Raw genomic sequence first — 41858 nt, forward strand, 5'->3', positions numbered from 1 at the left:
CGCCCCTCCCCGGTCGTGCTTGTCGGGGCCGGGGGGGGCGCCCCCCCCCCGGCCGCGCGCCGGCGGCCCCCCCCCCCCGTCCCCAAACCGGAGCGACCCGACCGTCCCGTCGCCAAGGACTCCAGTAAGGGCAACCGCAGGCAGCGGCCCCGACTGCGCACCGTGCACGAGACCTCAGCGGGTGGATTGGTCATCGACGGAATCGACGGCCCCCGGGAAGAGCAGACGGCGGCGCTGATCGGCCGGATCGATCGCCGGGGCCGGATGCTCTGGTCACTCCCCAAGGGGCACATCGAGCAGGGTGAGACCGCCGAGCAGACCGCGATCCGCGAGGTGGCCGAGGAGACCGGCATTCAGGGCACCGTGCTGGCCGCGCTGGGCAGCATCGACTACTGGTTCGTCACCGAGGGCCGGCGTGTGCACAAGACCGTGCATCACTATCTGCTCCGGTTCTCCGGCGGCGAACTGTCCGACGAGGACGTCGAAGTCGCCGAGGTGGCGTGGGTCCCGTTGCAGGAACTGCCGTCCCGGCTCGCCTACGCCGACGAGCGCCGCCTGGCCGAGGTCGCGGGCGAGCTGATCAACAAGCTGCAGACCGACGGCCCGTCGGCGTTGCCTCCGCTGCCGCCGAGCGCGCCGCGCCGCCGCCCCCAAACCCACTCGCGCACCCGCGACCACCGCCCGGACGGTTCTGCGGCCGGCCGAGCGGGCGGTCGCGGACCACAGCAATGACGACGTCCCGGCACCGATCCCACGTGGTGCCACGCTGCGCGACCCTGCTCCTGGTGGTTCTGCTGGCACTCCTGCCGGCCCTTGTGCCCACCGCCGCCGCGGGTGAGCCCGGCGAGACACCGTTCGTCACCGTGCGCATCGACAGCGTCACGCCCGACGTGGTGACCACGGCCAGCCAGCCGACCGTGACCGTCACGGGCACCGTGACCAACGTCGGCGATCGCCCGGTCCGCGACGTCGTCGCCCGCCTCGAGCACGCCCCCGGTGTGGCCGGCTCGTCCGCGTTGCGGACCGAACTGACCGGGTCCACCGACCAGTACCAGGCGGTCGGCGAATTCGTCGCGGTCTCAGGACAACTCAACCGCGGCCAGGAGGCGACCTTCCGCTTCATCTATCCCCTGCGCTCCGCCGACCAGCCCACCCTGGGCATCGGCGCCCCCGGCGTGTACCCCCTGTTGGTCAACGTCAACGGCACCCCGGACTACGGCGCCCCCGCCCGCCTCGACGACGCCCGGTTCCTGCTTCCAGTCCTCGGGCTGCCCCGCGAGGCCGGTGCCGAACCTGCCGTGGCGAACGGCGTCGAGGGGGTCCTGCCGCCGGACATCACCCGGCCCGTGCAGCTGACCATGATCTGGCCGCTGGCCGACCAGCCCCGGCTGGCCCCCGGCGTGCCCGGCGGCACCACTCCCGTGCGCCTCATGGACGACGACCTGGCCACGTCGCTGGCGGAGGGCGGCCGACTCGACACCCTGCTCGGGGCCGCCGAGTTCGCAACGAACCCCGCCGTCGATCCGGAGAACGAGGTCGGGCGTGCGCTGTGCCTCGCGGTCGACCCCGACCTGCTCGTCACCGTAAACGCGATGACCGCCGGTTACACGGTCTCCGACAGTGACGACGGGCTGAGCACCGCGAGCCATCCCGGGACCGGCAGCGAGGCCGCCACCGCGTGGCTGGACCGACTGCGCGCACTCGCGTCGCGGATGTGCGTGATCGCGACGCCCTACGCCCAGGCGGACCTCGACGCGCTGCAGCGCGTCAACGACGCCGGCCTGAGCGGGTTCGCGACGACGGGCGCTGCCGACCTCGTCGACCAGCTGCTCGGGGTGCGCTCGGTGCGCGGGGCGACGCTGCTGGGCGACGAACCGCTGACGGAGAGGGCGACCGAGCTGCTCGACGCTCAGGGGCCCACCGTGGCCCTGGCCCCGGCGCACGACTCCACGCAGGACGGCACCGGCGCCGATCTCGCGGTCCGGCGCGCCTCCCACAACGTCGTGCTCGCGCCGTTCGACCCCGCGGTCGGCGCCGCGCTCGCCGCAGCGGGCTCCGAGCCCGTCGAACCGAACTACCTCGACGCGGCGCTCGAGGTTCCGGTACGTGAGGCATCCAGCACGGCGCGGCGCCAGGACGCGCTGGCCGCGATGCTCTGGCGCAGCCTGCAGCCCGATGCGGACCCGCGGACCCAGTTCCTGATGCCGCCGCTGAAGTGGAATCTCGAGCCCCCCGACGCGCAGGGGATCCTGACGACGCTGGGGACCATGATCCGGTCGGGGTTGGCCGTACCCCGGCCGCTGCCCGATGTCGTGTCGGAGGCCGCGGCATCGACCGCACCGCCCGACCCCGCGGCGGTGTCCAGCACACCGCCTGGCACACAGTTCGACGACGAGGTGACCAGCCGCATCAGCTGGCAGGTCGGTCGACTGTGGGGGCTGACGGCCGCGTTGACCACCAACCCGCAGACCGGGCTGACCGGCGTCCAGTACACCGCTCCGCTGCGCGAGGACATGCTGCGCGCGCTGAGCCAGGCCGAGCGGCCCGCGGTGCGCAACGATCTGGCGGCCGCCCGGGTCGGGGTCGTGAGCGCCACGATCAGCGACCTGTTCGGCGCCGTGACGATCGTCAACCCCGGCGGCTCCTACACGCTGGCCACCGAGCGCAGTCCCCTGCCGCTGGCCCTGCGCAACGACCTCGCGGTGCCGATCCGGGTGCGCCTGTCGGTCGACGCGCCGCCCGGCATGGCGGTGACCGACATCGGTGAACAGGAGCTGCCGCCGGGATATCTGCCGATCCGAGTCCCGATCGAGGTGCACTTCACGCAGCGTGTCGCCGTCGACGTGTCCCTGCAGACACCGGCCGGGCTGCCCCTCGGCGAACCGGTGCGGCTGTCGGTGCACTCCAACGCCTACGGCAAGGTGCTGTTCTTCATCACCCTGGCCGCCGCGGCCGTCCTGGTGACACTCACCGCACGGCGGCTGTGGCATCGTTTCCGCGGTCAACCCGACCGCGCCGACCTCGACCGGCCTGACGACCGGACCGCACCAACCCCATCATGAACGCTCCCCACGACGCCCGCCGCCGACCCGCACCGCGCCCCCGGCAGGGCCCGACCGCGCCGCCGCCGACCGCTCGTCGTCCGGCGGCGCGACCCGAACTGTCCGACTCAGCCGTGGTGTCGCGGTCGTGGGGCATGGCGTTCGCGACCCTGATCAGCCGCATCACCGGCTTCATCCGAATCGTGCTGCTGGCCGCGATTCTGGGCGCAGCGCTGTCGAGTTCGTTCACTGTGGCCAACCAACTGCCCAACCTGGTCGCGGCCCTGGTGCTGGAGGCCACCTTCACGGCGATCTTCGTCCCGGTGCTGGCCCGCGCCGAACTCGACGACCCCGATGGCGGGGCGGCGTTCGTCCGCCGCCTGGTGACGCTGGCGACCACCCTGCTGCTGGTCACGACCGTGCTGTCGGTGCTGGGGGCACCGGTACTGGTGCGCCTGATGCTCGGTGGCGATCCGCAGGTGAACGAGCCGCTGACCACAGCGTTCGCGTATCTGCTTCTGCCGCAGGTGATCTTCTACGGGCTGTCCTCGGTGTTCATGGCGATCTTGAACAATCGCAACGAATTTCGGGCCCCGGCCTGGGCCCCGGTGGTCAACAACGTGGTCGCCATCGCGACCCTGGGCCTCTACGTGGCCGTGCCGGGCGAACTCTCGGTGGACCCCGTCGAGATGGGCAACGCCAAGCTGCTGGTGCTCGGTATCGGCACCACGCTGGGTGTGGTCGCACAGACCGCGGTGCTCTACATCGCGATCCGCCGGGAGCGCATCAGCCTCAGACCCCTGTGGGGGGTGGACGACCGCCTCAAACGTTTCGGGGCGATGGCCGCGGCCATGGTGCTGTACGTCCTGATCAGCCAGATCGGCCTCGTGGTCGGGAACCAGATCGCCAGTACGGCAGCGGCTTCAGGGCCGGCGATCTACAACTACACCTGGCTCGTGCTCATGCTGCCGTTCGGCATGATCGGCGTGACCGTGCTGACCGTCGTGATGCCGCGGCTGAGCCGCAACGCGGCCGCCGACGACACCCCCGCGGTGCTGGCCGACCTGTCGCTGGCCACGCGGCTGACCATGATCACCCTGATTCCGATCGTGGCGTTCATGACCGTCGCCGGACCCGCGATCGGCAGCGCGCTGTTCGCCTACGGCAAGTTCGGTGATGTCGACGCCCACTACCTCGGTGTCTCGATCGCGCTGTCGTCGTTCACGCTGATCCCCTACGCGCTCGTGCTCCTGCAGCTGCGCGTCTTCTACGCCCGAGAACAGCCATGGATCCCCATCGCGATCATCGTCGTGATCACGATCGTCAAGATCGCGGCGTCGCTGTTGGCCCCGCACATGACCGACAACCCCGAACTGGTGGCCGGATTCCTCGGGCTGGCCAACGGGCTGGGCTTCCTGGCCGGCGCGATCGCCGGACACATCCTGCTGCGGCGCGCCCTGCGGCCTCCGCGTGGCCAGCTGCTCGGACTTCCCGTGGTGCGCACCATTCTGGTGACCCTGGCGGCGTCACTGGCCTCGGGCCTGCTCGGACACCTCGCCGACCGGCTGCTTGGCCTCGCGTCGCTGACCGAGGCTGCGGGAGGCGCCGGCTCCCTGCTGCGGCTGGCGGTGCTCGGGGTGCTCATGCTGCCGATTGTGATCGGCGTGATGCTGGCCGCTCGCGTCCCCGAGGCCATCGCGGCCCGCGACGCCGTCCTGCGCCGGCTACGACCAGGTCACGAGGTAGCCGCAACTCATTCCGGCGCGGCCGACCCGCATCCGGCGCCGGGTGCGGTCAAGTACCCTGAGCAGAGGAATTCGGCGGGAACCGGCCAAGAACGGACCGCCGAGCCATCCCCACTGGGGACCCCAGCAACGGTTGCCGGGGTTGGAATCGCAGGAGGAGCGGTGGCAGGCGACACACCTTCGGTCGACCCGACGCCCGACGCCACCACGAAGCTGCCCCGGACCTCCCCCGAGGACTTCCAGCCCGACGCAACGCCGTCGCCGGCCGGCCAGCAGCCCACCGATGTCGTGCCCCCGGCGCGGCCCCGCGGGGACTTCGCGGGTGACCCCAGCCGGGAACCGCTGGCCTTCGACGCCCCCCGCGAGCGGTCCATGGACCCCGCAGCCGACGAGGACGTCTACCTGATCGCCGGGGCCAGCATCGCCGACGGCCGCTATCGCCTGCTGGTGTTCCACGGCGGACCGCCGCACCTGCAGTTCTGGCAGGCCCTCGACACCGCCCTGGACCGCCAGGTCGCGCTGACGTTCGTCGACCCAGAGGGTGCGCTGCCCGACAGTGTGGTGCAGCAGATCCTCTCGCGCACAATGAAACTGAGCCGGATCGAGTCCAACGGTGTGGCGCGGATCCTGGATGTCGCCGACACCGGAGCCGGCGGGTTGATCGTCTCCGAGTGGATTCGCGGCGGATCGCTCGAAGAGGTCGCCGAGACGTCACCCTCACCCATCGGCGGGGCGCGCGCCGTGCAGTCGCTGGCTTCGGCTGCCGAAGCCGCCCATCAGGCCGGCGTCGCACTGTCGCTCGACCACCCCAGTCGCATCCGCGTCAGCGTGGAAGGCGATGTGGTGCTGGCATTTCCGGGGACTCTGCCGGACGCCACGCCCGAGGATGACATCCGCGGGGCTGGCGCGGCGTTGTATGCGCTGCTGGTCGACCGGTGGCCGCTGCCCGTGCGGGGCACCTCCAGCAGCCTCGAACCGGCAGACCTCGACGCCGCGGGTCAGCCCGTCGAACCGCGTTCGATCGACCGCACGATCCCGTTCCAGATTTCGGCGGCCGCCGCGCGGTCGGTGCAGGAGGGCGGCGGGATCCGCACGGCGCCAACACTGTTGAACCTGCTTCAGCAGGCGACCGCGGTCGCTGATCGCACCGAGTTGATCGAGCCCGTCGAGCAGGCCGATGCCCGGCCGGCCGTGGCCGACTCCGACGAGGCGGCGCAGGCGAAGCGGCGGAAGGCCCTGCTGATCGGGGGTGGCGTCGCCGGCGCGATCGTGCTGGTGGCGTTGATCGCGCTGGCATCCCTGTTGGGCCGGATCTTCGGTGACGTCGGCGGCGGCCTCGACGGCGACCAGCTGGGACTCAACCCGCAGACCTCGACGACCGAGGGCACCACCGCCGAAAGTGGCGCGTCCGTGAAACCTCTTCGGGCCACGGTGTTCTCACCCGAGGGTGAGGCCGACGAGCCCGGCAAGGCCGAGCTGGCCATCGACGGTGACCCATCGACGGCGTGGCCGACCGACACCTACTCGGACCCCGCGCCGTTCCCCGGTTTCAAGAATGGCGTCGGCCTGCTGCTGACCCTGCCCGAGCCGATCACGCTCGGCTCGGTGACCGTCGACGTGACCAGCACCGGCACCGCGGTCCAGATTCGGTCATCGTCCACCTCGAGTCCGAGTAGCCTCGAGGACACCACGGCACTGACCGAACCGACCACACTGCAGCGCGGCAAGAACACCATCGAGGTGAACGCCTCGGAGCCCACCTCCAATGTGCTGGTTTGGATTTCGACGCTGGGCACCGTCGACGGCAAGAGCCGCACCGACATCTCCGAGATCACCCTCAACGCCGCTGAGTGACGGCTGTGCACAGGCCACGCCCGCGGTGAAGTGCCGTCGCCACCACAGCGGCCTACCGTCCGGCGCGTGATCACCATCTCAGCCCCCGCACCCCGCAGTGACGCCGAACTCCTCGCCGCCCATGTCGCGGGCGACCGCTTGGCCTTTGCCGAGCTGTACCTGCGTCATGTGGACCGGTTGAGCCGGTTCGCCACGCTGCGCTGCGCCAGTGCCGAAGACGCCGCCGACGCGCTTCAGGAGGCCATGCTCGCCGCCCACCGAGGGGCACCGGTGTTCCGCCATCAGGCCGCCGTCACCAGTTGGCTGTATCGGATCGTCAGCAACGCGTGCATCGACCGTCACCGCAGCAACGCCAGCCAGCCCCGCCCATCGGGCACCGACGAGTGGCGGCACGCCGCCGTGGACAGCCGCGAGCAGGTGGACACCGCCATCGTCGTCAGGGCCGCACTGCTGCGCCTGCCCGCAGCCCAGCGGGCCGCCGTCCTGGCCGTCGACCTCCATGGCCACTCGATTTCGGAGGCCTCGCGCCTGCTCGGCGTCCCAGAGGGCACTGTGAAGAGCCGCCGGTCCCGGGCCAGGGCGGCACTGTCCAGAATGCTCGGGCCCTCGCTGGAGTCCGCGTGCGCCACTGCTGGACACTGATCGGGTGCTGCCTGCGCCACACGAGCCCGAACCGCCCGCCCACCGGGTGACCGGCACTGACCGCGCGCCCGCCCACGCCGGGAGGCCACAGACCCGCGCCAACACCCTGCGGTTGGCCGCGGCCCTCACCGGCGCAACCGCCGCGGTGGCCGCGGTCGGCTTCGGCACCGTGGCGCTTCTGCGGTATCCGCAGGACACGCCGTCGGCACCCACGTCAATGCACCACATCACCGTCACACCCGTCGTCCCGCTCAACGACAGCGAGGTGCTGGCCCTGCTGCGCCAGCCTCCCGACTACGGTGCGCTCGCCGACCCCGGCAGGCGGGCGTCGTGTCTGACCGGCCTCGGCTACCCCGCCGGCACCGTCGCCCTGGGCGCACGACCCGTCGACGTCGACGGCCATCGCGGGGTCGTCCTGGTGCTGCCGGGCGACACCGAGGACACCGTGGCGGCCATCGCGGTGGCCCCGAACTGCAGTGCCGCCGACACCGGCCTGCTCGCGGACCGGACCGTCGCGCGCACCCCACCGACGGGCGCCGCGGGCTGACGGGACGCCACGCCACGCACTCGCGTGCGACGATCGTCGAGGCCCCGCTCACAGTGGGAACACCCCGCCCTACGCTGGTGTTAGAACACGTGCAGCTGCCGGCGTTGTCGGCAGCTTGGTAGAAAGGCCCGCATGACCGACAACCCGACCATCCATGAGGTCATCATCATCGGTTCCGGACCGGCTGGTTACACCGCTGCGGTCTACACGGCACGCGCCCAGCTGGCTCCCCTGGTCTTCGAGGGCACGTCCTTCGGCGGCGCCCTGATGACCACCACCGAGGTCGAGAACTACCCAGGTTTCAAAGACGGCATCACCGGCCCGGAGCTCATGGATCAGATGCGCGAACAGGCCCTGCGGTTCGGCGCTGACCTGCAGATGGAGGACGTCGAGGACGTCTCGCTGGAGGGTCCGGTCAAGACCGTGACCACCGCCGGTGGTGAGACCTATCACGCGCGCGCCGTCATCCTGGCGATGGGCGCCGCCCCGCGCTACCTCGGCGTCCCCGGCGAGCAGGAGCTGCTCGGCCGCGGCGTCAGCTCCTGTGCCACATGTGACGGCTTCTTCTTCAAGGACCAGGACATCGCCGTCATCGGCGGCGGTGACTCGGCCATGGAGGAGGCCACCTTCCTGACCCGTTTCGCGCGCAGTGTCACTCTGGTCCATCGCCGCGACGAGTTCCGCGCCTCCAAGATCATGCTCGAGCGCGCCCGCACCAACGACAAGATCAGATTCCTGACCAACACGCAGGTCGTCGCCGTCGAGGGCACCGACACGGTGTCGGGCCTGCGGGTCCGGGACAGCCTGACCGGTGACGAGTCCACACTGGCCGTGACCGGTGTGTTCGTGGCGATCGGCCACGATCCGCGCTCCGCGCTCGTCCGCGACGTCGTCGACGTCGACTCCGACGGTTACGTCCAGGTCCGGGGCCGGACCACCGCCACCTCTGTCGAGGGTGTGTTCGCCGCCGGCGACCTGGTGGACCGCACCTACCGGCAGGCCATCACCGCCGCGGGCAGCGGCTGTTCGGCCGCGATTGACGCCGAACGTTGGCTTGCCGAGGCCAGCGATGAGAACAGCGATCTGATTGGAGCTCAGCAATGACCGGCAAGGCCACCATCGAAGTCTCCGACGACTCGTTCTCCGATGACGTTCTGAGCAGCAACACCCCTGTGCTGGTGGACTTCTGGGCCACCTGGTGCGGTCCGTGCCGGATGGTCGCACCGGTTCTCGAGGAGATCGCTGCGGAGAAGTCCGGCCAGCTGACGGTCGCCAAACTCGACGTCGACGCGAATCCCAACACCGCTCGCGATTTTCAGGTGGTGTCGATCCCGACGATGATCCTGTTCAAGGACGGCGAACCGGTCAAGCGGATCGTCGGCGCCAAGGGCAAGGCGGCACTGCTTCGCGAACTGTCTGACGTCGTGTCCTGACCGTCGACGCCACCCGACTGGGTGCCGTCCGACGCGCTGCATTGGCCTGGGGTTTTCCTGAATCAGACGACGGTCTGAGAGAATACTCAGCAGTCTGCCCTGCCATGGACGGCGTTCGATGTGATCGCCGACCGCCGCGACCGAAGGGTCATAACCGATGTCGAGTCCCCGCAACGGAGACACGCCAGACGTGCTCCGCCTCGGTGACCGCGGTCTTGCCGTGACCGAGATCCGAGCTGCCTTGGCAGCCTTGGGTTTGATCGACAGCCCCGACGCCGACCTGACGACGGGCAGGCACGTCGCAGTCGACATGTTCGACGCCGAGCTCGACGACGCCGTCCGCGCATTCCAACAGCGCCGGGGCCTGCTCGTCGACGGCATCGTGGGTGAGGCCACCTACCGCTCGATCAAAGAGGCGTCCTACCGTCTCGGCGCGCGAACCCTCAACCACCAGTTCGGCGCCCCGATGTACGGCGACGACGTCGCGACCCTGCAGTCTCGCCTGCAGGATCTCGGTTTCTACACCGGCCTGGTCGACGGATACTTCGGACTGCAGACCCACAACGCTCTGACGTCCTACCAACGCGAGTACGGGCTGTCCGCGGACGGTATCTGTGGCCCGGAGACGCTGCGCTCGCTGTACTTCCTCGGCTCGCGGGTGACCGGCGGTTCTCCGCACGCGATCCGCGAGGAGGAGTTGGTACGCCGGTCCGGACCGAAGCTGTCCGGTAAGCGCATCATCATCGATCCGGGTCTCGGCGGCGCCGACCACGGTCTGATCACCCAGAGCCCTGAGGGCCCTATCAGTGAGTCAGACATCCTGTGGGACTTGGCAAGCAGGCTCGAGGGCCGGATGACGGCGATCGGCATGGAGACTTTCCTGTCCCGGCCCGCCAACCACAGCCCGACCGACGCCCAGCGTGCGGCCACCGCCAACGCCGTGGGTGCGGACCTCATGATCAGCCTGCGCTGCGCCACCCAGGCCAGTCCGGCCGCCAACGGCGTCGCCTCGTTCCACTTCGGCAATTCGCACGGCTCGGTGTCCACCATCGGCCGTAACCTGGCCGATTTCATTCAGCGAGAAGTGGTGGCGCGCACCGGTTTACGGGACTGCCGTACCCACGGTCGGACCTGGGACCTGCTGCGTCTGACCCGAATGCCCACCGTTCAGGTCGACGTCGGCTACATCACCAACCCCCGGGACCGGTCGATGCTGGTGTCCGCACAGACCCGCGACGCCATCGCCGAAGGCGTTCTGGCCGCAGTGAAGCGGCTGTACCTGCTCGGCAAGAACGACCGTCCCACAGGGACTTTCACGTTCGCCGAACTGCTGGCCCACGAACTGTCGGTGGAGCAGGCCGGGCGCTGAACCCATCCGCGCCGCGCTGGATATGCGCGCCGGCGTTCAGCAGCTGCTGGCGGTGACCGCTCCTAGCGGCTGCTGCAGCTGCGCACTGTCCAGGAGGCGTTCGAGGGCGGCCTCGACTTCAGCCTTCCAGCCCAGCCCCTTGTCGAGTTCGAGACGCAGACGTGGGAAGTACCGGTGCGGGGAAACCACGACGAAGCCGACATCCTGAAGGAAGTCCGCGTCGATCATGCACTGGTCGAATGAGCACTCCCCCAGTGCTGCAACCGCGACCCCCTCATCGGGTTCCACCGACCCGTCGAGGAGCTCCCCGGCCTCGGCCGTGCGGCCGAACGCTTCTAGGGCGCGCACGCCGCGACGCATCAGTTCGGCGACCACCTGGGCGATCAGTGTGTGGGGCAAGCCGTCGGACTCGTGCCCCGGTTCGGTACCCATCGACGTCAGCAGCACCGCGTCCGCGCTGACCGGCCCGGTCGGCAGACGCTGCGCCCTGGGGACGGCGTGCGGCGGGGCGTACAGCGCATACCCCACACACTGCGCGTCATCCGGATTCTGCCCGGCAACCGCCGTCGTCGCGACCTGCCCGCACGAACCCCACTCCAACATGACCATCGACAGCCATGCTTCCTTCTCGAACTCGGGATCGGTGAGGTGGTCATCACCGGGCACCGTGTCGGGATCGACCTCCCAGAACACGCACCGCCGGGCGTGCTTGGGCAGCTGCTCGAAGGCTTCGAGCCGAAGCGGCGATATGCGAGCAGACACTAGGGTTTCAGACCTTCCTGCCGTCCAGCGGTGCCCAACGGCATCTCCAGAATAGGAGAGGAACGCCGACGCCGACCAGTTTGGCCTGTAATTGACCAAACAGATTGGCCGCCAACGGCATTCGAGGAGGAGCCGGTCATGCCACCGACACCGGACCAGCTCTGCGTCACAGTGACGTAATTACCCGGTGTCGGTGGATGCGCGTTTTCACTGCTTGTTCTGGTCCATCAACTCGACAATGCGCTGCAGATCGTCGACCGAGCCGAACTCGACCACAATCTTGCCCTTGCGTTTGCCAAGGCTCACCGTGACGCGGGTGTCGAACGCTCCGGACAGCCGCTCAGCAACGTCCTGCAGGCCCGGCATCTGGATCGGCTTACGCCGCGGCGCCGTCGGCGTCGGTCCGTCCGCCCGGTTGGCCAACGTCACCGCCTCCTCCGTCGCACGGACGGACAGGCCCTCGGCGACAATGCGCGCGGCGAGCTCCTCCTGGGCTTCCGGTCCCGCCTCGAGCGCCAGCAGCGCCCGGGCATGACCGGCGGAGAGGACCCCGGCCGCAACCCTGCGCTGCACCGCGATGGGCAGGCGCAGCAGCCGGATCATGTTGGTGATGAGGGGCCGCGACCGTCCGATCCGCGAAGCGAGTTCGTCGTGGGTGACACCGAACTCGTCGAGCAGCTGCTGATAGGCCGACGCCTCTTCCAATGGGTTCAGCTGAACGCGGTGGATGTTCTCCAGCAGCGCGTCCCGAAGCAGATTGTCATCCGCGGTCTCCCGGACGATCGCCGGCACCGCGGTCAGGCCGGCCTGCTGTGCGGCCCGCCAGCGCCGCTCCCCCATCACCAACTGGTACTTGCCGGGCTTTTCAGGCAGCTCTCGAACGACGATGGGCTGCATGAGGCCGAACTCACGGATGGAGTGCACCAGCTCCGCCAGCGCCTCCTCGTCGAAGACCTGGCGCGGCTGACGTGGGTTCGGTTCGACCGAGGCGGGATCAACCTCGCGGTACACCGCACCGATGTCGTCGGTGATCTCCGGCGCGACGGACGGCGGCGGCGTGCCCCCACCCAGCACGACATCAGCTGCCGCCGAACCCATCCGCGGTGTCGATTCGTCGCCCTCCGCGGGTCCGGTCGGAATCAACGACGCCAGACCTCGTCCGAGTCCGCCCTTACGACGTGACGGCTGTGTCATTACTGCTGCCCCTTCCCGATGACTCCGCGCTCGGCGATCTCCCGACTGGCATCCAGATAACTCATCGCCCCGCGTGATCCGGGGTCGTAATCGATGATCGTCATGCTGTATCCGGGAGCCTCAGAGACCTTCACGCTGCGCGGGATCACGGTGCGCAGCACCTTGTCTCCGAAGTAGCGCCGCACCTCCTCGGCAACCTGATCGGCGAGCTTGGTCCGCCCGTCGTACATCGTCAGGAGCACAGTCGTGACGTTGAGCCTCGGGTTCAGATGTGCACGCACCATCTCGATGTTGTTCATCAGCTGCGACACACCTTCCAGCGCGTAGTACTCGCACTGGATCGGGATGAGCACCTCGGGCGCGGCCACCAGCGCGTTGATGGTCAGCAGGCCCAGCGACGGCGGGCAGTCGATGAAGACGTAATCGAAATCCGAGTCTTCGAGTTCAGCCAGCGCATTGCGAAGGCGGTTCTCGCGGGCGACCATGCTGACCAACTCGATCTCAGCGCCGGCCAGGTCGATGGTCGCCGGCACGCAGTACAGAAGCTCGTTGTGGGGACTCTGCCGCAGCGCCGCTCGCAGCGGGATCTCCCCGATCAGCACCTCGTAGGAGGATGGGGTTCCGGACTGCCTCCGCTCGATGCCCAGCGCGGTGCTGGCGTTGCCCTGCGGGTCCAGGTCGATCACGAGGGTCTTGAGCCCCTGCACGGCCAGAGCCGCGGCGAGGTTCACCGCCGTCGTGGTCTTGCCGACGCCACCCTTCTGGTTGGCGATGGTGAACACCCTACGGTGGGTCGGGCGCGGCAGGCGCTGCTTGGTGTGGAGCACCTGGGTGGCACGTTCAGCGGCGGCCCCGATCGGGGTGTCGAACTCACCGAGATCCGGCCATGTTTCACGTGAAACATCGGCACGCTTCGGGCTGACCCGGCTCGGTGGCTGCTGCGGCGTGGTCATCGTCCCCTCCTGCTGGCCGGGCGCTGGGGGCGCCCCGGCTTCGTGTCTGATCGGTGAGCGACGACGACGGTCACCGCCGGATCCAAGTACGTCCCGCCACATCTCATCACCCTCACATCAGTGGCACCCAACGATGCCATCACACGCCGGTGCTCCGCGACTTCACTGTCGGCACGGTCACCCTTCAACGCCAGCATGCGGCCGCCAGGCCGAACCAGGGGCAGACACCACCGGCTCAACTTGTCGAGGGCGGCAACCGCACGGGAGGTCACCACATCGGCTCCACCATGTTCCGCGATCACCGCGCGGTCCTCAGCCCTTCCGCGGATCACGGTCACATTCGTCAGGCCGAGTTCGGACACGACTTCGGTGAGGAAGTTGGCGCGGCGCAGAAGAGGTTCGATCAGTCCGACGCTGAGGTCGGCTCGCGCGATCGCGAGTGGGATTCCTGGAAGGCCGGCTCCGCTGCCCACATCGAGCACGCGTTCATTCGGCTTCACAAGTTCGGCGATCGCCGCGCTGTTGAGGAGGTGCCGGTCCCACACCCGTTCCGATTCACGCGGGCCCAGCAGGCCACGCTCCACACCAGCGGTGCACAGTAGCTGGGCGTAGCGGGCCGCGGTGTCGATGTGGGAGCCGAACACCTCGTGCGCTGCCGAGGGAGGCGCGGTCTCGCCGTCATGTTTCACGTGAAACATCCTCCGGAGGTCCAGCCATCTCGGCAGAACTACATCGTTGTAACTCTGGGGATTCAGGTGCCAAGTTCAGTCGGCGAGCACGACGACGCGTCGGGAGGGCTCCACGCCCTCGCTCTCGCTGTGCACACCGTCAACCGCGGCCACGGCGTCGTGGACGATCTTGCGCTCGAACGGGGTCATCGGCGCCAACTGCTCGCGCTCCCCCGTCTCCAGCACGCGCCGGGCGACCTTGTCCCCGAGGGCGGCCAGCTCGTCACGACGACGCTTGCGCCAGCCCGCGATGTCCAGCATCAGCCGGCTGCGCTCGCCCGTCTTCTGATGGACCGCCAGCCGGGTCAACTCCTGCAGTGCGTCGAGAACCTCGCCCTTGCGACCGACGAGCTTCTCCAGATCGTTGCCGCCGTCGATGCTCACCACTGCGCGGTTGCCCTCGACGTCCAGATCGATGTCGCCGTCGAAGTCCAACAGATCCAACAGTTCCTCGAGGTAATCGCCGGCGATCTCGCCCTCGGCGACCAATCGCTCCTCGAGGTCGTCCAGCTTCTCGTCGGCCTCGACGGCGTCGTTGTTCTGGTCCACGTTCTCAGCGGCGGTGTCGGTGGTGTCAGTCATGTTCTTTCGGTCCCTCTCAGCTCACTGTGGGGCGGTTGACGCGTCGGGTCAGCGTCGACGTTTCTTGGGTTTGGCACCGGGACGCGGTGCGCGATCAGGCGCCTCGGCCTCGGAGGCCGGCTTGGCTCCGTCGTCAGCGGCGGATTCCTCCGCAGCCGCGTCCCCCTCGATGCCGGTGCTGTCGGTCAGTTCAGAGGTGGCCGCGGCGGCCGACGACTTCTTCGGGCGCTTCGGCTTCGCACCGGGTGCCGGTGCGTTGGCCGAGCGACGCTCCAGCGCCTCCTGCTTCTTGGCTTCCTCTTCCTTCTCGATCTTGCCGAACACGTAATGCTGCTGACCGAACGTCCAGATGTTGTTCGCCAACCAGTACATGATGATCGCGAGCGGAAGGAACGGGCCGCCGACGACGACGCCGAGCGGGAAGACATACAACGCGAGCTTGTTCATCAAGGCCGTCTGCGGATTGGCCGCGGCCTCGGGGCTCTGCCGCGCGACCGAGGCACGGCTGTTGAAGTAGGTCGCGACGCCGGCGAGGATCATGATCGGCACACCGACCGCGATCACCGACAGCCGGTTGAACTCCTTGAACGCGTCCAGACCCGTGGTCTGGATCATGGTCGCGCCCAGCGGCGCCCCGAACAGGTGGGCATCCAGGAAGTTTCCGACGTCGGTCGCGCTGAAGAAGTAGTTGCCCGTGGCGCGGTTCTCCGCCACCGACAGATGCACCTGTCCGAACCCGCCCTGGGTCCGGTTGAACGACCGCAGCACATGGAACAGGCCGAGGAACACCGGAATCTGCGCGAGCATCGGGAGACAGCCGAGGATCGGGTTGAACCCGTGCTCGCGCTGCAGCTTCTGCATCTCGAGCGCCATCCGCTGGCGGTCCTTGCCGTACTTCTTCTGCAGGGCCTTGATCTGCGGTTGCAGTTCCTGCATCTGACGCGTGGTCCGGATCTGCCGGACGAACGGCTTGTACAGCAGGATTCGCAGCGTGAACACGAGGAACATCACCGACAGCGCCCACGCGAAGAAGTTGGTCGGTCCTAGGATGAAGGCGAACGCCTTGTACCAGACCCACATGATCGCGGAGACCGGGTAATAGATGATGTCGAGGCTGAACCAATTAAACATGCGACTCGTTCCTGCCGTCGGCTTCGATGGCGTCGGTGTCTGGCGACTCGTGATGTGAGGGGTGCCGCTCGGGTATCGGGTCCCATCCTCCCCGATGCCATGGCCCGCATTTCAGGAGGCGGACCATCGCGAGCCAACCGCCGCGGACGAGCCCGTACTCGGACAATGCCTCCACGGCGTACTGACTGCAGGTCGGCATGAATCGGCAGGTCGGCAACCGCAGGGGCGAGACCATGTGCCGATAGAGCTGGATGGTGTAGATGACGGCTCGAACCGGAGCCCGGCGGATTCCGTCGCGAAGCGTTGTCATCGACGTGCGTTCAGGACTTTGTGGGACCGCTGCAACCCAGCACGCAGTTCCTGTTCCAGCCGAGCGGAAGCGGCGTCGCGACTGCCTGGAAGAGCTCTGATCACCACACGCTCATCGGGCGAGAGATCGTTGAGGACGGCTTTCGCCACATGCCGGAGACGCCGAGCGACGCGATGCCGCTGTACGGCCGATCCCACAGACTTGCTGACGACCAATCCGATGAGGGGTCCGTCGACTCCGTCCGGACTGCGGCGCACATGCACCACCAGATCCGGTTGAGCCGCCCGCACCCCCTCTTTGACCGTCGCACCGAACTCGGTGGACCGGGTCATCCGGTACTGGGCCGGGAGCACCGTCAGCGACTGCCAGAGATCAGGCAGTCAGCGAGCGGCGTCCCTTGGCGCGCCGGTTCGACACAATGGCGCGACCCGCACGGGTCCGCATCCGCAGGCGAAAGCCATGCACACGTGCACGACGCCGATTGTTCGGCTGGAATGTCCGCTTGCCCTTGGCCACGGCTGTCTCTCCTCATTACGTGTGGGTACCGCGTCCGCCTTCAGGGCGCACGCGACACCCGTTGCTAAGTTCGGGTCTCGCTCGTAACCGGCGCGCCCGCCGGGATCCGAATCGGATCGTCGGGTTCGCAGCCGTATCGCCAACGTCCGGGCGACTGTTCGAGGGTACTGACCTGCGTTGCCTGGGTCAAACTTGGTCATCCGGGCTCTGCGGCCGGACACCGCAAGACTTCCAGATCGGCCACGTGATCGGTGTAGTCCAGACCACACAAACCCAGTTCGCGGTAGAGGCGCACAAAAACGTTTACGGCAATGTTGCAGAACGGTTGGCACCCCGAGACAAACCTGTTAGCTTCTGCGAGTGCCGTTCCGCGTGGACGGCCCCGAAACCGTCAAGCGAAACAACCAGGCTCGACAGAACAGAACAGCCTGAGCAGACACCGCCGGTAAACTGCCAACGAGGACAGGCATACTGTCCACATCTGTGGATAACTATGTGGACAGACTGGTCTCGTTCAGATATCCATTGGTTGTGCGCAGCGTCCGAAACAGGGGGATCCGTCTTTGACCGATCATCCCAGTTCCGACTTTGCCTCCATGTGGGCGCAGGTCGTCGCGGAACTCAACGGGGAACTCGACGCCGGATCGCCGCGGACCAATGGTGAGTCCCTCAGCCGGCCGCTGACTCCTCAGCAAAGAGCCTGGCTGAAGCTGGTCAAACCACTCACGATCGTCGAGGGCTTTGCCCTGTTGTCGGTCCCGAGCAGTTTCGTGCAGAACGAGATCGAACGGCACCTGCGCATCCAGATCACCGATGCCCTGAGCCGGCGCCTCGGCCAGCGCGTCGAACTGGGCGTTCGGATCGCACCGCCGTCGACCGACGACGACGAGGACACCACGGATCCGTCCCTCGACGGTGCCCCCGTGTCCTCGCTGAACGTCGACGACGACGAAGACGAGACCGACGAGGACAGCCAGGCGCTGGCCAGCGCCGCCGAATCCTGGCCGTCGCACTTCACCGAACGCCGCGCCTCCGGTGGAAGCACCGCCACACCGAGCACGAGTCTCAATCGGCGCTACACCTTCGAGACCTTCGTCATCGGCGCCTCGAACCGGTTCGCGCACGCGGCCGCGCTGGCGATCGCCGAGGCGCCGGCCCGCGCGTACAACCCACTGTTCATCTGGGGCGAGTCGGGTCTGGGCAAGACCCACCTGCTGCATGCGGCCGGCAACTATGCGCAACGCCTCTTCCCCGGCATGCGCGTGAAGTACGTCTCGACCGAAGAGTTCACCAACGACTTCATCAACTCACTGCGCGACGACCGCAAGGTCGCCTTCAAACGCAGCTACCGCGACATCGATGTGCTCCTGGTTGACGACATCCAGTTCATCGAGGGCAAGGAAGGCATCCAGGAGGAGTTCTTCCACACCTTCAACACGCTGCACAACGCGAACAAGCAGATCGTGATCTCCTCCGACCGGCCCCCCAAACAGTTGGCGACCCTCGAGGATCGCCTGCGCACTCGTTTCGAGTGGGGTCTGATCACCGACGTCCAGCCGCCGGAGTTGGAGACTCGCATCGCGATCCTTCGCAAGAAGGCACAGATGGAACGCCTGGATGTGCCCGATGACGTGCTGGAACTGATCGCCAGCAGCATCGAACGCAACATCCGCGAGCTCGAAGGCGCCCTGATCCGCGTGACGGCGTTCGCGTCGCTCAACAAAGCGCAGATCGACACCGCCCTCGCCGAGATCGTGCTGCGCGACCTGATCGCCGATGCCAGCACCATGCAGATCAGTGCGGCCACCATCATGGCCGCCACCGCCGAGTACTTCGACACCACCGTCGAGGAGCTCCGGGGCCCCGGCAAGACCAGGGCGTTGGCACAGTCTCGGCAGATCGCCATGTATCTGTGCCGCGAGCTGACTGATCTGTCGCTGCCCAAGATCGGGCAGGCATTCGGACGTGACCACACCACCGTCATGTATGCGCAGAAGAAGATCCTCAACGAAATGGCCTACCGCCGAGAGGTCTTCGATCACGTCAAGGAACTCACCACTCGGATCCGTCAGCGCTCCAAGCGCTGACGCCGTCGTCGTTCCTCCTCTGTTTCGTCGCTCCGGACCTCATGCCGGCGCTGTGTGCTGCCGAAAAATCTGAAAAAAACTTCCGTCGCTGGCGCACCATCCGTCACACCAACGCCCTGTGCACACAGCTGTGGACAACCTGCCGACTATTCAGTGACAGCTGCGCACACGAGTGGAGAACTCGCAGACTCTGCACAGCTGGCGCCGGCCGTCCGCAGTGTCATCCACCGACCCTGCACACCCTCCTGGGGCCTCTGGTCTGCGCCGACCCACACTCATCCACAGCTTCCACAGCCCCTATTACTGTTACTCCGTTATCTCTCTAGAAAGCTCTTCAGAAACAGGCCGTTGGGGAGAGCTGATGCACAGCACCTGTTCCCGTCCATGACCTGCGTGTCAATGCGCACATGTCACCCCGATCGAATAGCTTTCAAGTTGAGGGTGAAAGCTCTACGGTTGTTCTTCGACTGCGGTTACGGTCATCGGGTCGGGGGCGCCCCTTGGGGGTCGTACCTGGACAATGACAGGATGCTCCGCAGTCGGAGCTTGTGTGTGGAATGACGAAGGGACGTTATGGCCGTGGATGGGCCGACTACGACGGTCGGCGCCGACTTGAAGTGCCGTCTGGTTCGAGACGACTTCGCCGACGCAGTGGCATGGGTGGCAAGAAACCTTCCGTCGAGGCCGACGGTGCCGGTGTTGGCTGGTGTGCTGCTCACCGGCACTGAAGAGGGTCTGACGGTTTCCGGATTCGACTACGAAGTGTCCGCCGAAGTGCAGGTCGCAGCCGAAATCGCTTCTACGGGAAGCGTTTTGGTTTCAGGACGGCTGCTGTCGGACATCACCAGGGCGTTGCCGGCCAAACCCGTCGACGTCAGTGTCGAGGGCACCCGGGTGTCGTTGACCTGCGGAAGCGCGCGATTCTCCCTGCCGACCATGGCCGTCGAGGACTACCCCACCCTTCCGGCACTGCCCGAGGAGACCGGTGTGGTGCCCTCGGACCTGTTCTCGGAGGCGATCGGCCAGGTCGCCGTGGCCGCGGGCAAGGATGACACGTTGCCGATGCTCACCGGCATCCGCATGGAGATCTCCGGTGAGACAGTGGTTTTGGCCGCCACTGACCGATTCCGTCTCGCCGTCCGCGAGTTGACCTGGTCGGCGACGCGCGCAGACACCGAAGCCGCCGTGCTGGTGCCGGCCAAGACACTGGCCGAGGCCGCCAAGACCGGCGCGGCAGGAGCCGAGGTCCATCTGTCGCTGGGCGCCGGTGCCACCGTCGGCAAGGAGGGCCTGCTGGGCATCCACAGCGCCGGCAAGCGAAGCACCACTCGTCTGCTGGATGCCGAGTTCCCGAAATTCCGCCAGCTGTTGCCGGCCGAGCACACCGCGATCGCCACGCTCGGGGTTTCGGAGCTGACCGAGGCGATCAAGCGTGTGGCCCTGGTCGCCGACCGCGGCGCCCAGGTCAGGATGGAGTTCAGCGACGGCCTGCTGCGGCTGTCGGCCGGTGCCGACGATGTCGGTCGCGCGGAGGAGGACCTGCCGGTGGACTTCGCCGGTGAGCCCCTGACCATCGCATTCAATCCGACTTACCTCACGGACGGACTCGGTTCGCTGCACTCGGATCGGGTGTCGTTCGGGTTCACCACGCCGAGCAAGCCCGCGGTTCTGCGGCCGGCCCCCTCCGAGGATGAACTGATCAGCGGCACCGGTCCGTTCCCGGCGGTGCAGACGGACTACGTGTACCTGTTGATGCCGGTCCGGCTGCCGGGTTGATGTCGTGACCCGCGACTGCCAGAACTGACTGGGAAAGGGGTCCTCGATGCAGCTGGGTCTTGTCGGGCTCGGAAAAATGGGCTTCAACATGCGCGAGCGCCTGCGCCGCGGCGGCCACACCGTGATCGGGTACGACCCCCGACCGGAGGTCACCGACGTGGCCACGCTCGCCGATCTGGCAGCGCAGCTGCCCGGACCCCGAGTGGTCTGGGTCATGGTGCCCTCGGGTCCGGTCACCGATGGGACGATCCGCTCCCTGGCTGACGTCCTCGAACCCGGCGACCTGGTGATCGACGGCGGAAACTCGCGCTACACCGAGGACGGTCCGCACTCGAAGTTGTTGGCGGACAAGGGTATCGCATTCATCGACGCCGGAGTGTCCGGCGGTGTGTGGGGTCTGGACGAGGGTTACGGCCTGATGGTCGGCGGCTCCGATGCCGACGTCGCGCGGGCCATGCCGATCTTCGACACCCTGCGCCCCGCGGGCCCGCTGGCGGACGGATTCGTCCACGCCGGCCCGGTCGGTGCTGGTCACTACGCGAAGATGGTGCACAACGGCATCGAATACGGCCTGATGATGGCCTACGCCGAGGGCTATGAACTGCTGGCCGCGGAGGATCTCATCGCGGATCCGCAGGCCGTGATCCAGGCCTGGACCAACGGCACCGTCGTCCGGTCGTGGCTGCAGCAGCTGCTGGCCAAGGCCTTGGCCGAGGATCCAGGCCTGGCGGGGATCTCCGGTTACACCGAGGACTCCGGTGAGGGCAGGTGGACCGTGGAGGAGGCGATCACTCACCGTGTCCCCACCCCCGTGATCGCGGCTTCGCTGTTCGCGAGATTCGCTTCACGGCAAGAGGATTCACCGACAATGAAAGCCGTCTCGGCATTGCGTAACCAGTTCGGCGGTCACGCGGTGAAACGGGTCGGCCTGTCCGGATAGGTTGAGCCGGTGTACGTGCGGCAGGTGGCTCTGCGGGATTTCCGCTCGTGGCCCTCACTCGACCTCGAACTGAGCCCGGGGCGCACTGTCTTCATCGGCCAGAACGGGTTCGGCAAGACGAATATCATTGAAGCACTGTGGTATTCGTCGACTCTTGGATCCCATCGGGTGGCATCGGACGCCCCTCTGATCCGGGCCGGCGCGGACCGCGCGGTGGTCTCGACGATCGTGGTCAGCGACGGCCGCGAGATGGCGGTCGACCTGGAGATCACCTCCGGACGGGCCAACAAGGCCCGTCTGAACCGGTCTCCGGTGCGCAGCACACGCGAGGTCCTCGGTGTGCTGCGCGCGGTGATGTTCGCACCCGAAGATCTGACGCTGGTGCGTGGGGATCCCAGTGATCGGCGGCGCTACCTCGACGAGTTGGCGATCATTCGCCGGCCGAGAATCGCTGCGGTGCGGGCGGATTACGACAAAGTGGTCAAGCAACGCACCGCACTCCTGAAGTCCGCGGCCGGTGCCAGATACGGATCCCGCGGGGACGCCGGGGTCGAGCAGACCCTCGAGGTCTGGGACGGCCACCTCGCCGCGCACGGTGCGGAGCTGATGGCGGCGCGGCTGGAACTCGTGGGCGAACTCGCGCCGGAGGTGGAGAAGGCCTACCAGCTGCTGGCGCCGGCCTCGCGGCCCGCGAGCATCTCCTACCGGGCCAGCATCGACTGTGCACCCGGCGCGACGGTCGACGTGCTGCGGGAGGCGCTGCTGGAGGGGCTCGCCCAGCGCCGGCGCGCGGAACTCGACCGTGGGGTGTGCCTCGTCGGCCCCCACCGGGACGATCTGGACCTGATGCTCGGTGACCATCCCGCCAAGGGATTCGCCAGCCACGGTGAATCGTGGTCCATGGCCCTGGCGCTGCGACTGGGCTCCTATGAACTGCTGCGGTCCGAGGGTGCCGAACCGGTTCTGCTGCTCGATGACGTGTTCGCCGAACTCGACTCCGCCCGTCGGCAGGCGCTGGCCGGTGTCGCGGCGGCGGCCGAACAGGTGCTCGTCACCGCCGCGGTGGCCGAGGACATCCCGTCGGACTGGGATGCCCGTCGTATCGGGGTGACGATGAAAGACAGTGACCAGGGCCGGATTTCGGAGTTGATATGAGTCCCGACGAATCACAGCCGACCGACGAGGACAGAGGGTTTGAGCCGCCCGCGCATCTGGCCGGTCTCAAAGGCATGGATCTGGTCCGGCGCACCCTCGAGGAGGCGCGGGGCGCGGCACGGGATCAGGGTAAGGATGTGGGACGCGGTGGGCACTCCCCCGCGCCTCGCGGGACGGTCAACCGGCGGCGACGCAGCTGGTCTGGACCCGGTCCGGACAGCCGGGATCCCCAACCGCTCGGAGCGGCCACCTCAGAACTGGCCAAGAGCCGCGGCTGGAAGACAAAGGTCGCAGAGGGCGCGGTGTTCGGGCAGTGGGAGTCCGTCGTCGGAGAACAGATCGCCGAGCATGCGACTCCGACGGTGCTGCGTGACGGGGTGCTCAGTGTGTCCGCGGAGAGCACCGCGTGGGCGACTCAGTTGCGGATGGTGCAGGCCCAGCTGTTGGCGAAGATCGCCGCCGCGGTCGGCGACGGTGTGGTGACGTCGCTGAAGATCACCGGTCCGACCGCACCGTCCTGGCGGAAAGGGCCGCGGCACATCTCGGGGCGCGGCCCCCGTGACACGTATGGCTGAGAGCGTTCAGAACGTTGCCGCACAGCGCCGGGGCGTGATCTGCTGCGGTCAGTCGAGAAAATCTGCGGACGGCGAAATGAGATGGTCGGAAACGCCGCCAGAGCATGGGGCCGGTCGGCTTGTGCAGGTAGACTGATGTCAACACCTGCCGCGGCGCCTAGGCCGCGCGCATGCGACCCCCGAGGAGAACGCGCTAATCGTGGCTGCCCAAAAGCAACAGGATCAGTATGGTGCCGATTCGATCAAGGTTCTCGAAGGGCTTGAGGCGGTCCGGAAACGCCCCGGCATGTACATCGGGTCGACCGGGGAACGCGGCCTGCATCACCTGATCTGGGAGGTCGTCGACAACGCGGTCGACGAGGCGATGGCCGGCTACGCCTCAGAGGTCAACGTTCGAATCCTCGAGGACGGCGGGGTCGAGGTCACCGACGACGGCCGCGGCATCCCGGTCGCCATGCACGCGACGGGCATGCCGACCATCGACGTCGTCATGACCGTCCTGCACGCCGGCGGAAAGTTCGAAGAGGGTGCCTACAGCGTCTCCGGCGGCCTGCACGGCGTCGGTGTCTCCGTGGTCAACGCCCTGTCCACCCGGCTCGAGGCGGACGTCCGCACCGACGGCCACGAATGGTTCCAGACCTACGAGCGGTCGGTCCCCGGGACCCTTCGCCAGGGTGAGAAGACCAAGAAGACGGGCACCACGATCCGGTTCTGGGCAGACCCGGACATCTTCGAGACCACCACCTATGACTTCGAGACCATCGCGCGTCGCCTGCAGGAGATGGCCTTCCTGAACAAGGGCCTGACCATCACGCTGTCCGACGAGCGCGTCACCGTCGCCGAGGTCGTCGACGAGGTGGTCAGCGACACAGCCGAAGCCCCGAAGAGCGCGGAGGAGAAGGCCGCCGAGGCCTCCGCCACCCACAAGGTCAAGCAGCGCACCTTCCACTACCCGGGTGGTCTGGTGGACTTCATCAAGCACATCAACCGCACCAAGCAGGCGATCCATCAGAGCATCATCGGGTTCGAGGGCAAGGGCAGCGGCCACGAGGTCGAGATCGCGATGCAGTGGAACGCCGGCTACTCGGAGTCGGTGCACACGTTCGCCAACACCATCAACACCCACGAGGGCGGCACCCACGAAGAGGGTTTCCGTGCCGCGCTGACCTCCGTGGTCAACCGGTACGCCAAAGACAAGAAGCTGATCAAGGACAAGGATCCCAACCTCACCGGTGACGACATCCGCGAGGGCCTGGCGGCGGTGATCTCGGTCAAGGTCAGCGACCCGCAGTTCGAGGGTCAGACCAAGACCAAACTCGGCAACACCGAGGTCAAGTCGTTCGTCCAGAAGGTGTGCAATGAGCAGCTCACCCACTGGTTCGAGGCCAACCCCGCCGAGGCGAAAACTGTGATCAACAAAGCGGTTTCGTCGGCCCAGGCGCGGATGGCCGCACGTAAGGCCCGTGAGCTGGTGCGCCGCAAGAGCGCCACCGACATCGGTGGCCTGCCCGGAAAGCTGGCCGACTGCCGCTCGACTGATCCCAGCAAGTCGGAACTGTATGTGGTGGAGGGCGATTCCGCCGGTGGCTCGGCCAAGAGTGGCCGCGACTCCATGTTCCAGGCGATCCTGCCGTTGCGCGGCAAGATCATCAACGTCGAGAAGGCGCGCATCGACCGGGTGCTGAAGAACACCGAAGTGCAGGCGATCATCACCGCGCTGGGCACCGGCATCCACGACGAGTTCGACATCTCCAAGCTGCGTTACCACAAGATCGTCCTGATGGCCGACGCCGACGTCGACGGCCAGCACATCTCGACGCTGCTGTTGACGCTGCTGTTCCGGTTCATGCGTCCGTTGATCGAGAACGGCCATGTGTTCCTGGCGCAGCCGCCGCTGTACAAGCTCAAGTGGCAGCGCAGCGAACCCGAGTTCGCCTACTCCGACCGGGAACGCGACGGCCTGCTCGAGGCCGGTAAGGCGGCGGGTAAGCGGATCAACGTCGACGACGGCATTCAGCGGTACAAGGGTCTGGGCGAGATGGACGCCAAGGAACTGTGGGAGACCACGATGGACCCGTCGGTGCGGGTGCTGCGTCAGGTCACCCTCGACGACGCGGCCGCGGCCGACGAACTGTTCTCGATCCTGATGGGTGAGGACGTCGAGGCTCGCCGCAGCTTCATCACCCGCAACGCCAAGGATGTTCGCTTCCTCGACGTGTGATGCCGGTTCCGCCGTGCCAGTGCGGTGGGCGTGACACACGGGACAGGTGCGGCACCTGGGGGGACGATGCCATGGAACAGTGGCGCGTCAATATCGCCTCATCGTTAGCTGGGCAAGGCGTTTGGGCGAAGTCTGAGTACCATACTGACCGTTGCGTAAGGACAGGCACGACGTCTCGGGGGTTCGGGTGGGCGAAGACAGCGGAACAGCTGAAGTCAGAATTCGCCATGATGCGGTCAGCAATCCAGCGTTCGAGTCGTTCGGCCATGTGCCGGGCCCGGCCGGATTCCTCGACGAGACGATGCGCCCCGGCCGGCACTCCGTGACGCGCCACGCCGGGCCCGGGCAGAACGGCGTGTACCGGGTACCACCCCCACTGGACGCCGCGGTCCTGTTCAACCGTGTCCCCGCTCCCCCGCAGTCGGGCTGGCGCAGGGCTGTGCACACGCTCACCGCGGGCCGGATCAATCCAGGACAGTCGGCGCGTCAGCGCGAGCACGCGCAGAAACTCGAGCGCATCGCCGCACCCATCACCGGAGACTTCCGCCTGGCGGTGCTGTCGATCAAGGGCGGGGTCGGCAAGACCACGACGACACTGGGCCTCGGTTCGGTGTTCGCACGAAACCGGACGGATCGGGTCATCGCCGTCGACGCCAACCCCGACCGCGGCACCCTGGCCCAACGCGTACAGGAACATTCGACGGCGACGGTCGGCGGGCTGCTCGCCGACCCGTTGATCGAGCGGTACTCCGATGTCCGGGCGTACACACGGGGATCGAACAGTCGACTCGAGGTGCTCGGCAGCGATCCGGACCCGTCGGTCGCCGACGCGTTCGGCGAAGCCGACTACCGGCGTGCCGTCGAGGTGCTGCACAACTACTACAGCATCATCCTCAGCGACTGCGGCACCGGAATCATGCACTCGGCGATGGCCGGCGTGCTGGATCTCGCGCACGCCGTCGTGGTGGTCTCCGCCCCCTCGCTGGACTCCATGAAGAGTGCCGCGGCGACACTGAAATGGCTTACGCTGCACGGATATTCCGGTCTGTCCCGGGAATCCCACCTGGTGATCAGCGCATCCCGGCCCGGCTCCTCGGGACTGCAGCTGGACAAGGTCGAGGAACACTTCGCGGCCCGGTGCCGGTCGATCCACCTGATCCCGTTCGACCCCCATCTCGCCGAGGGTGGTGAGGTCGACATCGACCTGCTCAGGCCCGCGACCCACAACGCCTATGTCGATGTGGCCGCCGCGATCGCCGAACGGTTCGTGGTCCCCGGCCCGGCCCACACACCCGTCGCCACCCGGTGAGCCCGCCGTGACCGAAGCCGTCGACGACAACACCGCGCCCCGCCCCCTGATGGGAGCACCGCAGGCCCCGTCCGAACCGGACGATCCGCCGACCGAACTGATCCCGCGGATCGTGGAACACCCGGCCGAGCCGGTGGCTCCGGTGCTGCCGCTGCCCGTGTGCGGTGCCCAGCATCCGTACCCGGCACCCCTCACACCCGTCGGACCCCTGCCGTATCCGCCTCCGGAACTGCCGCGTACCCCACGCGTGCGGCGGAAGCCGGCGAGTGGATGGCGCCGGATGGTGCACACCCTGACCGGGGGGTTGATCAACCTCGGCGACTCCCCGAAGGACCGATGGCGCCGAGAGCTGACGCTGCGAGCGGCGGCACCCACGCCGGGCGACTATCGGATCGCGGTGCTGTCGCTCAAGGGCGGGGTCGGGAAGACCACGACGACCGTCGCGTTGGGGGCCACCCTGGCTGCGATCCGGGGGGACCGGGTGATCGCCGTCGACGCGAATCCCGACTTCGGGACCCTGGCGCAACGTGGGCCCGACGGTGTCGCCTCGACCGTGCGCGACGTGCTGTCAGACACCCGCATCGCCAGGTACTCGGATGTGCAGGCACACACCGTGCAGACCGAGAGCAGATTGGAAATCCTTGCTTCAGAACAGGATCCGGCCGCTTCGGAGACGTTCTCGGCGTTGGATTACAAGCGCCTGATCGAGATCCTGCACCGGTACTACAACATCATCCTGACCGACTGCGGCACGGGACTGGTGCACTCCGCGATGCGCGGCGTGCTCGGGGAGGCCAATGCCGTGGTGTTGGTGACCTCACCGGCCGCTGACAGCGTGCGCAGCACCGCGGCGACCCTGGACTGGCTGGCCTTCCACGGCCACCAGCAGTTGGCCGCGACGGCGACGGTGGTCGTCAGCGGCGCCCAGCCCGGTGTCTCGGGCAAAGAGGTGGCTCCGGTGCTGGCGTATTTCGCGCGGCGGGCGCGCTCGGTGCACTACGTGCCGTTCGACGAACACCTGGCCGAGGGGGCCGAAGTCGTGCGTGCGCGCATGAGCCGGGCCGCCCAGGACGCGTTCCTGGGCATCGCCGCGGCGCTCGCCGACGGGTTCGGTCGGGCAGAAGTGCGGCGTTGAAGTGTGGCGGGTCACCAGCGCGGACGAACTGAACCACTAGACTGGAGGGGTTGGCAAGACCGGCGTGCGCCGGTGTGCCGGTGGTCCCGCTGACCGGTGACCGCCTGGGAACGAGGAGCGAATGACAGACACGACGCTGCCGCCTGGAGACGATTCGACCGATCGCATCGAACCTGTCGACATCCAGCAGGAGATGCAGCGCAGCTACATCGACTACGCCATGAGCGTGATCGTGGGCCGCGCGCTGCCCGAAGTGCGCGACGGACTCAAGCCGGTGCACCGCCGCGTGCTCTACGCCATGTACGACTCGGGCTTCCGACCGGACCGCAGCCACGCCAAGTCGGCGCGTTCGGTGGCCGAGACCATGGGCAACTACCACCCGCACGGTGACGCCTCGATCTACGACACCCTGGTCCGGATGGCCCAGCCGTGGTCGCTGCGCTACCCACTGGTGGACGGACAGGGCAACTTCGGTTCGCCGGGCAACGACCCGCCAGCCGCCATGCGTTACACCGAGGCCCGGCTGACGCCGCTGGCCATGGAGATGCTGCGTGAAATCGACGAGGAGACAGTCGATTTCATCCCGAACTACGACGGCCGGGTGCAGGAGCCGACGGTTCTGCCGAGCCGGTTCCCGAACCTGTTGGCCAACGGTTCGGGCGGCATCGCGGTGGGTATGGCGACCAACATCCCGCCGCACAACCTCGGTGAGTTGGCCGAGGCCGTGTACTGGTGCCTGGAGAACTTCGACGCCGACGAGGAAGCCACGCTTGAGGCGGTCATGGAGCGGGTCAAGGGCCCGGACTTCCCCACCCACGGCCTGATCGTCGGCTCGCAGGGCATCCAGGACGCCTACCGGACCGGGCGCGGCTCGATCCGGATGCGCGGTGTCGTCGAGATCGAAGAGGACAGCAAGGGCCGCACCTCACTGGTCATCACCGAGCTGCCCTACCAGGTCAACCACGACAACTTCATTACCTCGGTCGCCGAGCAGGTTCGCGATGCGAAGCTCGCCGGCATCTCCAACATCGAAGACCAGTCCAGTGACCGGGTGGGTCTGCGGATCGTCATCGAACTCAAGCGTGACGCCGTGGCCAAGGTGGTGCTGAACAACCTCTACAAGCACACCCAGCTGCAGACCAGCTTCGGTGCCAACATGCTGTCGATCGTCGACGGGGTGCCGCGCACGCTGCGCCTGGACCAGATGATCCGGTACTACGTCGACCATCAGCTCGACGTGATCGTCCGACGCACCCGGTACCGGTTGCGCAAGGCCAACGAGCGGGCCCACATCCTGCGCGGTCTGGTCAAGGCCCTCGACGCCCTCGACGAGGTCATAGCCCTGATCCGGGCATCGGCCAACGCCGATGTCGCGCGTGCCGGCCTGATCGAGCTGCTCGATGTCGACGAGATCCAGGCCCAGGCCATCCTCGACATGCAGCTGCGCCGGCTGGCGGCCCTGGAACGGCAGCGCATCATCGACGACCTGGCCAAGATCGAGGCCGAGATCGCCGACCTCGAGGACATCCTGGCCAAGCCGGAACGGCAGCGCGCGATCGTCCGCGACGAACTCAAGGAGATCGTCGACAAACACGGCGACGAGCGCCGGACCCGGATCATCGCCGCCGACGGCGACGTCACCGACGAGGACCTCATCCAGCGTGAGGACGTCGTCGTCACGATCACCGAGACCGGTTACGCCAAGCGCACCAAGACGGACCTGTACCGCAGCCAGAAGCGCGGCGGCAAGGGCGTGCAGGGTGCCGGCCTCAAGCAGGACGACATCGTGGCGCACTTCTTCGTGTGCTCGACCCACGACTGGATCCTGTTCTTCACCACGCAGGGCCGGGTGTACCGGGCCAAGGCCTACGACCTGCCGGAGATGACGCGCACCGCGCGCGGTCAGCACGTGGCGAACCTGCTGGCGTTCCAGCCCGAGGAGCGGATCGCCCAGGTGATCCAGCTGAAGAGCTACGAGGATGCGCCCTACCTGGTGCTGGCCACCCGCAACGGGCTGGTGAAGAAGTCCAGGCTGGTCGACTTCGACTCGAACCGCTCCGGTGGCATCGTCGCGATCAACCTGCGCGAAGGCGACGAGTTGGTCGGCGCGGTGCTGTGCTCGGCGGAGAACGATCTGCTGCTGGTCAGCGCGCTCGGCCAGTCGATCCGGTTCTCGGCCACCGACGAGGCGCTGCGGCCGATGGGCCGAGCGACCTCCGGTGTGCAGGGCATGCGGTTCAACGAGGACGACAGCCTGTTGTCCCTCAATGTGGTGCAGGACGACACCTACCTGTTGGTGGCGACGGCCGGCGGCTACGCCAAGCGCACCGCGATCGACGAGTACACGGTGCAGGGCCGCGGCGGCAAGGGCATCCTGACGATCCAGTACGACCGCAAGCGTGGAAGGCTGGTCGGGGCGCTGATCGTCGACGATGACAGCGAGCTGTACGCCATCACCTCCAGCGGCGGTGTGATCCGCACGGCGGCACGGCAGGTGCGCAAGGCCGGTCGACAGACCAAGGGTGTTCGGTTGATGAACCTCGGTGAGGGCGACACACTGTTAGCCATCGCGCGCAACGCCGAGGAGAGCGAAGAGTCGGCGGACGCCGACGTCGAGACCGGCGAAGCCGCCGAGACCGACGAGTAGCGGGCAGACGGACGGAGCAGGTGTGAGTTCACCGAACGAACTGGGCCATCCGGGCCCCGGCGACAACGCCGGCAGCGGTGATGGTCTGGTCGAGCGGACGGGGCCCCGAGCGGCGGCCCCGACCGGCCGGCTGTCGGAGTCGGGGGAGGCCCCGCCGTGGCAGCGCGGTGCGAGCCGCACCCAGCAGTCCGGTCCGGCTCGGGCGCCCAAGTCCGACCCACCGACCCGGGAGATCAAGCCCGAGCCACGGCCCGCGCCGGCCGAGTCGGAGAACCGGATCAGCCGCTACGTCACGGGCACGGCGGCGCCCGCGGCTCTGCAGCAGCAGAACGCCACCGCCACCACGACCCAGACCGACGCCAACCGCAACAAGGAGTACGCCAGCGAGCTGCCGGATCTGTCGGGGCCCATGCCCCGGCCGCCGCAGCGTCGGGAGTCCCCTGAACGCGAACAGCCGGGCACTTCCCGGCCGTCATCCGGCGCCCGCGTGCAGGTCGCACCCCGGGCCAAGGCCGGTCCGGTGCGCGCCAGCATGCAGATCCGGCGCATCGACCCGTGGAGCACCTTGAAGGTGTCCCTGCTGCTGTCGGTGGCGCTGTTCTTCGTGTGGATGATCGCCGTCGCGTTCCTGTATCTGGTGCTCGGCGGCATGGGGGTGTGGAGCAAGCTCAACAGCAACGTCGGAGACCTCCTGACGAGCACGAGCGGCAGCGGCGGAGAACTCGTGTCCAGCGGCACGATCTTCGGTGGTGCACTGTTGATCGGTCTTCTCAACATCGTCGTGCTGACCGCGATGGCGACGATCGGTGCGTTCATCTACAACCTGTCGACCGACATCGTCGGCGGCGTGGAGGTCACGCTCGCGGACCGCGAGTAGCGGCGAGCGTCGAGGCCCCGAGCACGCGTTTTGTTGGTAGGGCAGCTCGTACGGTAATCTCGGCGCTCGGTATGAGGGCCTATAGCTCAGGCGGTTAGAGCGCTTCGCTGATAACGAAGAGGTCGGAGGTTCGAGTCCTCCTAGGCCCACAATGAAACGGCTGGTGATTCTCGCGGTCGTGGTCGCGGCGGTTGCCGCAGTGCTACGGTCACGGCAGCGCGCAGATGTCTGGCACGCTGTGGACGGCACGACAGCGGACCGTCCACCCGCCTGATTCAGGTACGGGGCCTTAGCTCAGTTGGTAGAGCGCTGCCTTTGCAAGGCAGATGTCAGGAGTTCGAATCTCCTAGGCTCCACTCTTCTTTCACGGCTTCGGGTCGACCTGCACGCTCGGCGGCAGGGTCGACGGCTCCGGACGCGATGCGCGGCGCCGCACCACCGCGAAGGCGGCCCCCCCAAGAACCAGTGTGGCTCCGACGGCACCGGCGATCACCCAGGGGCGCCGGCTCGCGTGCCGGTTGGCCCGCGCCTCGCGGAACGCATCGGGCAGATCGGCCAGGACCTCCCCCGCCGCAGCCAGATCCCGCGCGACGGCCTCCTGCGCCGCCTCCAGCTCCCTGCGCAGCTGGCCGTCCTGGTACCGCCTGCGCAGCCCTGAGACGGCCGCAGCGACGGCCTGGGCGCCGAGCCCGACGGATCCCCGGGCCACGTCGACCGGACCGGACGCGGTGCGTGCGAGGCCCTGGCCGAGGCGGCGGGCCGGGGTGAGCCTGTTCTCTGTGCTGGCGGTCATAACGCACCTCTCTGATGTGTGATGCCATGCTGGCATATCAGCCTGTGGCACCGTGGTCGATCTCAGGTGGCCCGGTCGAGCCGGGCCGACCGATAGTGGCAGACTGTAAAACCGTGACTACGAGCCCCATTCAGACTGCCACCGCCACGCTGCACACCAACCGCGGCGACATCAAGATCGCGCTGTTCGGAAACCACGCCCCCAAGACCGTGGCCAACTTCGTCGGACTGGCCCAGGGCACGAAGGAGTACTCGACGGAGAATGCGTCGGGCAGCACCTCGGGTCCGTTCTACGACGGTGCCGTGTTCCACCGCGTCATCGACGGTTTCATGATCCAGGGCGGCGACCCCACGGGCACGGGCCGCGGCGGCCCGGGCTACAAGTTCGCCGACGAGTTCCACGGTGAGTTGCAGTTCGACAAGCCGTACCTGCTGGCCATGGCCAACGCCGGGCCGGGGACCAACGGATCGCAGTTCTTCATCACCGTGGTGCCGACTCCGCACCTGAATCGCCGGCACACCATCTTCGGTGAGGTCGTCGATCCGGAGTCGCAGAAGGTCGTCGACGCCATCGCCACCACCGCGACCGATCGTGCCGACCGGCCGACCGAGCCGGTGGTGATCGAGTCGATCACGATCGCTTAATTCTTCTCGTCGCGAGCGTGCGCGTTCCCGGCACACCATTCGGCGTGTCCGCCGGGGGCGCCCACGCTCGCGGTGTGTTTATGGGGTGAGTCAGGGCTTGGCGTAGCCCGCGGCGGTCAACGCGTCGAGGACCTCGAGCGGGTCGGTCCCGAGGTCCCAGCGGGTGAAGACGCGCAGGCGATCATCATGGGTGTCGATCTCGAGCATCTGCACGCGGCGGCCGATACGCCGGAACTCCGTGATCCTGATCAGCCTGATGTCCTCGCGCCGCAACGTAACTGTGCCCCGCAGTCCGCGGACCGCGAGCCCGTCGTCGGAGATTGCCAGCTTCGGGCGCGCCAGCCAAGAACTCGTTGCAAATAGAAGTAACCCGGCCGCGGCAACGCCGATCAGGATGCGTCCGGGCACGTCTGTGACCAGTGTCACACAGGCGACGGCCATCACAAGGCCGCCTAAACCAAGGGCCACGACACCGGCTGGCCGGGGGGCCCAGCTTGTTTGCTGAGAGGGATTCATAGGCACTCTTACCACTGCATATGCAGTTATCCACAAGCGCTATCAACAATGGGGATGAATAACACGCGTGTGATTGTGTCGGCGCCTCGCCGGAAGGTTAGTGACGCGAACTATCAACGAATGAATTCATCTTGCGGCGGGGCTCGTTCAGCGCCACCGCATGGTGAGCAAAAGGCCCGCGATCATGAAAGCAAAGGCGATCGCGTAGTTCCACGGGCCGAGATCGGCCATCCACGGCAGGGACGACGAGGCCAGCTGGAACACCAGAAGCCAGACCAGGCCGATCAGCATCAACCCGACGAACAACACGACGAACCAGGTGCTCGACGGGCCAGCCTTGACCTTGACCGGGGTCCGGCTCACAGGGTTGATCGTGAAGTCGTTCTTCTTGCGGACCTTGGACTTGGGCATGGCTACCTTCGCTGAGGGATGAGCTGGTGCGACGATGGACACCGCGGCAGGATCGCCTAGAGCCTAACGCAGCGGCACACGCACTTCCGAAACTCCAGGAGTCCAGGCCATGACCCAGACCGCGGCCCCCACGGATCGGCCGGATCGGGCGCGCTCACGCTGGCGATACGGCGTCCCCGTGGTGTGCCTGTTGGCCGGTGTCCTGCTGGCGGCGACGCACGGCGTCTCCGGCGGCGACGAGATCCGGCGCAGTGACGCGCCCCGCCTCGTCGACCTGGTCCGCGAGACCCAGTCGTCGATGGACCGGCTCGCGGCCGAGCGCGATGCGCTGACGGAGCAGATCGACTCGACTCACGGGAAGTTCTCCGACTCGGCGCTGGCGGCCATGCAGGCCAGGTCGCAGCAGTTGGCGGCCGAAGCCGGATTCGAGCCGGCGCGCGGCCCCGGTCTCGTCGTCACGATGACCGACGCGCAGCGGGACGCCAACGGCCGGTTCCCGCGCGACGCCTCCCCCGACGACCTCGTGGTGCACCAGCAGGACATCCTGGCCGTGGTCAACGCGCTGTGGAGTGCGGGCGCCGAGGCCATCCAGATGCAGGACCAGCGGCTGCTGCCCACCTCTGCCCCGCGTTGCGTCGGCAACACCCTGCTGCTCAACGGCCGCACCTACAGCCCGCCGTACCGCATATCGGCGATCGGGGACGTCGGGGCCATGCAGAGCGCGTTGGCGGCGGCGCCGTTGGTGACGCTGTACAAGCAGTACGTGATCCGCTTCGGCCTGGGATACACCGAGGAGGCCGACGGAGATCTGGAGATCGTCGGGCACGCCGCGCCGCAGCGCCTGCGCTATGCGACGCCGACGGGCCCGCTCGGCTACTGAGGCCCCCTCCCCCGCCGCCCTCCCCCGCTCGTCGAGGTGAAGGGGGCTCTCAGAGCCGGGTAGCCTGTGCCGATGCAGGTTTTGGTCGTCGACAACTACGACAGCTTCGTGTTCAACCTGGTGCAGTACCTGGGCCAGCTTGGGGTGCACGCGCAGGTCTGGCGTAACGACGACGACCGGTTGGCCGACGCGGATGTCGTCGCCGAGCAGTTCGACGGGCTCCTGCTGAGCCCCGGCCCCGGCACCCCGGAACGCGCGGGCGCCACCATCGACCTGGTGCATGCCAGCGCGCGGCACAAGACCCCGGTGCTCGGAGTGTGCCTGGGACACCAGGCGATCGGCGTGGCATTCGGCGGCACAGTCGACCGCGCCCCCGAACTGCTGCACGGTAAGACCAGCACCGTGTTCCATCGGAACACGAGTGTGCTGCAGGGCCTTCCGGATCCGTTCACGGCGACCCGGTATCACTCCCTGACGATCCTGCCTGAGACGCTGCCGGATGAGCTGGAGGTCACCGCGCAGACCCGCAGCGGCATCATCATGGGGGTCCGGCACCGCGAACTGCCGATCCACGGCGTGCAGTTCCACCCGGAGTCCATCCTGACCGAGGGCGGCCACCGCATGCTCGCCAACTGGCTGGGCTTCTGCGGCGAGGCACCGCCCGAGTCATTGGTGCGCCGGTTGGAGACCGAGGTGGCCGACGCGGTCGCGGCGGCCACCAACCGTCCTACGACGCGAAGCTCAGCGAGATCGGCGAGTTGAAGTTGACTCCGGAGCCCGGCGACGGGCTCTGGGTCACCACAGCATTGCTGCGCTGACCGCTGTTGTCGACGTTGTTGCCCTTGATCAGCACACCCGTCCATCCCAGCGCCCGCAGCGTCGGGTAGGCGTCGTCCCAGAACTGCCCGATCAGGTTGGGCATCACGAACTGGTTGCCGCGCGACACCTGCAGTTCGACCACCGAATCCAGCGGCACGGTCTCCCCCGTCCGCGGATTGGTGCCGATCACCGTGCCGGCCGCAGCCGTGCTGTCGACCTCGACCTGAGCGATCCGGGTGAACCCGTAGACCGACAGGTTCCGCGTGGCGACGTCGATGCTCTGCCCGCTGACGTCGGGGATGCCCTTGGTCTCCGGGCCCGACCCGACGATCACCGTGATCTCGTTGGTGATGGCCGAGGTCTGGTTGGCCGGCGGATTGGTGCCGATCACCTTGTCCTTGAGCTCGGGCGTCGACGGCGAGTTGGCCTGCTTGAACACCGTGAAGCCGGCCGCCTTGAGCTTGCGCACCGCGTCGCCGTAGGACAGCTGCGCCACATCCGGCACTTCGCGCTGCTCGGGCCCGGTCGAGACGTTGATGGTGATCTCGTCGCCGGCACCCGCCGAGGTGTTGGCCGGCGGGTCGGTGCTGATCACGTGATCGGGCGGGACCTCGGAGTCGGGCTTCTGCGCAGTGCGGGTCTTGAAGCCGCGGTTCTGCAGCGTCGCGATCGCGTCGGCCGACACCACGCCGCTGACGTCGGGCACCTGCACGTCGCGCGTCGATCCGCCGAACACGTTGATCGCGATGGTCACCACGACGGTGAGCACCGCGAGCACCGCGACCGCGGACAGCCAGCGGGCCACCGAACGCCGGGACCCGTCGGTGTAGTCCCGTTGCCGTGGCATCTGTTCGGTGTGGTCGCCGCGGTAGGCGGGCGGGGACGACAGCATCGACGAGCGCTCGTCGTCGGTGAGCACCTTGGGCGCCTCCGGCGCCTCCCCGTTGTGCACGCGCACCAGATCGGCGCGCATCTCGGCGGCCGACTGATAGCGGTTGTCGGGGTTCTTCGCCAGCGCCTTGAGGACGACGGCGTCGAGTTCCGGACCGATGCCGGGATGCCGCTGCGACGGCGGCACCGGATCCTCCCGGACATGCTGGTAGGCCACCGCGACGGGTGAGTCACCGACGAAAGGTGGTTCCCCGGTGAGCATTTCGTACAGCACGCAGCCGAGCGAGTAGACGTCGGAGCGCGCGTCGACGGCTTCACCTCGGGCCTGCTCGGGTGAGAGGTACTGCGCGGTGCCGATCACCGCGGCGGTCTGCGTCACGCGATGCTGCGCATCGGCGAGCGCACGGGCGATGCCGAAGTCCATCACCTTCACCGCGCCGGCCTTGCTGATCATGATGTTGGCCGGCTTGACGTCGCGGTGGATGATGCCGTGGGTGTGGCTGAAGTTCAGCGCCTGGCACGCGTCGGCGATCACCTCGATGGCGCGCTTGGGCGGCATCGGGCCGTCGTTGTGCACGATGTCGCGCAGCGTCACACCGTCGACGTACTCCATCACGATGTAGGGCAGCGGACCGGTGGCCGTCTCGGCCTCGCCGGTGTCGTAGACCGCGACGATCGCGGGATGGTTCAGCGCGGCAGCGTTCTGCGCTTCGCGCCGGAACCGCAGGTAGAAGCTGGGGTCGCGGGCCAGGTCGGCGCGCAGCACCTTGACCGCGACATCGCGGTGCAGGCGGGTGTCGCGGGCCAGGTGCACCTCTGACATCCCGCCGAACCCGAGGATTTCGCCGAGTTCGTAGCGGCCGGAGAGCAGCTCAGGGGTGGTCATCACACAATCTCGTCGTCTGGGAGCACGACTGGTCGTGCGGAGTCGGGTTGGGCGCCGCTCACCTCAAGGATGATCGGGCCCGGCTGTTGTCCAGCATCCCCGGTCCGTGATCCCGGAGTCCAATCCGGTGACCAGCTGGACGGCTCCACCGGCGCCTCACCGGCCGGTGACTCCGCCGGCGGCTCGGTGGCCGTCTCCTGGCCGGGGGTGATCGTGTTGGTCACGGTCGGCGGCGGCTGCTGCTGGTTGAGGCGGCCGTCGCGGGCGTTGACGACGATGAGGACCGCGATGACGATCGCCAGCGCACCCAGGACACCGGCGGCCCACAGCAGCGCACGCTGACCCGAGGAGAACGTGCGACGCGGCGGCGGTGTGCGGTGGCTGCCGGAGGTCGGCCGGGGCCGGGCGGCGGAGGCGGGGGCGACCGCGCGGCTTGCGGTGGTCGACGGGATGGCGGCCGGAGCCGCGCGCCCGATTGTCGGTGCGGCGTTGGGCCGCGGTGGGCGCCGACCCGCCCGCACGGCCGCGACCGCGTCGGCGAACGGACCGCCGGACTTGTAGCGCATGCCCGGGTTCTTGGCCAGCGTGATCTCGATCAGTTCACGCACATTCGGCGGCAGGTCCGCCGGCAGCGGTGCCGGCGTCTCCTTGATGTGCTTCATCGCGACCGTCAGGGCGCCGTCGCCGGTGAAGGGACGCTTGCCCGACACCGCCTCGTAGCCCACGACGCCGAGTGAGTACACGTCGCTGGCCGCGGTGGCGTCATGGCCCAGGGCCTGCTCGGGGGCGATGTACTGCGCGGTGCCCATGACCATGCCGGTCTGGGTGACCGGCGCGGCGTCGACGGCCTTGGCGATGCCGAAGTCGGTCAGCTTCACCTGGCCGGTCGGGGTGATCAGGATGTTGCCGGGCTTGACGTCGCGGTGCACCAGACCGGCCGAATGGGCCACCTGCAGCGCGCGCCCGGTCTGTTCGAGCATGTCCAGGGAGTGCCGCAGCGACAGACGGCCCGTGCGCTTGAGCACCGAGTTCAGCGGCTCGCCGTTGACCAGTTCCATGACGAGGTAGGCCGTGCGGCCCTCGCCGTCGATCTCGGTCTCGCCGTAGTCGTGCACGCTGGCGATGCCTGGGTGGTTGAGCATCGCCACGGTGCGGGCCTCGGCCCGGAACCGTTCGACGAACTCGGGGTCGGACGAGTACTCGGCCTTGAGCACCTTGACCGCCACACGACGGCCCAACCGGCTGTCGACGGCTTCCCAGACCTGGCCCATACCGCCGGTGGCGATGAGGCGCTGGAGCCGGTAGCGGCCGGACAGCGTGACACCGACACGGGGACTCATGGCAGGGCTCCCACTCGCTCGTTCCTCGCTCGCGGTCGCCTGCGGGGGCTCATGGGCTTGGCTCCCACTTGCTCGTTCCTCGCTCGCGGTCCCCTGGGCGGGCTCATGATCCTCCCTGAAGTGCCGCCGAGATCACGGCACGGCCAATGGGCGCCGCGACTGCACCGCCGGTTGCGGACAGTCGGTCGCCGCCGTTCTCCACCAGCACCGCGAGGGCGACCTTCGGGTCCTGCGCGGGCGCGAAGGCGATGTACCACGCGTGCGGTGGAGTGTTGCGCGGATCGGTTCCGTGCTCGGCGGTGCCGGTCTTGGACGCGATCTGCACGCCCGGGATGGCCCCCGTCTGTTGAGTGAACTGCTCGGCACCGATCATCAAATCCGTAAGTTTAGCCGCGACCTGCGGCGACACGGCACGGCGCTGCTCGACGGGCGTGGTGGTGGCGATGTTCGCCAAGTCCGGGCCCTTGAGGCTGTCGATCAGATACGGCTGCATGATCACACCCTTGTTGGCGATCGCGGCAGCGACCAGTGCGTTCTGCAGAGGCGTCATTGAGACGTCGCGCTGCCCGATCGAGGACATCGCCAGCGCGGCGCGGTCCGGGATCGGCCCGACCGTCGACTCCGCGACCTGCAGCGGGATCGGGTCCTGCGGATTGTCGAGGCCGAACGACGAGGCCGCGTTGCGCAGCGAATCCGCGCCCAGGCGCAGCCCGAGCTGGACGAACGCGGTGTTGCACGAGCGCGCGAACGCCTCCTGCAGGGACGTCGTCTGGCCGGATCCGCAGGGTGCGCCGCCGTAGTTCTCCAGCGTCACGGTGCTGTCCGGCAGTGGCACCGACGGCAGCGCGGTCAGGCGTTCGTCCTCGGTGATGCCGGACTGCAGGGCCGCCGCGGTGGTGATCACCTTGAACGTCGACCCGGGTGGGTAGCGCTCGGAGAGGGCCCGATTGCTCAACGGGTCGGCGGGGTCGTCGCGCAGTTCCTCCCACGCCGCCGACTGGGCGGCGGTGTCGTGGGTGGCCAGGCGGTTGGGGTCATACGACGGCGCGGACACCAGCGACAGGATCTTGCCGGTCTTCGGATCGAGCGCGACGACGGCTCCCCTGCACCCGCCGTCACAGCCCTGTTGCATGGCGTCGAACGCGGCCTGCTGGACGCGGGGCACGATCGTGGTCGCGACGCTGCCGCCGCGGGGATCGCGGCCGGTGAAGAAGTCGGCCAGCCGGCGGCCGAAGAGGCGCTGATCGGATCCGTTGAGGATGGAGTCCTCAGCGCGCTCCAGACCGGTGCTCGAATAGCTCAGCGAGTAGAACCCGGTGATCGGGGCGTACATGTTGGGGTTCGGGTACACGCGCAGGTAGCGGTACCGGCCCGTCGTCGACACCGAGTAGGCCATCAGTTGGCCGCCCGCGGAGATCTGGCCGCGCTGCCGGGAGTACTCATCGAGCAGCACGCGCTGGTTGCGCGGGTCGGCACGCAGACCGTCGGCGGTGAACACCTGGGTCAGGGTCGCGTTCAGAAGCAGCAGCACGACCAGGGCCATCAAGGTCATGGACACACGGCGCAATGAGGTGTTCATACCTTCTCGATCACCTCGGTGCTGGCCGCCGCGATGGGCGGCTGGGCCGCGGGCAGCGGTGCGGTGACGATCGGCCGGCGCGCGCCGTGCGAGATTCGGATCAGGATCGCCAGCAGCAGATAGTTGGCCACCAGTGAGGAGCCGCCGTAGGACATCCAGGGGGTGGTGAGGCCGGTCAGCGGGATCAGGTTGGTGACGCCGCCGACGACGATGAACAGCTGGATGCCCAGCGTGGCGGCCAGTCCGGCGGCGAGCAGCTTGCCGAAGCTGTCGCGCACGGCGATCGCGGTGCGCAGCCCGCGGATGATGACGATGGTGTAGAGCATCAGCACGCCGGCCAACCCGACCAGGCCGAGTTCCTCACCGACCGCGGCGATGATGAAGTCGGTCGAGGCCGCCGGGACCGTGCCGGGCTGACCGTTGCCCAGACCGGTACCGAACACTCCCCCGGTCGCGAAGCTGAACAGGGCCTGCACTGTCTGGTGGCCGGCGCCGTCGGGATCGGCGAACGGGTCCAGCCAGTTCTGCACCCGCACCCGCACGTGACCGAACAGGAAGTAGGCCACCACGCTGCCGGCGGCGAACAGGGCCAGGCCGATGGCGACCCAGCTGAATCGGTCGGTGGCGACGTAGACCATCGCCAGGAACGACGCGTACAGCAGGAGTGAGGTTCCGAGGTCCTTCTCGAAGACCATGACGCCCACCGACACGATCCACACCACCAGCATCGGGGCCAGGTCGCGCGGGCGCGGCAGGTCCAAACCCAGGACGTGCTTGCCAGCGCTGGTGAACAGGTTGCGCTTGGACACCAGCACCGACGCGAAGAAAATCAGCAGCAGGATCTTGGAGAACTCGGCGGGCTGAATCGAGAAGCCCTCGAACCGGATCCAGATCTTGGCGCCGTACTCCTCGGAGTATTTGGCGGGCAGCACGGCGGGGATCGCCAGCAGCACCAGCGCGACGAGTCCCAGGACGTAGCCGTAGCGGGCCAACTGCCGGTGATCCTTGAGCAGCACCACCACCAGAACGAAACCGATGACGCCGACCAGCGTCCACAGCAGCTGCTGATGGGCGGTCGGCGTCGAGTCGTCGACGCCGACCTGCACCAGGTCCAGTCGGTGGATCATCACCAGGCCCAGGCCGTTGAGCAGCGCGACCACAGGCAGCAGAAGCGGATCGGCGTAGGGCGCGAAACGCCGGATGGCCAGGTGCGCAGCGCCGAACAGCACCAGGAAACCCCCGGTGAACGCCAGCAGGTCCAGGGACACGCCCTGCTCCTGATTCACCTCGACGAGCAGCAGCGCCACGGTCGTGATCGCGGCCGCGAAGCACAGCAGCAGCAGTTCGGCGTTACGCCGATTGGGCAGCGGCGGCACCACCGTGACCGGGGACTGGGGCGCGGTGCTCATAGGCGGTCCGCTCGGTGCGCGCTCATGCCGCCGCCCGGCAATCCGTCCCCGGTTTCTGTGGCGCCGGAGGCAGGGTCGTCACGGTGGTGGGCGGAGGGGCCGGCGCGGGTGGCTTCTCCGAACCCGATGTGGGCGCGGGCGTTTCGGCCGGAGTTTCGGTC

The 41858-nt window shown here is 67.8% G+C and carries 36 protein-coding genes, 2 tRNA genes and 1 pseudogene; 23 read left to right on the forward strand and 16 right to left on the reverse strand.

The genetic code is table 11. The features are described from left to right. The first annotated feature begins 15 nt into the window (after window positions 1–15). From A5727_RS10145 to A5727_RS10180, 8 genes are all read left to right on the forward strand, one after another. Window positions 16–732 (forward strand): NUDIX hydrolase, encoded by a 717-nt coding sequence (locus A5727_RS10145; RefSeq protein ID WP_231992023.1) that lies wholly within the window; start codon window positions 16–18, stop codon window positions 730–732. Next, window positions 729–3062: a hypothetical protein gene (locus A5727_RS10150; RefSeq protein ID WP_068248500.1), complete on the forward strand. Its 2334-nt coding sequence runs from the start codon at window positions 729–731 to the stop codon at window positions 3060–3062. The genes A5727_RS10145 and A5727_RS10150 overlap by 4 nt, the downstream gene beginning before the upstream one ends. Beyond that, the gene (locus A5727_RS10155) at window positions 3059–6640 is read left to right on the forward strand and encodes a lipid II flippase MurJ (protein ID WP_068248502.1); all 3582 of its coding nucleotides are present in this window, start codon (window positions 3059–3061) and stop codon (window positions 6638–6640) included. Before A5727_RS10150 ends, A5727_RS10155 begins: the two co-directional genes overlap by 4 nt. A gap of 66 nt (window positions 6641–6706) precedes the next feature. After that, window positions 6707–7282 carry an RNA polymerase sigma factor SigM gene (gene sigM / locus A5727_RS10160; protein WP_068248504.1) on the forward strand — a complete coding sequence of 192 codons (576 nt, stop codon included), beginning with the start codon at window positions 6707–6709 and terminating at the stop codon, window positions 7280–7282. Between the two features lie 4 nt (window positions 7283–7286). Next, the gene (locus A5727_RS10165) at window positions 7287–7829 is read left to right on the forward strand and encodes an RsmA family anti-sigma factor (RefSeq protein ID WP_068248506.1); all 543 of its coding nucleotides are present in this window, start codon (window positions 7287–7289) and stop codon (window positions 7827–7829) included. A 132-nt stretch (window positions 7830–7961) separates the two neighbouring features. After that, a complete protein-coding gene (trxB, locus tag A5727_RS10170) occupies window positions 7962–8933 on the forward strand; it encodes a thioredoxin-disulfide reductase (RefSeq protein WP_068248508.1) in 972 nt (323 codons plus the stop codon). Continuing rightward, complete coding sequence (gene trxA / locus A5727_RS10175) at window positions 8930–9262, forward strand: thioredoxin (RefSeq protein ID WP_068248511.1); 333 nt, start codon at window positions 8930–8932, stop codon at window positions 9260–9262. The genes trxB and trxA overlap by 4 nt, the downstream gene beginning before the upstream one ends. Window positions 9263–9419: 157 nt before the next feature. Then, window positions 9420–10631 carry an N-acetylmuramoyl-L-alanine amidase gene (locus A5727_RS10180; RefSeq protein ID WP_068248514.1) on the forward strand — a complete coding sequence of 404 codons (1212 nt, stop codon included), beginning with the start codon at window positions 9420–9422 and terminating at the stop codon, window positions 10629–10631. A gap of 36 nt (window positions 10632–10667) precedes the next feature. Here A5727_RS10180 and A5727_RS10185 read toward each other — a convergent pair whose 3' ends face one another. The 9 genes from A5727_RS10185 to rpmH all read right to left on the reverse strand — a co-directional run bounded on the left by A5727_RS10185 (window position 10668) and on the right by rpmH (window position 16807). Then, window positions 10668–11393, reverse strand: coding sequence for an acetyltransferase (locus A5727_RS10185; protein ID WP_068248516.1), 726 nt, complete (start codon window positions 11391–11393; stop codon window positions 10668–10670). Window positions 11394–11600: 207 nt separating this feature from the next. After that, the gene (locus A5727_RS10190) at window positions 11601–12587 is read right to left on the reverse strand and encodes a ParB/RepB/Spo0J family partition protein (protein ID WP_068248518.1); all 987 of its coding nucleotides are present in this window, start codon (window positions 12585–12587) and stop codon (window positions 11601–11603) included. Beyond that, window positions 12587–13540, reverse strand: a complete 954-nt coding sequence (locus tag A5727_RS10195; RefSeq protein WP_068248521.1) for a ParA family protein — start codon at window positions 13538–13540, stop codon at window positions 12587–12589. The genes A5727_RS10190 and A5727_RS10195 overlap by 1 nt, the downstream gene beginning before the upstream one ends. Beyond that, on the reverse strand, window positions 13537–14238 hold the full coding sequence (rsmG, locus tag A5727_RS10200) for a 16S rRNA (guanine(527)-N(7))-methyltransferase RsmG (RefSeq protein ID WP_068248524.1): 702 nt from the start codon (window positions 14236–14238) through the stop codon (window positions 13537–13539). Before rsmG ends, A5727_RS10195 begins: the two co-directional genes overlap by 4 nt. A 66-nt stretch (window positions 14239–14304) precedes the next feature. Next, a complete protein-coding gene (locus A5727_RS10205) occupies window positions 14305–14850 on the reverse strand; it encodes a Jag family protein (protein WP_068248526.1) in 546 nt (181 codons plus the stop codon). Between the two features lie 48 nt (window positions 14851–14898). Next, entirely contained in the window at window positions 14899–15981 is a 1083-nt protein-coding gene (yidC, locus tag A5727_RS10210; protein ID WP_068248528.1) for a membrane protein insertase YidC, read from the reverse strand. After that, window positions 15974–16291: a membrane protein insertion efficiency factor YidD gene (yidD, locus tag A5727_RS10215; protein ID WP_068248530.1), complete on the reverse strand. Its 318-nt coding sequence runs from the start codon at window positions 16289–16291 to the stop codon at window positions 15974–15976. Before yidD ends, yidC begins: the two co-directional genes overlap by 8 nt. After that, window positions 16288–16644, reverse strand: coding sequence for a ribonuclease P protein component (gene rnpA, locus A5727_RS10220; protein ID WP_068248532.1), 357 nt, complete (start codon window positions 16642–16644; stop codon window positions 16288–16290). Before rnpA ends, yidD begins: the two co-directional genes overlap by 4 nt. 19 nt (window positions 16645–16663) lie before the next feature. Beyond that, window positions 16664–16807 (reverse strand): 50S ribosomal protein L34, encoded by a 144-nt coding sequence (rpmH, locus tag A5727_RS26905; RefSeq protein WP_082949722.1) that lies wholly within the window; start codon window positions 16805–16807, stop codon window positions 16664–16666. Window positions 16808–17403: 596 nt separating this feature from the next. Between rpmH and dnaA the strand changes: the two genes are divergently transcribed. The 12 genes and pseudogenes from dnaA (at window position 17404) to A5727_RS10280 (ending at window position 31885) form a co-directional block, all read left to right on the forward strand. Then, window positions 17404–18894, forward strand: a complete 1491-nt coding sequence (gene dnaA, locus A5727_RS10225; RefSeq protein WP_068248533.1) for a chromosomal replication initiator protein DnaA — start codon at window positions 17404–17406, stop codon at window positions 18892–18894. A gap of 579 nt (window positions 18895–19473) precedes the next feature. Then, window positions 19474–20670, forward strand: coding sequence for a DNA polymerase III subunit beta (gene dnaN, locus A5727_RS10230; protein WP_068248568.1), 1197 nt, complete (start codon window positions 19474–19476; stop codon window positions 20668–20670). Between the two features lie 46 nt (window positions 20671–20716). After that, the gene (gene gnd / locus A5727_RS10235; RefSeq protein WP_068248534.1) at window positions 20717–21610 is read left to right on the forward strand and encodes a phosphogluconate dehydrogenase (NAD(+)-dependent, decarboxylating); all 894 of its coding nucleotides are present in this window, start codon (window positions 20717–20719) and stop codon (window positions 21608–21610) included. 9 nt (window positions 21611–21619) lie between these two features. Beyond that, a complete protein-coding gene (gene recF, locus A5727_RS10240) occupies window positions 21620–22765 on the forward strand; it encodes a DNA replication/repair protein RecF (RefSeq protein WP_068248535.1) in 1146 nt (381 codons plus the stop codon). Then, window positions 22762–23340 (forward strand): DUF721 family protein, encoded by a 579-nt coding sequence (locus A5727_RS10245; protein WP_068248537.1) that lies wholly within the window; start codon window positions 22762–22764, stop codon window positions 23338–23340. Before recF ends, A5727_RS10245 begins: the two co-directional genes overlap by 4 nt. Before the next feature lie 199 nt (window positions 23341–23539). Beyond that, complete coding sequence (gyrB, locus tag A5727_RS10250) at window positions 23540–25561, forward strand: DNA topoisomerase (ATP-hydrolyzing) subunit B (protein WP_068248538.1); 2022 nt, start codon at window positions 23540–23542, stop codon at window positions 25559–25561. A gap of 358 nt (window positions 25562–25919) precedes the next feature. After that, a pseudogene (locus tag A5727_RS10255) lies at window positions 25920–26870 on the forward strand (MinD/ParA family ATP-binding protein); the annotation flags it as partial. Between the two features lie 7 nt (window positions 26871–26877). After that, a complete protein-coding gene (locus tag A5727_RS10260) occupies window positions 26878–28005 on the forward strand; it encodes a MinD/ParA family ATP-binding protein (RefSeq protein WP_231992022.1) in 1128 nt (375 codons plus the stop codon). A gap of 121 nt (window positions 28006–28126) precedes the next feature. Next, the gene (gene gyrA / locus A5727_RS10265; protein WP_068248542.1) at window positions 28127–30652 is read left to right on the forward strand and encodes a DNA gyrase subunit A; all 2526 of its coding nucleotides are present in this window, start codon (window positions 28127–28129) and stop codon (window positions 30650–30652) included. A 22-nt stretch (window positions 30653–30674) separates the two neighbouring features. Next, window positions 30675–31529 carry a DUF3566 domain-containing protein gene (locus A5727_RS10270; protein ID WP_068248546.1) on the forward strand — a complete coding sequence of 285 codons (855 nt, stop codon included), beginning with the start codon at window positions 30675–30677 and terminating at the stop codon, window positions 31527–31529. Between the two features lie 75 nt (window positions 31530–31604). After that, a tRNA-Ile gene (locus tag A5727_RS10275) sits at window positions 31605–31678 on the forward strand. 134 nt (window positions 31679–31812) lie between these two features. Continuing rightward, window positions 31813–31885, forward strand: a tRNA-Ala gene (locus tag A5727_RS10280). Between the two features lie 8 nt (window positions 31886–31893). On the opposite strand, the gene cwsA is transcribed toward A5727_RS10280, so the two are convergent. Further along, window positions 31894–32322, reverse strand: a complete 429-nt coding sequence (cwsA, locus tag A5727_RS10285; RefSeq protein WP_068248547.1) for a cell wall synthesis protein CwsA — start codon at window positions 32320–32322, stop codon at window positions 31894–31896. Window positions 32323–32417: 95 nt separating this feature from the next. On the opposite strand from cwsA, the gene A5727_RS10290 reads away from it, so the two are divergent. Next, window positions 32418–32966, forward strand: coding sequence for a peptidylprolyl isomerase (locus A5727_RS10290; protein WP_068248549.1), 549 nt, complete (start codon window positions 32418–32420; stop codon window positions 32964–32966). A 90-nt stretch (window positions 32967–33056) separates the two neighbouring features. On the opposite strand, the gene A5727_RS10295 is transcribed toward A5727_RS10290, so the two are convergent. After that, window positions 33057–33482, reverse strand: coding sequence for a PH domain-containing protein (locus A5727_RS10295; protein ID WP_068248551.1), 426 nt, complete (start codon window positions 33480–33482; stop codon window positions 33057–33059). Window positions 33483–33629: 147 nt separating this feature from the next. Further along, the gene (gene crgA / locus A5727_RS10300) at window positions 33630–33893 is read right to left on the reverse strand and encodes a cell division protein CrgA (protein ID WP_068248552.1); all 264 of its coding nucleotides are present in this window, start codon (window positions 33891–33893) and stop codon (window positions 33630–33632) included. Between the two features lie 109 nt (window positions 33894–34002). On the opposite strand from crgA, the gene A5727_RS10305 reads away from it, so the two are divergent. Then, window positions 34003–34773, forward strand: coding sequence for a DUF881 domain-containing protein (locus A5727_RS10305; protein ID WP_068248553.1), 771 nt, complete (start codon window positions 34003–34005; stop codon window positions 34771–34773). 72 nt (window positions 34774–34845) lie between these two features. Then, the gene (locus A5727_RS10310) at window positions 34846–35535 is read left to right on the forward strand and encodes an aminodeoxychorismate/anthranilate synthase component II (RefSeq protein WP_068248557.1); all 690 of its coding nucleotides are present in this window, start codon (window positions 34846–34848) and stop codon (window positions 35533–35535) included. Here A5727_RS10310 and pknB read toward each other — a convergent pair. The 4 genes from pknB to A5727_RS10330 all read right to left on the reverse strand — a co-directional run bounded on the left by pknB (window position 35501) and on the right by A5727_RS10330 (window position 41697). Next, a complete protein-coding gene (gene pknB, locus A5727_RS10315; protein WP_068248561.1) occupies window positions 35501–37369 on the reverse strand; it encodes a Stk1 family PASTA domain-containing Ser/Thr kinase in 1869 nt (622 codons plus the stop codon). The genes A5727_RS10310 and pknB overlap by 35 nt on opposite strands. Beyond that, window positions 37369–38709, reverse strand: coding sequence for a protein kinase domain-containing protein (locus A5727_RS10320; RefSeq protein WP_068248562.1), 1341 nt, complete (start codon window positions 38707–38709; stop codon window positions 37369–37371). The genes pknB and A5727_RS10320 overlap by 1 nt, the downstream gene beginning before the upstream one ends. Window positions 38710–38812: 103 nt before the next feature. After that, window positions 38813–40288: a D,D-transpeptidase PbpA gene (gene pbpA / locus A5727_RS10325; protein ID WP_068248563.1), complete on the reverse strand. Its 1476-nt coding sequence runs from the start codon at window positions 40286–40288 to the stop codon at window positions 38813–38815. Then, on the reverse strand, window positions 40285–41697 hold the full coding sequence (locus A5727_RS10330) for an FtsW/RodA/SpoVE family cell cycle protein (RefSeq protein ID WP_068248565.1): 1413 nt from the start codon (window positions 41695–41697) through the stop codon (window positions 40285–40287). Before A5727_RS10330 ends, pbpA begins: the two co-directional genes overlap by 4 nt. Window positions 41698–41858 lie beyond the last annotated feature (161 nt).

It is taken from the genome of Mycobacterium sp. ACS4331, from assembly GCF_001667265.1.
Lineage (GTDB): Bacteria > Actinomycetota > Actinomycetes > Mycobacteriales > Mycobacteriaceae > Mycobacterium.

What these genes read in the sequence shown, in the direction of transcription:
- A5727_RS10150 (WP_068248500.1), top strand. Translation starts at nt 729, where the DNA reads ATGACGACGTCCCGGCACCGATCCCACGTGGTGCCACGCTGCGCGACC.
- A5727_RS10155 (WP_068248502.1), top strand. Translation starts at nt 3,059, where the DNA reads ATGAACGCTCCCCACGACGCCCGCCGCCGACCCGCACCGCGCCCCCGG.
- trxB (WP_068248508.1), top strand. Translation starts at nt 7,962, where the DNA reads ATGACCGACAACCCGACCATCCATGAGGTCATCATCATCGGTTCCGGA.
- trxA (WP_068248511.1), top strand. Translation starts at nt 8,930, where the DNA reads ATGACCGGCAAGGCCACCATCGAAGTCTCCGACGACTCGTTCTCCGAT.
- A5727_RS10180 (WP_068248514.1), top strand. Translation starts at nt 9,420, where the DNA reads ATGTCGAGTCCCCGCAACGGAGACACGCCAGACGTGCTCCGCCTCGGT.
- A5727_RS10190 (WP_068248518.1), bottom strand. Translation starts at nt 12,587, where the DNA reads ATGACACAGCCGTCACGTCGTAAGGGCGGACTCGGACGAGGTCTGGCG.
- A5727_RS10195 (WP_068248521.1), bottom strand. Translation starts at nt 13,540, where the DNA reads ATGACCACGCCGCAGCAGCCACCGAGCCGGGTCAGCCCGAAGCGTGCC.
- rsmG (WP_068248524.1), bottom strand. Translation starts at nt 14,238, where the DNA reads ATGTTTCACGTGAAACATGACGGCGAGACCGCGCCTCCCTCGGCAGCG.
- A5727_RS10205 (WP_068248526.1), bottom strand. Translation starts at nt 14,850, where the DNA reads ATGACTGACACCACCGACACCGCCGCTGAGAACGTGGACCAGAACAAC.
- yidC (WP_068248528.1), bottom strand. Translation starts at nt 15,981, where the DNA reads ATGTTTAATTGGTTCAGCCTCGACATCATCTATTACCCGGTCTCCGCG.
- yidD (WP_068248530.1), bottom strand. Translation starts at nt 16,291, where the DNA reads ATGACAACGCTTCGCGACGGAATCCGCCGGGCTCCGGTTCGAGCCGTC.
- dnaA (WP_068248533.1), top strand. Translation starts at nt 17,404, where the DNA reads ATGTGGGCGCAGGTCGTCGCGGAACTCAACGGGGAACTCGACGCCGGA.
- gnd (WP_068248534.1), top strand. Translation starts at nt 20,717, where the DNA reads ATGCAGCTGGGTCTTGTCGGGCTCGGAAAAATGGGCTTCAACATGCGC.
- A5727_RS10245 (WP_068248537.1), top strand. Translation starts at nt 22,762, where the DNA reads ATGAGTCCCGACGAATCACAGCCGACCGACGAGGACAGAGGGTTTGAG.
- gyrA (WP_068248542.1), top strand. Translation starts at nt 28,127, where the DNA reads ATGACAGACACGACGCTGCCGCCTGGAGACGATTCGACCGATCGCATC.
- cwsA (WP_068248547.1), bottom strand. Translation starts at nt 32,322, where the DNA reads ATGACCGCCAGCACAGAGAACAGGCTCACCCCGGCCCGCCGCCTCGGC.
- A5727_RS10295 (WP_068248551.1), bottom strand. Translation starts at nt 33,482, where the DNA reads ATGAATCCCTCTCAGCAAACAAGCTGGGCCCCCCGGCCAGCCGGTGTC.
- crgA (WP_068248552.1), bottom strand. Translation starts at nt 33,893, where the DNA reads ATGCCCAAGTCCAAGGTCCGCAAGAAGAACGACTTCACGATCAACCCT.
- A5727_RS10305 (WP_068248553.1), top strand. Translation starts at nt 34,003, where the DNA reads ATGACCCAGACCGCGGCCCCCACGGATCGGCCGGATCGGGCGCGCTCA.
- A5727_RS10310 (WP_068248557.1), top strand. Translation starts at nt 34,846, where the DNA reads ATGCAGGTTTTGGTCGTCGACAACTACGACAGCTTCGTGTTCAACCTG.
- pknB (WP_068248561.1), bottom strand. Translation starts at nt 37,369, where the DNA reads ATGACCACCCCTGAGCTGCTCTCCGGCCGCTACGAACTCGGCGAAATC.
- A5727_RS10320 (WP_068248562.1), bottom strand. Translation starts at nt 38,709, where the DNA reads ATGAGTCCCCGTGTCGGTGTCACGCTGTCCGGCCGCTACCGGCTCCAG.
- pbpA (WP_068248563.1), bottom strand. Translation starts at nt 40,288, where the DNA reads ATGAACACCTCATTGCGCCGTGTGTCCATGACCTTGATGGCCCTGGTC.
- A5727_RS10330 (WP_068248565.1), bottom strand. Translation starts at nt 41,697, where the DNA reads ATGAGCACCGCGCCCCAGTCCCCGGTCACGGTGGTGCCGCCGCTGCCC.